The organism is Helicobacter sp. (genome assembly GCF_029067145.1).
Classification (GTDB): domain Bacteria; phylum Campylobacterota; class Campylobacteria; order Campylobacterales; family Helicobacteraceae; genus Helicobacter_D.
Genome location: NZ_JAIEFA010000038.1, coordinates 1 through 42072 on the forward strand (window position 1 = coordinate 1; position 42072 = coordinate 42072).

Sequence of the window (42072 nt, forward strand, 5' to 3'; positions counted from 1 at the left end):
ATAATAATTTTTTTATTGGAAAATTATTATTATTTTTACAATTTGAGTGTCTAATTCTTATAGAAATAATAAAAGTTATTTTTAAAGTATATTCATCTTTTAAGAGAAAGTAATGAAAAATTAACCAATATTTTTGCTATTCTCAACCATGGCAGGAGAGGCAGATACAAAAAGAGATGTCAGGGGATTTGCAATCAAATTCTACACCAAAGAAAGAAATTGGGATTTAGTCGGCAACAACGCAGCGTGGGATTTTTGGACATTATGCCTAGAGAGTCTGCACCAAGTAACAATTCTAATGAATAATCGTGGAATCCCAGCAAGTTACCACGATTCCATAAATTGCGCTAAAATGCTCTTACAAAAAGGCGCATTTGTAGATGAACGCAACGATAGAGGGCAAACCCCTCTTGCTGGAGTATGCTTCAAGGGACATTTGGAAATGGCAAAACTCTTACTTACATTTGGTGCAAATCCGAATGCCAACAATGGTTTAGGCGCGACACCCTACACCTTTGCAATTCTATTTGGAAGACAAGAAATTGCAGAATTATTGATAAAATATTCTCAAGTCAGCTTCTTTAAACGCATTCCACTCACAATCTTACGCTTAATTAAAAAATTTAAGTTTAGAAATAGAAGCTGTTTTGCTAAAGAAATGAATAAAATTTCTTGATTTTGTCTGCTTTGGAATTTCAGAAACAAAAACTTGTTCAAAGATTCGTTTACTGGGATATTCCAATGCACTCAATCTTGCGTTTGGTTTGGTTTTATGATAAACACAACCCGTATCAATCGCAGCAAAATTTTCTGTTATCAACACTTCTTTTTGCACATCGTGTCCAAACACATTAAACACCCCATATTTCTTTTTTGCTTCTTTTTGTAGATTGTGCATTTTAAGTCTGCTCCAAGTAAGAGCTTGGGATTCTTTCTTGCGCGTTTTATAATAAGGTAATCCGAATCCGTGCGTAACAAACAATTTCCTCCCCTCCTCATCACATAAGTCAATCTCCAAAAATCGCGGCAATTCCGCAAGCCACTCTAAATGCTCGTGGATTTTGCGCAAACCACCATATCTCCGATAACTTTCCATTGTTTCATAGCCCCCATTGCTAATCCACACGCTTCCTCTACCGCTACTTGGAATCTTATGGTAATACTCTAGCATTAGCTCTTCGTGATTTCCAAGCACGCAAGCAAAATGATTAGAAATTGCCAAATCAATTACTTCACAACTTTTATCTCCTCTATCAATCAAATCACCCGTTAAAATAATTTGTGATTCCCACTTTTGCGGTAGTTTTTCAATCAACAAACATAAAGTATCAAAACAACCATGCACATCACCAATAATATAGATGGGCTTAGAGCTATCCAACTGACTTATTCCCAACTCTTAACTTCCTAAACATCTTTAAAATTTAGAATCCGATTGCAGAAAGTATGAAATAACAAACTGCACTAAAAATAGCAGATGCAGGCACAGTGATAACCCAAGCAGCAATAATTTTGTTTATCGCAGAACGTTTGACAAGTTCCTCTTGATAGGCTTCTTTTAGTCTTTTTTGCTCTTTTTTCTTCAATTCTGGAATCTCAATGTTTTTTTGTGTTCCTTTCGTTTTCTTATGGTCAATGCTTTTAAGAATCGCTCTTTTTCTACGAATAGAGGCATTACGAAATTTATCCAAAAATTCTTTAACCTTTTCGTTATCTTCTCCCTTGCGAGATTCTAAAATCTTTAACTCCATCTCTTTGTATTGTCGTTTTAGATGTTCGCGCAAAAAACCTATTCCAAAAACTGCACCAATCGCGATATGAGTGGAGCTTACGGGCATTCCTAATTCACTTGCAACCAACACAGTTAAAGCCGCACTCATCGCAATACAATAAGCACGCATCTGGTCTAATTCTGTAATCTCACTACCCACTGTGCGAATAAGTCTTGGTCCAAAAAGCGCAAGTCCAATAGAGATTCCAAGCCCACCAATTAGCATAATCCAAAAGGGCACACTGATTTGGCTAGCGTCAAACGCAACTTTCAAAGCACTATTAATTGCCGCTAATGGTCCCACAGCATTTGCCACATCGTTTGCGCCGTGTGCAAAGCTCAAGAGCGCCACTGCAAAAATCAAAGGAAGAGTAAAAAGCTTATTAATTTCTTCTTTTTTATTTTCCAAGCCCTCTAAAGCTTTCTTGATGATAGGTTTAACAACAAAATAAACCACAATAGCAATAAGAATGCTAATACCAAATGCAATTTGCGGCTCTAATTGAATGACATGTTTTAAGCCTTTGTTGATTAAATATAAACTAAATGCCCAAGTCATAAAAGCTATCAAGTAAGGCACGATATTTTCTGCCGAGGTTTTCTTGTTTTTTTTGTAAGTAATGGTATGCTTAATAAAAAACAATAAAATTGCAGCAATCACTCCACCCATTACAGGAGAAATTACCCAACTACTTGCAATTTTACCGAGTGCAGCCCAATTCGCTACACCAAATCCACCTGCTGCGATTCCAGCTCCTAGAATACCTCCAACAATGGCGTGTGTTGTAGAAACAGGCGCACCAATCACAGTGGCGATGTTTAACCAAATTGCACCTGAAATTAATGCTGCAAGCATTAAAGTAACAAACTGACTAGAATCACCAATGGCATCTGCAGAAATAATCCCTTTACTTACCGTGCCGACGACTTCTCCACCCGCAATCAATGCTCCTAAAATCTCGCATATTGCCGCAATAATAATCGCGCCTGTCATTGTCAAGGCTTTAGAACCAACAGCTGGTCCCATATTGTTTGCCACATCGTTTGCGCCAATATTGAGTGCCATATATCCACCTACAATTGCTGCAAATCCTAGCAAAATCGGATTCGTAACGCTCTCTGCAAAAGCAACCATTACAAGAATAGCAAGGACAAATACAAAGATTATACTTGCTTTTTGCAAGCTCTCTTTGTTTATCTTGAACCCTCTATCAGGCTGTAAAAAATTCTCCATACACTCTCCTTTTCAAGAATACAAAATTAAAAATTAACATACATCAATATCTTTATAATTATAGCATAATTTGACCTAACAAATTATTAATCTTTAAACAAATTTTCAGAATCTTGCTTTTATTTTATTTTTGTTTTTTAGGATTCTATTCTAGCATATTCTTCAACATTTCACTTATGCGTTTGCCGTCTGCAACCTCTCCTAATGCCTTGCTTGCAACACCCATAATTTTGCCCATATCTTTTTTGGATTTTGTTCCTAATTCATTCAAAATTTTCTCCAATGCTTTGTGTAAATCCTCATCATTACATTGCTTTGGTAAATATTCCATAATCACTTGCATTTCAAAATTTTCTTTTTGATAGAGGTCCTCTCGCCCTGCCCTTTGATAAGCTTCTGCTGCTTCTACTCTTTGTTTATAAGCCTTTTTAAGAATCAAAATGACATCTTTATCCTCCAAGACTTTTCTTTCATCTACTTCAATTTGTTTGAGCGCACTACTCAACATTCTAAGCGCATCGCGTTTTTCTTTATGATTCTCTTTCATTGCGCTTTTAATATCATTTAAGATTCTTTCTTTGATTGCACTTGACATTCTTATCCTTATATTTTGGAATGAGCTTTGCTTAACTCTTTTAAAACTTTAGGATTATACCTAAAATTCACATAAGGAAATGCTATGAAATGTAGAATCGTCTTTCTCCATACTTTGTCGTTTGTATCCTATTTTATGATTGGATTATTCTTTGTGGGTTGCGCCACGACAGACCCACAAATCTCGTTTCGTCCTCCAGCCTATGTAGAAGAGCTGCCGCCAAAAGAAGAGGAAGATAATTTTGGTAATCCGGGAAGTATTTTTGGGCAGGGAGATAATTTGCTATTTTCTGACCGCCGCGCAATGCAACTTAACGATTTAGTAACCGTAATTATCAATCAAACAGCGCAAGCAAGCTCTACTGCTAACAAGAATCTTAATGAGACTTCCAATTCCAATTTGACAGGACCGGGAATCACTTTTGGAGGACCTAGCAACAGCATTGCCAAGCTAACAGGCAAGTTAAGCAATGTTACAGGATTTGGCATTACAAGCGGCGAAAATACTTCAACCTATCAAGGAACAGGTTCTCAAAACCGACAAGAAACTTTCTCTACTACGATTGCAGCGCGTATTATCAAAGTAATGCAAAATGGTAATTATTTCATTGAAGGCAGCCGCGAAGTGCTGATTAATGGCGAGAAACAAATCATTCACTTAAGTGGCGTTGTGCGTCCGACAGATATTGCGCGCAATAACACCATAGAATCCCAATATATTGCGGACGCAAAAATTATGTATGATACACAAGGCGAGTTAAAGAAAAGCACAGAAAAAGGTTGGGGAACAAAACTTATTGAATCCGTTTGGCCTTTTTAAGACAAATTTTGTCTTGATTTGCTAAAATACGCAAATTTATTTACAAAGGATTTGCGTGCAAACACAACATTTCATCGGCACCCGTGGGGGACAAGACTTAGCTTTTACCTTTAAAGATGCGATTTTAAATCCTAATGCTGCATTTGGGGGGCTTTATACAGCTAAAAAACTACCAAAATTTGACGAAGACGCAATTAAGGAATTCAGTCAGCTAACTTATGAGGAATTAGCACAAGAGATTTTTCATCGTTTAGGGCTTAATGTGCATAAAGAACTCTTAGAGGAAGCACTTAGCCTTTATGAAGATTTTGACGATTCTACTACTCCAGCACCTCTTTATTCTGTGCATCCTTATCTTAATATCCAAAAGCTTTATTGCGGACCTACGCGTGCCTTTAAAGATATGGCATTGCAACCATTTGGAGTTTTGTTTGGAGGTTTTTTAAGAGAATCCAAAAAAGAAACTGATTACCTTATTTTGGTAGCAACTAGCGGCGATACAGGTCCTGCAACCCTGCAAAGTTTTGCCAACAAGCCACAGATTAAAGTTGTCTGCATTTATCCAGAAGGTGGAACAAGTGAAGTGCAGCGACTACAAATGACAACCATTAATGCAGAAAACATAAAAGTTTTTGGTATCAAAGGAGATTTTGATGAGGCGCAAACCTTGCTTAAAAACCTGCTTAAAGACCCAAGATTTAATGCGATTTTAAAATCCAAAAACATTGCTTTAAGTGCTGCAAATAGCGTCAATTTTGGTAGAATCGCATTTCAGATTCTTTATCATATTTATGCAAGCTTGCAAATCTTTAAAATCAATCATCAAAAAATTCATATTATCGTTCCAAGTGGTAACTTTGGTAATGCGTTGGGAGCATTTTATGCAAAACTAATGGGATTCCCAATTGAACGCATTTGGATTGCCTCTAATGCTAACAATGTTTTAACAGAGTTCATTAAAACAGGTGTTTATGATATTTCAGAAAAATCCTTGCAAAAAACCTATTCGCCCGCAATGGATATTTTAAAAAGCTCCAATATTGAGCGTGTGCTATTTACTTTATTTGACGCACAACGCACAAGAGAGCTTATGGAATCACTAGAACAAAATGGCAAATACAGCCTAACCAAAGAAGAGCTTGCGTGGGTGCAAACTTACTTTAGTGCCACAAGTTGCGATGATAATTATTGCCTTAACATAATGAAAACTTACGCCCAAAAAGGCTATATCATAGACCCACATACAGCTTGTGGATTCAAAGCATTTGAGGAAATCAAAGTCAAATTTCCAAACACTCCTTGTGTGCTTTGCTCCACTGCAGAATGGACAAAATTTGCTCCCACATTAGCCAAAGCATTAGGCTTGGGGGATTTAAGCGACAAAGAGGCGTTAGAGCAAATTTCTAAAGCCTATAAAATCAATATCCCAAAACAAATTTTCACACTCTTTAATCAACCAGAAGTCCATCAAGAAGCTTTCAGCGCAGAAGTTTTGGGTGAAAAAATTTTAGAATGGCTATAAGGAATCTTTAATGCTATATTTCTCTGATTTGCTTTTAAAATTACAACAATTTTGGCGCGAACAAAATTGCCTCATTATCCAACCTTACGATATTCCCGCAGGTGCAGGCACTTTTCACCCGGCTACTATGCTTAGGAGTTTGGATTCTAAACCTTGGAGCGTGGCTTATGTTGCACCTTCTCGTCGTCCTACAGATGGACGCTATGGAGAGAATCCCAATCGTTTAGGCAGTTACTATCAGTTTCAAGTGCTCGTTAAGCCAAGCCCAAACAACATTCAAGAATTATATTTAAAAAGCCTAGAATACTTGGGTTTGAATCTAAAAAACCACGATGTGCGATTCGTAGAAGATAATTGGGAATCTCCAACACTTGGGGCTTGGGGCTTAGGTTGGGAAGTTTGGTTAGATGGTATGGAAGTAACACAATTTACTTATTTTCAACAAGTTGGAGGGATTCCTTGCGATCCAGTGGCTGTCGAAATCACCTATGGAACAGAGAGATTGGCAATGTATCTACAAGGCATAGAAAATGTCTTTGAGATTGCTTGGAATGAAAATTATACCTATGCAGATGTGCATTTAGAGGGGGAATATGAATTTTCAAAATACAATTTTGAAGTCGCAGATACCGCAATGCTCTTTGAGTTTTTTGCCAAAATGCAGCAAGAAGGAAACCGCTCATTAGAAGCGGGATTGCCTTTGCCTGCTTATGATTGCGCTATGCTTGCAAGCCATTTATTCAATGTATTAGACGCACGCAAAGCAATTTCTGCAACAGAGAGGCAAAATTATATTTTAAAAATCCGCGAACTCTCTAAATCTTGTGCAACTCTCTATAAAGAGCAAGAATCCTTGCGTCAAGAGCGTCTCAAACTCGCAAAGCAAAAATCAAATGAAACATAATCTTGCTACGATTCTAAATTTTTTGGACACCTTAAGTCCTTTCAATCTGCAAGAATCTTGGGATAATTCTGGATTGATTCTAGGCACACCACAGCACAATTTTAAAAAAATTTATTTAAGCTTAGAAGTAACAGAATCCGTATTAGAGCAAATGGAGCAAGATTCTTTGCTTATCACGCACCACCCATTGATTTTTAATCCACTTAAAACATTAGTCTTTGAGGATTATCCTGCTAAACTCTTACGATTAGCTATTTTAAAAAACATTCAACTTATTGCAATGCACACGAATTTTGATAAAACACATTTTGGCAAATATATTGTTCAAGAGATTCTAAAAATCCAAGAATTTGAACAACAAGATTTTGTTGTTTATTTTCAATGGAACGGCACTTTGGAATCTCTTTGTGCTCATATCAAAAACAAACTTTCTCTCAAACAAATAAAAATTACCGAATCGCAGAATTTGCATTGCCAAAATATTGCTCTTATTACAGGTAGTGGCGGGGGGTTCGTGCGTCATCTTGCTAAAATAGATTGTCTCATTACAGGAGATATAAAATACCACGAAGCAATGGAAGCCATCGTGCGCAATTTTCATCTTATAGATTGCGGACATTATGAATTAGAGCATTATTTTGGAGAAATTTTATTGCCTCTTTTGACAAATCAAGGCTATAAAGCTATAATTTTAGATTCGCAAAATCCCTTTAATTTTGTCTAAAATTTTAACCTTTGGAGCTATGTATGAACAAGCATTTAAGTCAATTAATTGAAATTGCAAATCTTGATAAAGAAATCGATTCCTTTGAGCCTCGCATTAAAGAAGCAAAAAAAGAACTCAATCTCATTGAAGAAGAAGAAAAATCCCTTAATCACGAGATAGAAGAGCTTGAAAGTGCTTCACGTGATATTTCACTCTCTATTGCCAAAAATGAAAACCATTTGGAAGATTTATCACTCAAACTAGAAGAAATCGCAAATAAAACTAAACTCATTAAAACAGAAAAAGAAAGTAAAGCCTTAAGCCTAGAAGAAGAATTAGCCAAAGAACAAATCACTTTTGCCAATGAGGAAATTGCTCGCTTAAATACATTAATAGAATCCAAAAAAGATTCCATTAATGCTTTAAAAGAAAAAATCAATGCGCTACAAATTCATCAAAACGAAATTTCCCAAAAAGTGGAGGTGGAGGTTCAACAAGTCAAAGAAGAGCAGAAAAAAGTCTTCGCTCAAAAAGAATTACTTGTTAGTAAAATGGACCAAAAAATTATTTCATTCTATGAAAAAATACGCAAATGGGCAAAAAATACGAGTGTCGTGCCTATTACGCGCCAAGCGTGTGGCGGTTGTTTCATTCGCATTAATGACAAAATCTATTCTGATGTGATTCGCTCAGATGATATTATCACCTGCCCACATTGCGGTAGAATCCTCTATTTTCAAGAAGAAAACGCACAATAAAGAATGAAGTGTTTTATCGGCATTTATTATTTTATGCTGTGTATTGCGCATTTTTGCGCTATACCTTTTTTATATTTTTTAAGCTTTAAACCCAAATATCGCTTTTCTCTTAAAAAACGTTTTTTTATTCCCGATTCTTTGTTTCCAGATGCAATGGGATTTAAAATCCATTGGTTGCACGCTTGTTCGTTTGGAGAAGTCAAATCTCTACAAGTCATCATAGAATCCCTTAGCAAACAACTTCCAAATAACGAAAAAATCTTGCTCACTACGACGACACAAACAGGTTTTCATTTGGCATATAAACTTTATCCACAATGTCTTGTGCGTTATTTGCCTTTTGAGACTTTAATCCCTTTTTGGCTACACAAAATCACCCTTGCAAGTTTAACTTTAGTAGAAGCAGAGCTTTGGCTAATGCCCTTAGTATGTGCAAAGCTAAAAGGAGCGCAAACTCTTTTAATTAATGCAAGAATTTCTCAACATTCCCTTCCAAGTTATCAGAGATTCCGATTCTTTTACCGCAGACTCTTTAGCCTCATTCATCAAATCTTTTGCCAAACGCGTTTGGATAAGGAACGACTTGAAACATTGGGAGCTAAAAATGTCAATGTCTTAGGAAATCTAAAGTTAGCTGAGATTCCACAACTTACCACCCATTATTCTCACCCCAAACAACCTTTATGGGTTGTTGCTAGCACGCATCGCAAGCACAATCAAAGCGAAGAAGTTTTGATTTTAGAAGCGATTTTAGAAGCTTTTTTCAAAAAAGAGGGAGATTTTGTTCATTATACAAAATCCACTCCACATTTTTTATTTGCTCCCCGCCACCCAGAAAGGTTTTTAGAAGTAGAAAGGGAGTTAAATCAGATTTTGGATTCCTATGCTTTACCTCATCTTACTAAAACTTCAGAATTAGGGATACAAGAAGCCCTCAATACCCCATTTATTCTATTGGATTCTTTAGGAGAACTTCATAATCTTTATGCAGTTGCGCAGGGAGTTATCTTAGGAGGAAGTTTTTTAAAAAGCATCGGGGGACACAATCCAATAGAACCTGCCTTTTTCCAAACAAAACTGATTAGCGGACCTTATATTTTTAACCAAAAAGCCCTATTTGCAAGCCTTCAAAACTATACTTTATGCAAAATTCAAAGCCTTTCCAAAGTTTTACAAAAACAAGAAATCCTAAAACCCGCAAAGATTACCAAAAAATTCAATTCCTCAAGCATTATTCAAGCAATTTTATCCACAAAGGATTCCTAATGAAAAATCAAAAATCCCAAAAAATACAAAAAAAGCCTAAACCAACCCAATCAAGGACCCAAAATAAATCTCCTATCAATGCGCAAAAAGCTTATAAACTTTTAAGCCTACAAGAAAATATTTCTAATAACGAAGCTAAAAATCTTATTGATAGAGGACTTGTGAGCATTAATGGCAAAAAACTACGCATTGCGCGCGCGCTTCTTGCACCCCAAACAAAATTCAAAATTCAAACTCCCAATAAGATAATCGAAATTTTTAGAGATTCACAAATCTTAGCCCTTGAAAAACCCGCATTTCTAACAAGTGAGGAGATTGCTAGCTCTTATCCGGAATGGGTTTTGCTCCATAGGCTAGACAAAGAAACGAGCGGCATTTTATTGCTTGTAAAAAATCAAAGCGCATTCCATCTTAAAGCGAAAGAAGCTTTCAAGCAAATGCAAGTCAAAAAGCATTATATCGCCATTGTAGAGGGTATCATAGAGGAAGAATGCGAAATTACAGCCCCCCTACTCATTAAAAAAGGGAAATTTGCTAAAGTTACGATTGGTAAAAAAGGCGAGGGGCACAAGGCAATCACACGGATTCGTCCTCTTGAAATTTCTGGCAAAAAAACTAAAATAGCCGTGGAAATTCAAACAGGTAAAACCCATCAAATCCGTGTGCATTTGGCGCATCTTAAGCACCCAATTGTAGGCGATACGCTTTATGGAGCAAAACCTGCCAATCGTATCTTGCTACACGCCGAATCCATTGCGCTTTTAGGCTACAATTTCACTTGCCCACTACCAAAAGAATTTATTTTTATGGATAATATATAGGATTCGGCAAGCAAGTTTGAAAGTATTTAAAATTTATAAATTCAATTTGTATTTATAAATTTTTGATACAATTTCTCATTAAAAAATGATTCATTTATAATAAATTTAGGAACTCTTATGCACCAAACTTCCAATCATTCACTCGCTAATTCTCCTTTCTTGAGTGCCCAGATAGAATCTTTTATCCAAAAGCTAACCCAACAAGGCAAATGCTTCACTTACGAATTTTCTGCGCCTGCTAGTTTTGACCTTGAGCCGCTCTTTGATACATTGCGTCAAGCGCAATTTCTTGATAAACTAGACGCATTTATCTGCACAGATTCTCCTTTGGGCAAGCTCAAACATAGCGCAATTTTGGCAAGTCTTAAGCTCCAAAACACCTTTAAGATTCCAAGCATTACAACAATTTCTATGCGGGATAAAAACACGCTTGCTTTACAAAGCGATATTTTGGGAATGAACAGCCTTGACTTGCGACTGATTCTCGCACTCACAGGAGACCCTTTGCGGCTTGGCAACCAACCACAAGCTAAAGGGGTTTTTGAGGGCAATAGCCTCTTGCTTCTTAGAATCATTGAAGCATTCAATCAACAAAAAGACATTAATGGCGGTGTGCTAAGTGGCGATTCTAAGCCCATTTATCCTTTTTGTGTCTTAAACTCCTATGCAAATAAAAAAGAGAATCTTTACAATAAAATGCAAGAAAAAATACAAAATGGTGCGCGAGCAATTTTTACGCAACCCATTTATGACTTAAACATCGCACAAGAACTCTTGGAATGGTGTGAGAAAATCAATGCACACAATCACACAAAATGTGCATTAGTTTTTGGATTCTTTCCTATTTTTTCTTATAAAACTGCTTTATTTTTACACCATAAATTACCCGGTGTATTCGTCCCTATGACTTTGCTTGAAGAGATGCAAAAAGCAAGCAAGCAAAACACAGAATCGCAAGTGGGATTAGAAAAAAGCCAAACATTATTTTCAAATCTTTATCCACTGCACCAAAAATTCCATTTTATGAGCGCAAATAAACCCCATTGGATTGCAAAAATCATTTGCTAAAGTAAGATAAATAAAAATTATTCAAGTTTTTAGAGATAATTTGCTACACTTCAATATTTATTTTGACAAAAAATTTATAAAAATTCTAAATTTTTAAGGTTTAAAATGTCTCAAATCACACAATCGTTGAAAAATCAAAGAATGAAAGCTTTTTTGGGTGAATGGTTGAATGGTTTTATATTGGTGCTTTTAGTCAGCCTAGCAAGCTCTTACACCGCGACTTTACCCTTTATGTCCAAACTCCATTTATCACCCTTAATCATTGGTGTTGTGCTTGGAATCCTAGCGTCTCCTCTTTTTAGGCGAGCTCAAAAGACTTGCGATAAGGCAGTCGTCTTTAGTGCCAAAAAACTTTTAAGGCTTGGTATTATTCTTTACGGCTTTAATGTAACACTGCAAAGTATTGTTTTTGTGGGCTTCAATGGAATTCTCTCAAGCCTTGTTGTTGTGGTTTTCATTTTGGCAATAGGCTACATCATAGGCGTTAAGCTCTTAAAACTAGACAAAGAAATCGCTATTTTAGTGAGCGGAGGAAGCGCGATTTGCGGTGCGGCGGCGGTTTTAGCATTAGAATCCTCCTTAAAATCCGAACCATACAAAGGAATCATTGCCGTAGGAACGGTTGTTATTTTTGGACTTGTAGGAATGTTCTTATATCCTCTCCTTTATGCTTTGGGATTTATTCCTCTAAGCTTAACACAGGAGGGTTATTATATTGGACTAACCCTACATGAACTAGCAAATGTCGTAGGTGCCGGGGGAGCGATTGCGCAAGAGACACAAGAAATTGCCTTGATTGTAAAAATGATTCGCGTTTTATTGCTTGTTGCTGTCTTGCTTGTCGTTCCTTATTTCTTTGCAGAAAGCCAAGAGGGAGGCAAAAGAAAATTACACATTCCTTGGTTTGCATTTTGGTTCTTAGGAATCGTCCTTGTGCATTCGCTAATGGTCTTACCGAATGAAATTGTTTTTATCTTACGATTTCTTTCGGGATTCTTTTTGGTTATGGCAATGAGCGCATTAGGACTTCAAGTAGATTTGAAAAAATTCCTTGAATTTGGCGGCAAGGCTTTTGTCTTGGCATTTATTTTGTTTGGGATTCTTACTTTTGGAGGATTCTTTCTTGTCTATTATTTTATTCCATAATTCAAAAATTAAGAGATAGTAATGGTTGATCGCCCATTATTTATTATTAGTGCAAGCCTCATTACGATTAGCATTATTTTTTCTTATTCTCTCTCCTCTTTTGCGATTCTATATTATGATTATGGAGAATTTCACTTTGTTTTGCGTCAGCTGATTGCCGGAATTCTTGGCATTATGTTAATGTGGGGAATCTCTCGTTGCAATCCTGATAATTTTATCCTTTGGTTTGGCTTTTCTTTGTTTTTTGGCGGAATCTTTTTAATGTTTCTTATGCACTTTTTACCTGAAAGTCTTGCAACGAGTGCCGGAGGAGCAAAGCGGTGGATTCGCTTACCTTTCTTTTCTCTTGCACCCGTAGAATTTTTTAAGATTGGATTTATTATCTTTTTGGCTTGGAGTTTCGCACGCAAATTTTCTTTATTGGAGCAAAAAACTCTGAAAGAGGAATTTATCACTTTCTTGCCTTATGTGGCAGTCTTTTTGATTGCAGTCTATTTAATCGCGATTTTGCAAAATGACTTGGGACAAATCGTGCTTTTGGGTGCAACTTTAGCCCTAATGATGACTTTTGCAGGTTCGTCTTTTAAGTTGTTTCTTTATCTTTTAAGCGGAGCATTTGCACTTTTTATTCTTGTGATTATCACAAGTACTCATCGCATTATGCGCATTAAAGCCTGGTGGGCTGGGACACAAGACTTAATCCTTTCCTTTTTTCCTCAATCCATTGCAAATTCCTTACGCGTTGAAAATCTGCCCGAACCCTATCAGATTCAACATTCTCTTAATGCAATTGCAAATGGAGGAATCTTAGGCGAAGGCTTGGGGAATGGTTTAATCAAATTAGGATTCTTAAGTGAAGTGCATACCGATGTGATTCTAGCTGGAATCGCAGAAGAAATTGGTTTTGTAGGATTGCTTTGCATTAGCTTGCTTTTTGTCGCGCTTCTCTTTCGGATTCTTAAAATCGCGAATCGTTGCGAAAATACAATGTATTATTTATTTTGTTCTGGAGTCGCAGTTCTTTTGGGATTCTCCTTTTTAATCAATGCTTTTGGAATCTCTGGATTAATTCCCATTAAAGGAATTGCTGTTCCTTTTTTAAGCTATGGTGGAAGTTCCATTTTGGCTACAAGCATTATGATAGGTATGGTTCTCTCTATCAGCAAGAAAGCCAAAATGTCCTAAATCAAAAATGGTCAATTAAAATGCCAAAACATTATGACAAAATCATTTCTAAGCTACAAAAACGACCTTTAAGCCACAATGAATTTTTATCACTCCTCTCCGAAGCAGCGGGTTTGTTTGGAGAAAGTGCAAGCGAGCTTGAAATTATCAAAGGAAGCGGGATTCCGCTCGTCTTTGCGCACGACAAAGTCTATTATCGCCCTAGCCTAACCCCCATAGAATCAGAATCTTTTTGTATCATAGATATTGAAACAAATGGGCACAATCCTTTGATTCATCGTCCCATTGAAATTGGAGCTATAAAGTTTCATAATGGAAAAATTACAGAAACTTTTGAATCGCTCATTTTTTGCGAGGAAATTCCTGAATATATTACCAAAATTACAGGCATTAATGCTCAAATGTTAAGTAATGCGCCAAAAATTACAAAAGTTTTAGAATCTTTTAAATTGTTTTTAGGCGATTCTATCTTTGTCGCACATAATGTAAATTTTGATTACAATTTCTTAAGCCACTCCCTCGCCCATTATGGCTTTGGTTATCTTTATAACACCAAACTCTGCACCATTGCACTTGCCAAAAAAACCCTCCAAGCACCTCGCTATTCTTTAGGATTCTTAAATGAATTTCTCAAAATTCATCACCAAAACCTTCATCGCGCATTGCAAGATACAAAAACTACATTGGAAGTCTTTAAAATTTGTTTGCAAAATCTCCCCGCAAATCTCTATACAAGCAAGGATTTGCTAGAATTTATCAAAACCTAAAAAGGAGCAAACTATGCCAACCCAAGACAAAGAGCCAAAAACTGCTCAATTCTTAACCCAAAACTATCCTAAAAATTTTGATTCTCTACCAAGCCCTTGTTATGTGCTAGAAGAAAAAAAATTTGAAAAAAATTTGCAATTACTTCAAAAGGTGCAACAACAAAGTGGGGCAAAGATTCTACTAGCACTCAAAGGTTATGCCTTATGGAAAAGCTTTCCCCTTGCAAAAAATTATTTAAGCGGAATCACTGCAAGCGGAATCTATGAAGCAAGATTGGGTTATGAGGAATTTGGTAAGGAGATTACGACCTTTAGCCCCTCTTACAAACAAGAGGAAATGCAAGAGCTTGTGCAAATCTCAAATCATATTATTTTCAATTCTTTTACGCAATGGCAGACTTTTAAAGGAATCATAGAATCTCAAAATCAGCTTAGGGAGCGCAAAGGACAGCCAAAAATTGAAGTGGGCTTGCGTGTCAATCCAAAATACAGCGAAGTAAGCCCGGAAATCTATAATCCTTGCGTTGAAGGCTCACGACTTGGAATCCCGCCAAAGGAATTTAAAAAGGGTGTCAAGAAATTTGGTTTAGAGGGCATTAGCGGATTGCATTTTCATACACATTGCGAGCAAAATAGTGATGCACTCCAACGCACATTAAAATATTTTATCAAGCATTTTGGGGAGTATATTCCGCAAATGCGTTGGATTAATTTTGGTGGCGGACATCATATCACGCGCAAAGATTATGATATAGATTTGCTTATCCAACTCATTAGGGATTTCAAATCAAAATTCAAAACAGAAGTCTATTTAGAGCCGGGCGAAGCGGTGGGTTGGCAGTGTGGATTTCTCATTGGTAGCGTGATAGATATTGTGCAAAATGGAATCAAGATTGCGATTTTAGATGTCAGTGCTGCGGCACATATGCCTGATTGTCTTGAAATGCCTTATCGCCCAATGGTGCGCAATAGCTTTGAAGCGAAGATAAGCAAAAAACACCACAAACTAAAACTAAAGGGTAAAATGCCTTATACTTATCGCTTGGGAGGACCAACCTGCCTTGCGGGAGATGTGATTGGAGATTATAGCTTCAAAGAACCACTAAAAGTTGGCGACCGCTTGATTTTTGAGGATATGGTGCATTATACGATTGTCAAAAACAATACTTTTAATGGGATTCCTTTACCTTGCATTGGTATATTACATAAAAATGGAGAATTTGAATTGTTTAAGGAGTTTTCTTATCAAGACTACAAGCACCGCAATAGCTAAGAAACTACTTCTTAGCTTTGCTTTGCTTAAAATGTATTTGCAAAAAGCCTTTTGGGATTTTTAACCAATAAAAGCACGAACCACGTAATCAAGCCAACTAACACAACAACTGCGCCAAGCACTGCATCATCACTGCTAATGTTTAAAAAGGGTTCTCCCTCATAAGCTGCAAAAACACAATCTACAATCCACATTAGCCCAGCTCCCCAATACATAAGGCTCAAAGTGCCTAATTGCAAATTTTTTTGAGGATTACTTACAAACCAGCAAATACTTGCAATCACTGCTGCGAACAAAGTCATCAACAAACACATTGGATTAGCCTTAAGCCATTTGTGCTTTAGAAGTAAGATTTGCAGACATTTTATCCGCGCAAACAATCATCACAATCCAAATCGCAGTAATCAACGCAACTTGCGCACTACCAATCGTCAAAATTTCATAAATCATTGCCTGTGTATCTTCTGGAGAACTCATTGCAGTCAAAAAAGGAGGATAAGCAACAATCTCACCATGCCAAATATGCTCAATAAAAAGCAAAAAAGCACCTCCCAAAAGCATATTAACAAGCCAACTTAATTTTCTACTCCAAGAGATTTTGTGGGAAGTTTTTTGCACATTTTCATTTGCTTTTTCTTGTTTTAAAACACTTCTTTTAACCGCACTCAAAACACCTGCAGCCACAATAGATTCAACAAAGCACGCCATATCAGCACCTCCAAAATATATAAAAGTTAAAAAATAATAAACTAAAATGTCTTAAGATTTAATTATATTTTCAAAAGAAAGTAGTTAGCCCCATTTAGCAAGATTCTTTTACCTCCTAAAGAGCGCGGATTAACACACGCTCAAAGCACCCACTATCACGCTAATGATAATTCCAGCTAGAATTGTAAAGATTTGAATCCCGCGATTCTTTTTGATGTTAAATAAAGTAATCATTAACCCAGAAATATAAAGCAGAATCAAAGTTAAGCCAAAACCAATCGCAAGAATATCAAAATACCATTTTGCTTTTGCCTTGTGCAACATAATCATATCGCCAATTAAACTGCGCTCCATAGTCGTAACACTCCAAGTGGAATCCGCATTTTGTTTAATGCTTGCAGAATAATGCACTCCCCCAATCTCTAATGCCCCACTTTTTCTATTCATTTTAGCTTCCAAATTGCTTGGCACTTTTAATTGTGCGCTTTTAAGATATTCTACCAATGCCTGCACTTCCTGCCCTTTTTCTATGTTTTGCGTCAAAGTATAAGTTTGCTTTGTTGCACCAAAATCCTGATTAATCCCAGCAATATACAAAATCCCGCTTAACGCATACATTAATGCCAAAGGCAAGAAAAATAAACTAAGGTAAATATGAATATTGCGAAATTGTTTTGTCATCTTAAAGACTCCTTTTAAAAATAAAATTGAAATATATCACAGAAATATGAAGAAAATGTGAAGAATTCTTAACTTTAATTTGCTAGAATATTTGATTTTAATTTCAATAAGGAAACTTATGCGCATTCTTTTACTTTGCTCACTTCTCTTTTCTTATTTGCTAGCGCAAACTTACAGCGATTCTGCTTTTAGCGCAAATGGTGAAGTAAAATACAAAAATTTCACTTCGTTTGATTATGTCAATCCTAACGCACCCAAAGGAGGACATATCAAACAATATGCTCTTGGAAGTTATGATAGTTTTTATGACTTTTTGCTCAAAGGGACAAGCGCAAAAGGGCTTTCACTCCTTTATGATACCTTAATGGTGCGCTCTTTTGATGAGCCAAGCAGTCAATATGGGCTTGTAGCAAAACAAGTTCAAAGAGCACAGGATAATACCTTTGTCATTTTTCATTTAGATGAAAAGGCGCGTTTTAATGATGGCAAAGAAGTTACCGCCTTTGATGTGGAGTTTAGTTTTAACACCATTGCAAGAGGAGAGAATCCCTCAATGGTGCGCTATTATGCAGATGTTAAAGAAGTGATTGTGGTAGATAAATACACCGTGCGTTTTAATTTTCACAATCCCAACAATCGCGAATTAGCCTTAATTCTTGGGGATTTGCCGATTTTGCCCAAACATTATTATGAAAATATCATTTTAAGCGAAAATCCGCTCAAACTTCCATTAGGAAGCGGTCCTTACAAAATAGAATCTTTTGAAGCAGGGAGAAGCGTTACCTATCAGCGCGTAGAACATTATTGGGCTAAGAATCACAAAACGCGCGTGGGATATTTTAATTTTGACAAAATCACCTTTGACTATTACAAAGATGACGCCGTAGCCCTAGAAGCCTTTAAATCAGGTAGATACGACTATCGTGAAGAATCTAGTGCGAAAAATTGGGCGGTAGGTTATGAGGGAATCGCACTAAAAAACCAAGATATTCAAAAAATTGAATTGCTCCATTCCTTGCCAAGCGGTATGCAAGGATTCGTGTTTAATTTGCGCAAAAACCTTTTCAAGGACAGGCGCGTGCGTGAAGCGTTGGGGCTTGCATTTGATTTTGAATGGAGTAATAAGAATCTTTTTTTTAACCAATATAGTCGCACAAAAAGTTTTTTTGATAATTCTGAATTTGCGAGCGTTGGGATTCCATTAGGAGCAGAACTAGCAATCTTAGAACCCTATCGCTCCAAGCTTCCACCAGAAGTTTTTACGCAAAGTTTTTCACTCCCAAAAAGCAAAGGCGATGGCAACAACCGCGAGAATCTTAAAAAAGCGCAAGCTTTACTTAAAGACGCAGGCTTCATCATCAAAAATGGCAAACTTTATCCGCCCAAAGACACCACGCAACCCAATACAAAAGAGCAGCCTTTTGCCTTTGAATTATTGCTTGTCTCTCCTGCAATGGAACGCGTTGCGATTCCTTTTCAGAAAAATTTACAAATCTTAGGAATCACGATGAAAATTCGCATAGTAGATGTGAGTCAATACATCAACCAACTGCGACAATTTGATTACGATATGATTGTTAGTGTTTTTCCTCAAAGTCTCTCTCCGGGCAATGAACAAGCATTTTTTTGGGGTTCAAAGGCTGCAGATTCTGCAGGAAGTTATAATTATATCGGGATTCAAAATGAAGTCGTAGATGCCTTGATTTCAAAAATCATTCAAGCAAAGGATTATCAAGAACTTCTCATCAGCACGCGTGCGCTAGACCGCGTGCTATTATGGGAATATTATGTGATTCCACATTTTCATACCAAAACATTCCGCGTTGCTTTTTGGGACTTTTTAGAACACCCCACAATTACGCCAATTTACAATGTCGGCTTTGAAACTTGGTGGGTCAATCCAAGCAAGCTAGAGAAATTGCAGAGGAAATATCCAAGCCTGCGTCGCTAAAAGGGAAAATTTGAAACAATACATTCTCAAAAGACTTTTGCTGATTATCCCTACCCTATTTGGGATTATGACATTAAACTTTTTTATCATTCAAGCAGCACCGGGCGGTCCGGTAGAACAGATGATTGCACGCTTAGAGGGAGTGGGAGGACAAGGCGAAGTGCAACCTACGAGTGTTTATAAGAATCAAGGCTTGGATGAAGAGATGATTGCCAAAATCAATGCACTTTATGGCTTTGATAAACCTCTTTTAGAGCGGTATTTTTTAATGATGAAAAATTATCTTTGTTTTGAATTTGGCAGTAGTTTTTATAAAAATACCGCTGTGATTGACTTGCTTTTAGAAAAACTCCCCGTTTCTATCAGTCTAGGGCTTTGGAGCACTTTATTAATTTATTTGATTTCTATTCCATTAGGAATCCAAAAAGCATTCAAAGAGGGAAGCACTTTTGATAGCATTACAAGCACACTCATTATTATTGGAAATGCGATTCCAACCTTTTTATTTGCCCTTATCTTGATTATTCTTTTTGCAGGCGGAACATATTTTAATCTCTTTCCCTTGCGTGGAATCACAGGAGATGATTTTGCAAACTTAAGCTTATTTGGCAAAATCAAAGATTACTTTTGGCATATTACTTTGCCTGTTATTTCTCTTAGCATTGGAGGTTTTGCGACTTTGACTCTGCTTTCTAAAAATTCTTTTTTAGAGGAAATCCACAAGCAATATGTCCAGCTTGCTTTTGCCAAAGGTTTAAACGAATCTCAAGTGCTTTATCGTCATATTTTTCGTAATGCAATGCTCATTATTATCGCTTCCATTCCCTCTGCATTACTTGGAATCCTACTTAGCGGCTCGCTTCTGATTGAAATCATTTTCTCGCTTGATGGATTGGGACTTTTAGGATACGAATCCATTATCACACGCGATTATCCTGTCATCTTTGGCTCACTTTATCTTTTTACACTTTTTGGCTTGATTGTGGGATTAATCAGCGATTTGCTCTACACATTCATAGACCCAAGAATCAATTTCCAAAGGGTTTAAAATGAAAAACAGAATCTTAAATCAAAGACGATTCCTAGCATTCAAACAAAACAAGCGTGCGTATTTCTCACTTTGGATTTTTGGTATGCTTTTTATTCTCTGTATGGGTGCAGAATTTATTGCCAACGACAAGCCGCTTTTCATTCGCTATGCGGGGGAGAATTATTTTCCCTTATTGAAAGATTATCCCGAAACAACTTTTGGGGGAGATTTTGAAAGTATTGCAAACTACAATGACTCCTATTTGCAAAGCAAGATTCGCGAAAAAGGCTTTCTTATTATGCCACTAATTCCCTATGCTTACGATTCTGTGATTTATGATTTGCCAACTCCATCTCCCTCGCCCCCAAGCCTAAAGAATCTCTTAGGCACAGACGACTTAGGGAGAGATGTGTTCGCAAGATTGCTTTATGGGCTAAAGACTTCCATTTTGTTTGGTCTGATTCTTACTTTCTTTAGCTCCATTATCGGACTTTTTATCGGGGCAGTTTGTGGATATTTTGGAGGCAGAATAGACTTACTAGGGCAGCGGTTAATTGAGATTTGGAGCGGTATGCCGATTCTTTTTGTATTAATTATTTTTGCAAGCCTGTTAGAACCAAACTTTTGGAGTATTTTATGTGTTGTTTTGCTGTTTTCTTGGATTACTCTCGTGCCTTTCGTGCGCGCAGAATTTCTAAAAGTGCGGAATCTTGACTATATCAAAGCCGCCAAAATGCTTGGCGTTAGCCATTTTCGCATTATACTCCACCATATTTTGCCCAATGCACTTGTTGCAACAATTACTTACTTGCCCTTTATTCTTTGTGGGAGCATTACGACTTTAGCCTCCTTAGACTTTTTGGGGCTTGGATTGCCCCCACCAAGTGCGAGCTTAGGCGAAATCCTCTCTCAAGGCAAAAACAATCTAAACGCTCCTTGGCTTGGGCTAAGCGGATTCTTTGCTTTAAGTTTTTTGCTTTGTTTGCTCGTCTTTATCGGAGAGGGCTTGCGGGACTGCTTAAGGAGTGAAAATATTCTCATCAAAGGAAAAGAACAATGAATCTTTTGCAAGTGCATTCACTTCAAGTTGCTTTGCAAGAATTTACCTTACAAGACATTCATTTCACACTGCAACAAGGAGAAACCTTAGGAATCGTGGGGGAATCAGGAAGCGGAAAAACTCTGCTTAGCCATTTGATTTTACGATTAATTAAAAATTACGAACTGCAAAGTGGAGAGATTCTTTATTTGGGGCAAAATTTACTTGAATGGAAAGAATCGCAAATGCAAGCTTTGCGGGGCAAAGAAATCAGCTATATTTTCCAAGAACCCCTAAGCGCGCTCAATCCTTTGCAAAAAATCAAAAAACAACTTAGTGAAGCAATTGTGATTCATTGCCCAAAAATCAAGCCTCATTCCTTGCAGCAAAAAATTTTGGAATTGCTAGAGAATGTGCATCTCACTCCAAAAGTGCTAGAATCCTATCCTTATGAACTTAGCGGGGGACAAAGACAGAGAATCTGTATTGCCATTGCTCTTGCAAATTCTCCTAAAATCCTTATTGCCGATGAACCAACTACTGCGCTAGATTCCACAACACAAGCCCAAATTCTCGCACTTTTGAAAAATTTGCAAGCCAAATTAAACCTTAGCATTCTTTTTATCAGCCATAATCTAGCCGTCGTTTCCAAGCTCTGCTCCTCGCTTCTTGTGCTTCAAAAAGGTAGAATCGTAGAAAAAGGAACAACAAAAGAAATCTTTGAATCCCCTAAAAATCCTTATACACAAATGCTCATTCAGTCAATGGGATTCCATTACAATCAAGAATCTTATCAACAAAATACACTTTTAGAGATTCAAAATCTAAGCGTCCAATACCCAACAAAAAAGAGTTTTTGGGGTAAAACTTTAGAATCTTTTGTCGCTTTAGAACCTCTTAGCTTTTGCCTAAGAGAAAGGGAAAGTTTGGGAATTATTGGTGAATCAGGAAGTGGCAAAAGTAGCTTGGCTCACGCACTTTGTCGCTTGCTTGAATCCAATATCACACAAGGAGAAATGAAGTTTTTAGGCAAAAATTTTTTCGCTTTAAAGGGGCAAGAATTGCGTCATTTTAGAAAAAAAATTCAAATCATTTTTCAAGACCCTTTTAGCTCTCTTAATCCCAAAATGAATGTTTTTCAGATTCTGCAAGAGGGGCTTAAGGAGCACAAAGAATCGCAAAATCCCAAAATAATTTATGAAAAAATTGTCCAAAGTCTCGTAGATGTAGGGCTAGATGAAAGCTATTTAGAACGTTATCCTAATGAACTAAGCGGGGGACAAAGACAGAGAATCAGCATTGCTAGAAGTTTGATTTTACGCCCAAAAGTGCTGATTTTGGACGAACCCACAAGTGCATTAGACCGCGCGACACAAAATCAAATTTTGAAATTACTTTTAAATCTTAGCAAGCAATATCATTTAAGCTATCTTTGCATTAGCCACGATTTGAGTGTGATTGCGAATTTATGTCAAAATGTTTTGGTATTAAAAGAGGGAAAAATGCTTGAATATGGGGCGACAAAAGAAGTTTTCAAATCCCCAAAACACCCTTATGTCCAAACCCTGCTTGAAGCAAGTGAGCTATAAGATTGCTTGCAAATTGTGGTTATTTATAACATTCATTGATATTCTAATCCAGCTCCTCACACATTTTTATAAACTCTTGATAATATTTCCAAGATTCCACGATGTTGGGGATTTTGTTGGTTGAGATTGATTCTTGTAAGATTATAGATTGTTTCGTCGCTTTGTTTCTCTCAAAGCTGAAGTAGTAAGATTTAGGTTGTTTAGGATTAGATTGCGCAGCTTTTATAAAGGCTTCACAAGGATGCAGTGGTTGGGCTTTTTGTCCCACGATTCCACATCCGCCCTTGCAAAAATTCTTATTCTACTTCTGCGTCAATGACATCATCATCTTTTTTGTTTTGTGCGCCACCTTGTGCGTTTTCGTCTTTTTTATACATTGCCTCTGCGAGCTTATGGCTTGCTTCTGTCAAAGCTTTGACTTTTGCCTCAATCTCCTCTTTTGTCGCATTCTCATTTTTTAATGTCTCTTGCAATGCAGTGATTGCACTTTGGATTTTTTCTACCTCGCTTGCGTCAATCTTATCTTTCATTTCATCTAAACTTTTTTGGCTTTGATACACTAAGCTATCGGCTTGATTACGCACTTCAATAATTTCTTTTTTCTTTTTATCCTCTTCTTTATTTAATTCCGCGTCTTTAACCATTTTTTCAATTTCAGAATCGGACAATCCGCTAGAACCTGTGATTTTAATCTCTTGCTCTTTGCCTGTTGCTTTATCTTTTGCGCTTACCGTTAAGATTCCGTTTGCGTCAATGTCAAAAGTAACTTCAATTTGTGGCACACCACGAGGAGCTGCTGGGATTCCGCTTAGCTCAAAGTTTCCTAGCATTTTATTATCTCTTGCTAATTCTCTCTCACCTTGTAAAACTTGAATCGTAACTGCGGGTTGATTGTCCTCTGCGGTGGAGAAAACTTGATTTTTCTTTGTTGGAATCGTTGTTCCACGCTCAATAATCCTTGTCATCACGCCACCTAGTGTTTCAATTCCCAAACTCAAAGGCGTAACATCTAGCAGTAAAACATCTTTTACATCGCCTTTTAAAACACCCCCTTGAATCGCCGCACCCATTGAAACAACTTCATCAGGATTCACAGATTTATTCAATTCTTTTCCAATAAAGTCTTTTACTCTCTCTTGGACTTTTGGGATTCTTGTTGAACCACCCACCATTACAACTTCGTTAATCTCACTTTTACTCAAATCCGCGTCTTTAATGACATTGGCAATTTTATCAATGGTTTGATTAATGTATTGCTCAATGAGGCTTTCAAACTTCGCGCGAGTAAGCTTTTTCACCAAGTGTTTTGGACCGCTAGAATCCGCAGTGATAAAGGGCAGATTGATTTCTGTTTCTTGCGCACTACTTAGCTCTTTTTTCGCATTTTCTGCCGCTTCTTTTAGCCTTTGAAGTGCCATTACATCACTTTTTAGATTGATTCCATTTTCACTTTCAAACTCTGCTGCTGCCCAATCAATGATGGCATTATCAAAGTCATCACCACCCAAAAATGCGTCCCCACCTGTGGCTTTTACCTCTACGACATTGTCGCCTGTTTCTAGCACGGTTACATCAAATGTCCCACCGCCCAAATCATAAACGACAATATTTTCGGAATGCTTTTTATCCAAACCATAAGCCAAAGCCGCACTTGTTGGCTCATTAATAATTCTTAAAACATTTAATCCTGCAATCGTTCCTGCTTCTTTTGTTGCCTTTCTTTGTGCGTCATTAAAATACGCTGGAACGGTGATAACAGCCTCTGTAACTTCCTCGCCTAGATAACTTTCTGCGTCTGCTTTTAGTTTCATCAAAATTTTTGCTGAAATTTCTTGTGGTGTATAGACCTTGCCTGCAATCTCAATCGCACACGCGCCATTTCTATCTACTACTTTATAAGGAAGTCTTTTTTTTGCCTCTTGCGCCTTGTCTTCATTAAACATTAATCCCATTATTCTTTTAATAGAATAAATAGTTTTTTCTGGATTCGTAATTGCTTGACGCTTTGCAGGGTCTCCGACTAAAACCTCACCTTTATCGGTAAATGCAACAATAGAAGGTGTTGTGTTTTTACCCTCTTTATTTGCGATAATTTTTGCCTCATTGCCTTCAAATACTGCCATTGCAGAGTTTGTTGTTCCTAAATCAATTCCTAATACTTTTCCCATTTTTTTATCCTTTTATTTAAATTTAAATTATTTTGCGATTCCTACTTCGCAATGCTAACCATAGAGGGACGCAAAACCCTTTCTTTATATTTATAACCCTTTTGCATTTCTGCAACAATCTCGCCCGAATCGTGCTCATCACTTTGCACTTGCATAATTGCATCGTGGAAATTCGGGTCAAACCCACCCTCTGTTAAAATGGGTTCAATCCCGTGCTTTGCCAATGTTTTTAACAAATTATCCAAAGTTAGCGCAATGCCCTCTTCTATTTTTCTTAAAATTTCCTCTTGATTTTCGCTATTTTCTTTAGAATCACGGATTGTTTTTAATGCAATTTCAAGAGTATCAAGACTTGAAAGCAAGTCTTTGGCGATTTTTTCATACGCATATTCTAAAGCTTGGTCTTTATCACGAATCAAACGTTTTTTGGTATTTTCAAAATCTGCGTAAGCACGCACATATTGGTCTTTTAACTCGTTAATTTGCGATTGTAATGCTTCTTTAGAATCCGCATCATTTACCACCACTTCCTCTTGGGATTCGTCATTTTCTTGCGAATCGTCAAAAGTTTGATTTTCATTTTGCTCTTCTTGCACTTTCGCTCCTTAAATTTGATTTTTGAATATTTAAAATTGAATTTTAGCAATTATTCTTTCAAATTTCAAGCGAAATTATATAACTTTAGTCTATTATTGTCAAGTTAAATTAACAAAATAAACTAAACTTTCTTAAAATTTTATACGCAATTATTGAATTTTTGAGAATTAAGAATTTAATCTTGCAAGATTCTTGCATTTAGATTGCTTGGCTCACAGGACGAGGGTTAATAGGATTTTTAAGCAAAACTCTGTTATCCTTAAGCCTTTTAAACTTTATAAGGAGAATCCCAAATGAGAGTTTCTAATATGCTAACTAATGCAATCTTTCAAAAATTATTCCTTTTGTTTTTTTTTGTTTTTGGCACACAATTTTTCGCAGAAGATTCCATTGCCACTCCCTCAACCTTTCAAGTAGAAAATGGTAAAACAATTATTCTATCTACTACAGCTTCCAATCCAAAACCTATTAAAATTCATCAAAAAACTTATACTTGGATTCCACACCCTAGTGATAAATCCCAAAAAATAGCGATTCTTTCTATCCCTTATCGCACACCTGCTTCTACAATTACATTAGAAAATGGCTCTATTGTTCAAATTATCACTGGAAATTACACCAAAGAGCAAATTCAAGCAAATCCTAACAAAGTCAAACCCAATCCCAAAAATCAAGAAAGAATCCAAAGAGAACGCGAAGAAGCAAACAAAATTTACAGCAATTACAGCCAAGAAAGACTTTGGGATTCTGCTTTTATCTATCCTATGCAAAGCGTCATTACAAGCCCTTTTGGAAGCGCGCGCGTTTTTAACAATGAACTTAAAAGCTACCATAGCGGCACAGACTTTAGAGCAAAAATCGGCACAGAAATCTATGCAAGCAATCGTGGCAAAGTTGTCATTGCCAAACATCGCTTTCTAGCGGGTGGTTCTGTCGTGTTAGACCACGGCGAGGGAATCTTTAGTATGTATTATCATTGCAGTGAAATCAAAGTAGAAGTAGGACAAATTGTAGAAAAAGGAGATTTAATTGCATTAAGTGGCGCGACAGGGCGTGTGAGCGGACCACATTTGCATTTTGGGATTCTCATTCGTGGCGCGCAAGTGGATCCGCTAGACTTTATCGCGCAAGCCAACGCACTCTTTTAAAGGAAAAACAAATGGACACACTAGACAAAGAGATTTTACAGAATCTCAAAACAATCTCCCTTTCTATGTTTCGCAAAAATTTCTTTGGAATCTTTCACGGCTCAATTTCTACAAAACTAGAAGAAGGGCATTTTTTGATTAATAAAAAAGATGCAATTTTTGACGATTTAGATGAAGAATCACTAATTATGCTTTATCACAAAAGGGATTACCGCTGGAATGACGCGAGTATGGACGCTTTTATTCATTCTCTCCTTTATCAAAACATTCCTAATGCAAAATACATTGCCTATGGAATGCCCCCTTTTACCGTTTCTTATACTTTGACGCATAATAAAATCGTTCCCAAAGACTATTTTGGCTACAAAATGCTTGAAACATTGGAGGTTTATAACCCTAAAGACTTTGATAGTTGGTATGAACGCGCCGATGTAGAAATCAACCGCTATTTCAAAGAAAGCGGTAAAAAAATTATGGTAATTCGTGGCTATGGAGTTTATGTTTATCATCGTGATTTACAGGTTTTATCTAAGCTTTTTGCTCTTTTGGAAAATACTTGCAAAATCTTGCATTTTAGTAGCTTACTTGAGGGAAGCAAACAAACACAAGACTTGTTTGATATTTAGAGATTTGTTTGCAATTCGCAGCAATCCACAATATTGCACAAAGCAGAATCTCTTATGGAATCTCATTTCCTTTTCTTCCTAAACTCTTTTCTTAGTCTTGGCATATCAAGGAAATAGAATCTTAAATAACCTCCTTTATACCAAGTTTTATCTGCTTGCATTAAAGCAAGTCCTAATTTGTAAGTAAAGCATTCTTTTTCTTTGAGTGCTTGTTCATAATCTGTATAGGATTCTAAAGGAGGAAGTTTTAATTTAGGATTCTTTGCAACTTTTGCTTGATATTCTGCAATCTCTTTTCTATGAGATTCTTTGATATAAGATAAAACATAAGGCATTCGGATATATCCCCACAAGCTTTTAGCGTTTAGAATCATTGCAGAACCTAGTTTGTAAGCCAAGTGGGAGTGGATTCTATCTTTTGCTACAAGATAAATGCTAGGGATTGGCTTTCCTTGAATGATGACTTTTTCTTTGGTGGCTTCTTTAGGAGGTGGAGACTTTGTCAATCGCATTGTCAAGCAATATTCCTCAATAATTTCTTTGATAACTTTCACATCAGGGATAAGAAAATCAAAATTATATTCCGATTCCACAATGATATTTGCGTGATTAAATGGAATCTCATAATCCCACTTGCCGCCTTTAGCTAAGAAAAAATCAATCAAGTTAAAATAAGGAATAGTGTAAGAATGAGGGCTCAAAATCACAGCCTCACTCTTTTCTGTGTAGCAATTTGTCTCATCAAATGCACAACAACTTTTATCATCTAAAAGCAATGGGGTATTAAGAGTGTTAAACAAACGAATCAGTGAGCTGCTTTTAGAAATTTGGTGGTTTTGCGTCATCACGCGAATGCTAGAATAAACATTATAAACGCTACACTGATTTTTAGGTTTCCCATTATTCCACGCGTGGATTCCAAGCAGTGTCCAACCCTCACAATTTTTGGGGAATTGAAGCTTTATGCCTTTTTGAAAGGGATAAGCTTCCTCGCAAAATGCAGAATTTTGCAAATTAATAAGGTCAAATCCTCCTCCTGCAGAAGTCTGCATTTCTCTAGGTGTTAAGATTCTAAATTCTGGATTTGCATTGCAAGGGATTTTTTGTTTGGGGGCTTTAAATTCATTAAGGTTTTGAACAATCTTTTGTCCAAAATAATTCATCAATCTTGCCATTTGGTGTGCTCCAAAGATTCCATAAAATCCAAATATATTTTCTTTAATATAATGTCCTTGCATATCTATACAATTAAAGCCATAGCGATTTGCGCAGATTCTATGTGTATTATCAATTGCCGTTGCATTCTGATAAAGACTTGGATTATAAGGCAAAAGTAAAATAAGCACTTTTTTCTTTAAACGATACAATTCCTCATAAAGCCAATGGATACTAGAAAGAATAATTGAAAGAGGGACAAAACTATATCCGTGATGATTTGCAATCTCATTAATATTGCTTTCTGTAATAATTAAATCTGCTTCCCGCAAAGATTCTTGGTTTCTTTCTCTTTTTAATTCGTAAAGATTTTGCAGAGAAATAGAAGAGCCTAAAGCCAAATTTGTTAGCTTTACATTCTCTCCTCTCAAACCTTTTTGCAAGCCATTAACCATTACAGAATTGCTACCACCTAGCAAAACGATAGAATAATCCTTTGTCATTGATAAGCCCTTATAGAACACGAATTTACGCCTGTTTGGAATAAATTATACTATAAGGTTATGTCAGGTTGTGTCCTTGTGAGATTCTTTCATTTGGATTGCTTCGTCGTTTCATACCTCGCAATGACAGGTTAATATGCATCATTGCGAGAAAATTTGAAAAATTTTTGTGGCAATCTATAATTTTGGATTGCTTTAAAGATTCCATTGTAGAATCCATTTATGCGCACTTAAAGAGCGCATTGAACACTTAAGAAACCCCAAGCACAAAGCCTACAAAAATCACTAACGCTAACAAAAACGCACTTAAAAGGCGATTGGTCCAAAGTGTGCCAAAAAACACAAGTAGCAACAAAGCAATTTTCACAACATCAACGAGCGCAAACTCACTCAATAGCTGCGTAATATCACGCGTAAAAAACGCAGTTGCATACACAATCGCCCCAAGCATTGCCTGTGTGCTATAAGTTAAAAAACGATAAAATCTACCATCTTGATTGCCAAGTATGGAGTGATTAGCAAAGAAAAATGGCGTGATTCTGCAAATAAAAATACTAACCGCCGAAAAGATTAGCAAAATCCAAAACAAACTCATCTTTGCCCCCTTGTTGCGCGTTTTCTCTGCGCTTCATCATAGACTAACATCACAAATCCTATCACAAAAGGTAGAATCAGCAGATAAAATTTTGGGCTAAAAGCTATCATAAAGGGCGCGAGAATGAAGCCCCAAAAATAGCTTCCCACTTCTTTAAGGTTTGGATAATGCTTCGCCGCAAGTCCCGTGAATTGCAGAGGCAGAACAAGAGAGACGATTTGCTTAAGCTCGGGCGAACTAAGAGCCGCTCCTGTGCTATACCCTATACCTGTGCAAATGAGCGAAACAATCCATATTGGCAAGCCAAGCCCCAAAAAATAAGCAAAAGGCGACTCATTCATTTGTTTGAACTTAGAAACACAGCCACTAAACACAGAGGGACAAATCAAAATGCTAGAGAGTGAGAGCCAAAAAAGATTGGTGCGCTTTAAATAAGGAGCAAGTGTGGCAGACATTAGCAAAAATCGTGCATTCATCGCTAGAATCAAGGGAATCAAAATATAGCCATCATAATAACTCTGCACAAGCAAAAACTGCAAAGGTGTCGAAAATACAAAAAGTGTCGTGGATAGACTCTCAAAAAAACTTAAGCTATTTTCAAACGCATTCGCACCAATGGAAAGATAGAGAAAAATAAAAGAAACACCAAAAATAGAGGAATCTTTTATCCCATCAATGAAATAATTTTTTATCATACTGCAACTCCAACGCCAACCAATCTAGCATATCTTTATTATCAATGTTATACATTACTTTTCCTTAGTATTTATTTTTATTTATCCCTTATTATGGATAAGCAAACATTCTAACCAAAACCCTTGCTTAAAAACAAGTTTTGTCCGCCACAATATTGGAGGATTTAAAACTTAGCAAAAATCTGCTACAATTCTACTCATACAAAACAATGCCAAAGGAATGAAATGAAAGTTTTATTATTACAAGATGTCAAAGGTTTAGGCAAAAAAGGCGAAATTTGCGAGGTAAAAGACGGATATGGAAGAAATTTTTTGGTCGGCAAGGGATTGGCAGATTTTGCGACTAATGAAGTGATTAACCGCTACAAAGCAGCGCAGAAAAAGGCTGCGGAAATAGCAGCAGAGGAAAAATCTTTAATGGAAATGACTGCAAAAAAACTCTCTGAAGTCGTTGTGAAAATTGTGCAAAAAGTTGGTGCAAACGGCTCACTTTATGGAGCAATCACCAAAGAAGACATTGCGGAATCTCTAGCAAAAGAACACCGCCTAGAAATAGACAAAAAAACGATTGAACTCAAAAGCCCTATCAAATCTACTGGTGTTTATGAAGTAGAAGTGAAATTAGGACACGGAATCTCTGCGACTTTAAAAGTAGATGTAGAGGCACAATAATGTTTGAAGCAACAACGATTCTAGCTTATAAAAGCGACAAGGGGGCAGTGATTGGCGGTGATGGGCAAGTTACCTTTGGGAACTGCGTCTTAAAAGGCAATGCAACCAAAATCCGCACACTCTACAATGGCAAGATTTTGAGTGGATTTGCAGGAAGCACAGCAGACGCTTTCACGCTTTTTGATATATTTGAGCGAATCTTAGAAAACAAAAAGGGCGATTTGCTCAAATCTGTAATGGAATTTTCCAAAGAATGGCGCAAAGATAAATATTTAAGGCGATTAGAAGCGATGATGATTGTGCTAGATAAAGAACATATTTTTATCCTTAGTGGAACAGGAGATGTTGTAGAGCCAGAAGATGGCAAAATCGCAGCCATTGGAAGCGGGGGAAACTATGCTTTAAGTGCCGCGCGCGCATTAGATAGATTCCACAGCACATTAGAGCCCAAAGAAATTGTATTAGAATCCCTCAAAATCGCTGGAGAACTCTGCATTTATACAAATACAAATATCAAAATTTTAGAACTTTAAGGAAAGCAGGAAAAATCGTGGAAAATATGACAGCAATGACACCCAAAGCCATCGTAGAATATTTAGATGAATACATTATCGGACAAAAAGACGCCAAAAAAGTCGTCGCAATTGCGCTTAGGAATCGCTACCGCCGCTTGCAACTACCCAAAGAGATTCAAGAAGAAGTAATGCCTAAAAATATCTTAATGATTGGCTCAACAGGCGTAGGAAAGACAGAAATTGCAAGAAGAATGGCAAAAATGATGGGCTTGCCTTTTGTCAAAGTAGAGGCTAGTAAATATACAGAAGTAGGATTTGTCGGGCGCGATGTAGAATCTATGGTGCGTGATTTGGTTGTGGCATCTATTAATTTGGTCAAAGAAGAATACCGACACAAAAGCACAAAAGATATTGAAAAATATGTCCTAGATAAAATCATAGAAAAACTTATCCCTCCTCTGCCTAAAGGAGCGAGCGAACAAAAGATTGAAGAATACGAAAATGCAAGTAGTAAAATGCGCACCAAAGTGCAAAATGGGGAAATGGACCATTTAAAAATTGAGATTGAAGTGCCTAAAAGAGCCTTTGAGATTGAAGATGGTAATATGCCTGCTGAATTTGCAAAAGTGCAAGAAACGATTGCCAAAGTCTTTATCGCTTCTCCTAGAGAGAATCCCAAAAAAGAAGTAACAATCAAAGAAGCAAAGGAACTACTTAAAATTGAAGCAAGCGAAGCACTGCTTGACTTAGAAGCGATTAAACACGAGGGGCTTAAGCGCGCAGAAAACAGCGGAATTATTTTTATTGATGAGATTGATAAAGTCGCTGTTAGTAGCAATGGACAAAGTCGCCAAGACCCAAGCAAAGAAGGCGTGCAACGCGATTTACTGCCTATTGTGGAAGGTAGTGTCGTGAATACCAAATATGGCAGCATCAAAACAGACCATATTTTGTTTATTGCCGCAGGAGCATTTTCTTTGAGCAAGCCTAGTGATTTGATTGCCGAATTACAAGGACGATTCCCCTTGCGTGTAGAGCTAGATAACCTAGATGAAGAGGTGCTTTATAAGATTCTAACACAGACAAAAAATTCTATTTTACGACAATATGAAGCACTTTTGAATGTAGAGGGAGTTACTTTAAAGTTTAGCGATTCTGCTATTCGGGCATTAGCGCATTATTCTCAAATCGCAAATGAAAAAACAGAAGATATTGGGGCAAGACGACTGCATACGGTGGTAGAACAAGTGATAGAGGAAATTAGCTTTGAAGCAGAAAATTATCAAGGACAAGAAGTAGAAATTACTGAATCTCTCGTGGCAGAGAAATTAGAATCCCTCGTAGCGGATTCCGATGTGGCGCGTTATATTCTATAAAAATCTTTGGAATCAATCAATTTGGAAAATCCTCATAATACTCTGATAGAAAAAACAGAATCCCAAAGGGTTTGCGATTCCACAAAAGCCGGATTTGTAGCCGTTCTTGGGCGTCCAAATGCGGGCAAAAGCACCTTTTTAAATACACTTTTGGGAGAAAAACTTGCTCTTGTCTCCCACAAGGCAAACGCCACACGCAAACGTATGAATCTGATTCTTATGGAGGGAGAAACGCAGATTGTTTTTGTAGATACTCCTGGAATCCACACACAAGAAAAACTGCTGAATCAATATATGCTTCAAGAAGCACTCAAAGCAATGAGTGATTGCGACTTGTTGTTATTTTTAGCTCCCGTTACAGACAAAATTCACTTTTATGAAGAGTTTTTAAATAACGCCAAAAAGCCGCATATTGTCTTGCTAACAAAAACGGATTCTGTTTCCAAAGAAGAGCTTTTAAAAACTATTAAAATCTATGAAAAATACCAAAAAGATTATCAAGCTTTGATTCCTGTTTCTATCAAAGACTTAGGAAGCTTAAAACGCGTGGTGGAAGTTGTGGCAAGACTTATGCCGCCAAATCCTTATTATTATGACCCTGAAATTCTTAGCCCAAATACCACTAAAGACATTGCAAAAGAGATGATTCGGGAAGCACTCTTTGATAATTTGAGCGATGAGTTACCTTATGAAAGTGATGTGCAAATCACATTATACAAAGAAAAACCACATATCCACCACATTAAAGCGACGATTGTCGTGCATAAAGCAAGCCAAAAAGGTATGGTGATTGGCAAAGGTGGCACGACACTTAAGCGCATTGGGCGCGAGGCGCGTTTGAAGATAGAATCTTTTGTCAGACAAAAAGTTTTTTTGGAGATTTTTGTAAAAATCGTTCCAAGCTGGTGCAAAGAACGCGAAAGTCTTAAAAAAATGGGGTATAATTTTGAGGATTAATTATAATAAACGGAGTGTTTATGAGAATTCTTAAAGTTTTTGGGTTATTTTTGACAATCATAATGGCGCAAGCCAATGACTTTGAATGGGTAAAGCTTTACAATGAGGGCGGCATTAAAGCAATAGAACGCAAGATAGAATCCGTAATTCAAAGTCGCACCTATTGGGAAGAGGCTTTAAAATCACAAGATACGAAGTTTGGGTATTATGAGGATTTGCAATATTTATTTATAGCAACCAAAAACAAACCGACTTTAAAGCTTTATTCTTTGGAAAATAAACAATGGAAGGAAAGACTTAATGTCAATAGTTTAGTTGGCTCTAAAGGCGGACATAAAGAAAAAGAGGGGGATTTAGCCACTCCTATTGGTGTTTATACACTCAATGCGCGTTTGACGAACTTAGACCAATATTATGGACCTCTTGCTTTTAGCACAAGTTATCCCAATCTCTTTGATAGACTTCAAAAACGTACTGGGAGCGGCATTTGGATTCACGGAATGCCTCTTAATGGCAATCGTGAGGAACTAAATACACGCGGTTGCATTGCGATTGAAAATGATATTTTAAGCTTGGCAGACAAGATTATCAATTACAGAGATTCTTTACTTATCACTTATAATGACAATATAAAAGAAGTGAGTAAGGACGATTTGAGCGCGTTGCTAGCTAATTTATATGCTTGGAAAGAATCTTGGAGAACAAATGATGTGAAAAAATATTTAGGATTTTATAGCCCTAATTTTGTGCGTTTTGACGGAATGAAATATAATGATTTCACACAAAACAAACAAAGAATCTTTGCAAAAAAAGAATCCAAACAAATTGGATTTTCTAAAATCAATATTGCACCCTACCCCAATGAAGAAAACAGAAATTTATTTAGAATCTCATTTTTTGAAGATTACAAAGCCCCAAGCTACAATTTTCACGGAAAAAAAGAACTTTATGTGGAGCTAAAAGATTCTAAAATGCAAATTTTAGTAGAGCAATAAAGAGATGGCGCAATTTTTTCCTCCTATTTCTGATATTTTTCTTTTTAAGGTTCAGCCTACGGAGGGGGAACTTGCTTTACTTCGTTTTCTTGAGGTTAATTTAGATGAACATTATGAAGTTTATTTTAATCCCTATTTGAATGGCGACCGCCCGGATATAATTATTTTAAGGAAAGAATGGGGAGCATTAATTATTGAAGTAAAAGATTGGAATCTTGAAAGCTATTTCATAGATGAGAACAAAAAATGGCGCATACTCCACCAAAATACACTTGTCAAATCCCCAATACGTCAAGTGTATAAATATAAAGAAAATCTTTTTGAACTGCATATTGATAATCTACTGAATTTAAAAATTAAAAATATAAAGTATTTCGATATTGTAAAATGTGCGGTATATTTTCACAAAGCAACAAAAGAACAAATAAATACGCTGATACAACCATTAAAAAATGACAAATCCTTGCGTTATATTGATTTATTAAGCAATGATTCCTTAACAAAAGAAAATTTTAATAAAATATTTTTCAAAACTCATTCCACCATTACTCAAAACAGACAATACTTTACAGATAAAATATACAATAGCTTCAAAAGAGTGCTAACACCAACATTTCATATGCAAAATGACGGAAGTTTCATAGAATACAACAAAAAACAAAAGGAAATCATCTCTAAGCCAATAAAAGAAATGAGGGTAAAAGGCGTCTTTGGTTCAGGCAAAACGACCACTCTTGTTGCAAGAGCAGTCAAGACCTATCAAAAACTAAAAATGGATAAGTTACACCCAAAGATTCTTATCTTAACCTACAATTTAACGCTTAGAAATTTTATACGCGATAAGTTAATTCAAGTGCATAGGGATTTTGAAATAGCAGATTTTACCATCATTAATTACCATCAATTCATCAAAGCAGAATTAAATAATATGGAAATTGAAATGGAAATACCCCACAAGAACAAGGAAGTAGAGGCTGAAGAATGTTATGATAAATACTACTCCAATGAACAATTATTTGCTAAAAATAAAGACAAAATTATCCCCTATGACGCCATTTATATTGACGAAATACAAGATTATAAACGAAGTTGGATGAATATTATCAAAGATTCATTTCTTGCTCCAGAGGGAGAATATATTCTCTTTGGTGATGAAAAGCAAAATATTTATGGTAATCCAATTAAAAATAAAGATATTATCACAAATATAGTAGGGAGACCAACAGAGTTAAAAATCTGCCACCGCTCAGATTCAAAAATTAGAGATTTGACACTAGAATTCCAAAAAACACTTTTTAACAAGAAATATGAACTAGACGATATGGTAAATGAAAAAATGAGTGGGGGGCTCTTTGAGAAAGAAGGATATATCAAATACACCTATTTTTTAAATATGCCTATTATCCCAACAATTTACGATATTATACGCGAAAATATATTGCACAAAATACATAATGTTTCCCCTAATGATATTACTATCCTTGGATACACTCTATCCTTATTAAGAGAGCTTGACTGCTATTATAGAATTCTATCAAGAGAAAATACCAAAACAATGTTTGAAACCACTGAAATAATGTATTTAAGCGCACTTTCAGATAATGAAAAATGGCTTGATGTGCTTAGGAATGAGCTAATAAAAAATAATTATCCTAGCAATGTAAAATTGTCAGACGAACAAAAGATAAAAATAAAAAATTTTACTGCTCAATTATTATCTATTGCGGAACTTTATGACAAATATCCAGAAAAAATAGAAAAATGCCTTAGTGAAAAATGTGAAAATTTTAAAATAGGATTTGATTTTTTCCTGTTCTTTTTAGAGACAAATGCAAAAGAAATTCAAGGTTTTAGAAATAAAGTAGAGAAAGCAAACTATGAAATTATACGCAGGAATAAGAAAATTCACTTTTGGATGAATTGTGGAATGCTCAAAATCTCAACCATTCATTCCTTTAAAGGTTGGGAAAGTCAAGCAGTCTTTCTTATTATAGAAGATAAAACGACAAAAAATGAGTTTGATGAGTTGCTTTACACAGGCTTGACAAGAGCAAGGGAGAATCTTGTTGTTATCAATTTTGGGAATGAAGAATATCATAAAATCTTAAAACCAATGTTTGATAAAGTCCATAAGCAATAAATTCATCTTGCTTTGCCCTAGTCTCGCAATGCAAAATATTCTTGCGAGATTCTACATTATTCATTACTCAATAATCTTAGGCACGATAAAGAAATTTTCCTCTGCACTTGGAGCATTTTTAAGAATCTCTTTAGCAATTTCAGGCTTAGATTCCACCTCATCTTGACGCATAGGTAATTTGGAATCTAGTGGATTAAAAGAAGCTGGAATCTCATCTAAATCTAGCTTATTAATATTTTCAACAAAATTCACAATTTCACTTAAATGTTTTTTTGTCTCCTCTAACTTCCCTTCTTCTAATGCAATTCCGCCTAACTTGGATAATCGGTTTAACAAATCTGTGTCAATTGTCATTTAATTTCCTTATAATGCTTAAGATAAAGCATAAAAATTTTAATTGCGCGTTTCAAAGCATATTCTATTTCGCTGTCCTTTGGAGCTTGATAATTAGAGTCCATTAAAGAATACATCCAATAAGGTTCAATCACAAGGTGAATCAGGATTCTTGCACATTCTTCCATTTCTTTTTTATCAATATCCAACCTCATCTTATCTTTATACGCTTCAATTCCTTTGATAAAAAAACAACTTAAAACATTGGAAGTTTGATTAAAAATTGTCGCAAACTTTGGATTATCATAACATTCTAAAAGCATTAATCGCATAAAAGCTATATTTTTAATATCAAGTGTTTCACGAATCAAATGCAAACCGATATTATAAAAATACTTTTCTACTTCCAAATTAGAATCCATACTTTGAACATAAATTTCATTCAAAGACTCAATCAAATCCCCTCCATTCAACTCCATAACTTTAGAAAATAAATCTTCTTTACTACCAAAAATATTATAAATCGTTGCAAAAGAACCGCCTGTTTGTCGAACAATCATCTGCAAACTTGTCTTTTGATAGCCATATTTTAAAAACAAGTCTGTTGCGACTTTTAGAATCTTAGTTTGCTTTTGTTGCATCATCTGCATTTGGATTTTATTTGTTTTTGTCAAAACCCCTTGCGATTCTTTCTTAACAATCTTTTTATTTGTTTTTTTTTGTATCCGCAACATTAAGCCCTTTTAAGATTTCACAAATCAAACAACACAAAGTAATCTATTTGACTTATAAACTAAAAAATTTATAATAATTTTACAAAAAAAGGACTTAATATCAACTGCATTTAAAAACTTTTAAATTATTATTTCTAAAAATTTTTAAGGAGTAGCAAGTGAAAAAAGAAACCAAAACTTACAGACCTAATGTCGCTGCTATTATCCTTTCTCCTAAATATCCCTTAACCTGTGAATTATTCATTGCAAGTCGGACAGATATTAAAAATGCTTGGCAATTTCCACAAGGTGGGATTGATAAATCTGAAACCCCAAAAGAAGCATTATTTCGGGAATTAAAAGAAGAGATTGGGACAAATAAAGTAGATATTATTGCGGAATATCCGGAATGGATTAGTTATGACTTCCCGCCACAAGTTGTCAAAAAAATGTATCCTTATGATGGACAAATTCAGAAATATTTTTTAGTGCGACTGCAAGAACAAGGAGAGATTGATATTGACACAGAAAAACCAGAATTTGACGCATACAAGTTTGTAAGCGTCAATGATTTGTTTAATCATATCACCTATTTTAAACGTCCTGTTTATAAGCAAGTTTTAGAATACTTTAAAAGAAAGGGGTATTTATAATGTTAATCGTTCAGAAATACGGAGGAACAAGTGTTGGAGATTGCGAAAGAATCCAAAATGTCGCAAAACGCGTCATTGAAGCAAAAAAAGCAGGCAATGGCGTAGTAGTAGTTGTTTCTGCAATGAGCGGAGAAACAGATAAACTATTAGGTTATACGAAGTTTTTTTCTCGTTTGCCAAATGTCCGTGAAACCGATATGGTGCTAAGTGCTGGAGAACGCGTTACAAGTGCGCTTTTAGCGATTGCATTAGAAGAGTTGGGTTACAAAGCCATCTCTTTAAGCGGGAGAGGTGCTGGAATGATAACAGACGATTCTCATACCAAAGCACGGATAGAATCCATTGACACTGCACGTCTAAACGACTTGCTCGCCAAAGACTATATTGTCGTTGTTGCGGGATTCCAAGGCGTTACACGTGAAGGGGAAGTTACAACGCTTGGACGCGGAGGAAGTGATTTATCCGCAGTCGCGCTTGCAGGTGCATTGCAGGCAGATTTGTGCGAAATTTACACCGATGTAGATGGTGTTTATACGACTGACCCGCGCATTGAGCCAAAGGCTAAAAAGATTGATAAAATTAGCTATGATGAAATGCTAGAACTCGCTTCTATGGGCGCAAAGGTGCTTTTGAATCGCTCCGTAGAAATGGCAAAAAAACTCAATGTCAATCTCGTTACAAAAAATAGTTTTAACCACAATGAAGGAACATTAATCACAAAGGAAGAGGAAATTATGGAACACCCAATTGTAAGCGGAATCGCATTAGATAAAAATCAGGCAAGAGTAAGTATTTGCAATGTAGAAGATAGACCCGGAATCGCGGCAGAGATTTTTGGTGCATTGAGCGAGGCAAATATTAATGTAGATATGATTGTGCAAACTATCGGGAGAGATGGCAAAACCGATATAGATTTCACAATCCCTGAAGTAGAACTAGAAAACACCAAGCGCGTATTAAAGTCTTTTGAAAGCAATGTAGAAAGCATTGATTATGATAGCGACATTGCCAAAGTCTCTATTGTAGGCGTGGGTATGAAATCTCATAGCGGCGTAGCGGCAAGGGCATTCCAAGCACTCGCAGAGGACAATATTAATATTATGATGATTAGCACAAGTGAGATTAAAATCTCTATGGTGATTCGTTTAAAATACGCAGAATTAGCGATTCGCACTCTACACAATGTGTATGAACTAGACAAATAATCCATTATGCAAGATTTATCTAGCTGGACATTGCAAGCTTTGCGCTATGACGCAAGCCACCCAACTTGGCTTGAAGAGCGCAAATTTGAGTGGATTCCATTAGTCAAACGCGCCTTGCAAAGAATCTTTAATGGCGAAAGTATGATTTTGGTAACCGATAGAGAAAGGGAATGGTTTAGAGACTATGTGATAAGCTCTATTAACAAAACTAACAATCGCCCCTATGTGCCAATCATCAGCATTCACGCACTTTTTCCCCAACTAGACAAAACGCACAAAGACGAAACAGAAATTTCTTTGATTAACGATTATTTGGACAATGTCTTTTCTCAAAAATATTTTTTCTGGTATGTAGGACATAATGACACAACGCGGGCAAAGCTCGCATTAAGCCACGAAGATGGTTTTTTGTGGATATTTGATACGCGTTTGCAAAATAGCTTTACTTTACAATCCACAGATTCTCTTGTAGATATTCGCCTAATGCAAATGTATAGAATCTTTAATTTAACCTTAGAAGCCGCAATGTTTGGGCGCGTAAGCTTAGAATAACCTAGGATTTTTATGCGAGATTCTAACGCAATTTCTACTCTAAATCCCTCAAGCGATTCCAAACTTGGACGCATTTTGCTAGTTAATCACCCTATTAGTGCAGCAAGTGAATACTATGAAAAGCAAAATCCACAAAATTATCGTCTCTTTTGTGCAGAAGAATTAAATATTGAAATTTCACGCGCAATTATTGATGAAAGCTATATCGCAAGTGAGGAAACAAAAACCATTTTGATTGCCGCAAATTCTTTCAATGTTTATGCGCAAAACGCTCTTTTGAAAATCTTAGAAGAACCTCCAAATAGCGTTCTTTTTGTTCTTTATGCTAGAATGAAATCTCTGCTTCTCCCGACAATTCGTTCGCGCCTGCCCATACTCAATCACACAAACAAGCAAAAATTACCCCCTTTTGACTTGGATATTCGCACGATAAATTTAGAAAAAATTTATTTATTTTTGAAAGAAAAACAAAAGGAAATGAATAGTACAACCCTCAAAACAGAGATTCAAAGCCTTTATTTAGACGCATTAAAAATTGGCTTGCACTTCAATATCAAGGAAACAGAAATGTTTGAACGCGCGCTGATATGGGAGGAGCAACACGAAAAATCACACTATATACTTTTAGTTTTGCTCTTATTAATCTTGCGCAAGAAAAAACAAAATTTTGCTCGTCAAAATTTTTGATAATTCAAAAGGACAAAAATGGCATTTGTGCAGTATTTAGAAAATTGCGAAAACGAACTGAAAAATCTCCATTGTGAGGATATAGGTTACCAAATCTTGCGCAACAAAACAAAAACCTTTTGCTTCTCTATCCAATCCTTAAAAGCACCTGCGGCAAATATTTTAAAACAAGAAGCTTTAGCGGCTGGTGCAGATTTTGCCTTGCCAAAAGATGCGATTCTTTACCAACGAGAATTTTACAATGGAATCTTGATGCTCAACCTCTCACAAAGCAAAGCACTGCTAAAAAAACTTAAACTGCAACCTTTTGGATTAAAACAAGTGGCACAAGATTTGGAATCCCACCTTAAATTTCATCACTTCAAGCCTAAAATTATGGGGATTATCAATGCAACTCCTGATAGTTTTTATCAAGATTCTAGGAAAAATGCGCAAGAGGCAAAACTAAGAATCCTAGAAATGATACAAGAGGGAGTAGAAATCATAGACATTGGCGCAGCAAGCACACGACCGGGCAGCGCTTGGGTAAGCGAGGAGGAAGAAAAAGCGCGGTTAAAAGAGATTTTGGACTTTATCAAACAAGAAAAAATCAACGAAAAAATCACCTTAAGCATTGACACCTACACTCCAAATGTTGCAAGAATGTGTTTAGATTGCGGCTTTCATCTTATTAATGACATCACAGGATTCACCAAAAAAGAAATGATTGAGGCTGTGCGCGGCTATGATTGTGAATGTGTTGTAATGCATATGCAAGGAAACCCAAAAGAAATGCAAAACAATCCACATTATCAAAATCTATTTGTAGAGATAGATAGATTTTTCAAAACACAAATAGAGGCATTAGAAAAATCTGGAATCGCAAAAATTATCCTAGATATTGGCATAGGATTTGGCAAAACCTTAGAGCACAATTTGGCACTTATTAAGCATTTAGGACATTTTTTGCACTTT

43 protein-coding genes and 2 pseudogenes are annotated in these 42072 nt (G+C 36.3%); 31 read left to right on the plus strand and 14 right to left on the minus strand.

Features of this window, described 5'->3' with window-relative positions; translation table 11 throughout:
* Nucleotides 1-124 precede the first annotated feature (124 nt).
* Together K2N75_RS04140 and K2N75_RS04145 are read left to right on the plus strand one after the other, a co-directional pair.
* Nucleotides 125-328 (plus strand): annotated as a pseudogene (locus K2N75_RS04140) (catalase); the annotation flags it as partial.
* 3 nt (nt 329-331) lie between these two features.
* A pseudogene (locus K2N75_RS04145) lies at nt 332-676 on the plus strand (ankyrin repeat domain-containing protein); the annotation flags it as partial.
* Here K2N75_RS04145 and K2N75_RS04150 read toward each other — a convergent pair.
* From K2N75_RS04150 to K2N75_RS04160, 3 genes are all read right to left on the minus strand, one after another.
* Nucleotides 611-1396, minus strand: coding sequence for a metallophosphoesterase family protein (locus tag K2N75_RS04150; RefSeq protein WP_297679941.1), 786 nt, complete (start codon nt 1394-1396; stop codon nt 611-613). The pseudogene K2N75_RS04145 and the gene K2N75_RS04150 sit on opposite strands and share 66 nt — an antisense overlap.
* A 28-nt stretch (nt 1397-1424) precedes the next feature.
* Nucleotides 1425-3005: an inorganic phosphate transporter gene (locus K2N75_RS04155; RefSeq protein WP_297679942.1), complete on the minus strand. Its 1581-nt coding sequence runs from the start codon at nt 3003-3005 to the stop codon at nt 1425-1427.
* A gap of 145 nt (nt 3006-3150) precedes the next feature.
* Nucleotides 3151-3600, minus strand: coding sequence for a GatB/YqeY domain-containing protein (locus K2N75_RS04160; RefSeq protein ID WP_297679943.1), 450 nt, complete (start codon nt 3598-3600; stop codon nt 3151-3153).
* Between the two features lie 114 nt (nt 3601-3714).
* Here K2N75_RS04160 and flgH point away from each other — a divergent pair, with 114 nt between their 5' ends.
* The 12 genes from flgH (at nt 3715) to nspC (ending at nt 15835) form a co-directional block, all read left to right on the plus strand.
* Nucleotides 3715-4419: a flagellar basal body L-ring protein FlgH gene (gene flgH / locus K2N75_RS04165; RefSeq protein ID WP_297679981.1), complete on the plus strand. Its 705-nt coding sequence runs from the start codon at nt 3715-3717 to the stop codon at nt 4417-4419.
* 55 nt (nt 4420-4474) lie between these two features.
* A complete protein-coding gene (gene thrC / locus K2N75_RS04170) occupies nt 4475-5941 on the plus strand; it encodes a threonine synthase (RefSeq protein ID WP_297679944.1) in 1467 nt (488 codons plus the stop codon).
* Between the two features lie 10 nt (nt 5942-5951).
* A complete protein-coding gene (glyQ, locus tag K2N75_RS04175; protein ID WP_297679945.1) occupies nt 5952-6845 on the plus strand; it encodes a glycine--tRNA ligase subunit alpha in 894 nt (297 codons plus the stop codon).
* On the plus strand, nt 6835-7569 hold the full coding sequence (locus K2N75_RS04180) for a Nif3-like dinuclear metal center hexameric protein (RefSeq protein ID WP_297679946.1): 735 nt from the start codon (nt 6835-6837) through the stop codon (nt 7567-7569). The genes glyQ and K2N75_RS04180 overlap by 11 nt, the downstream gene beginning before the upstream one ends.
* A gap of 23 nt (nt 7570-7592) precedes the next feature.
* The gene (locus K2N75_RS04185; protein ID WP_297679947.1) at nt 7593-8309 is read left to right on the plus strand and encodes a zinc ribbon domain-containing protein; all 717 of its coding nucleotides are present in this window, start codon (nt 7593-7595) and stop codon (nt 8307-8309) included.
* Nucleotides 8310-8312: 3 nt separating this feature from the next.
* Nucleotides 8313-9575 (plus strand): lipid IV(A) 3-deoxy-D-manno-octulosonic acid transferase, encoded by a 1263-nt coding sequence (gene waaA / locus K2N75_RS04190; protein ID WP_297679948.1) that lies wholly within the window; start codon nt 8313-8315, stop codon nt 9573-9575.
* On the plus strand, nt 9575-10396 hold the full coding sequence (locus K2N75_RS04195) for an RluA family pseudouridine synthase (RefSeq protein WP_297679949.1): 822 nt from the start codon (nt 9575-9577) through the stop codon (nt 10394-10396). The genes waaA and K2N75_RS04195 overlap by 1 nt, the downstream gene beginning before the upstream one ends.
* Nucleotides 10397-10513: 117 nt before the next feature.
* Complete coding sequence (locus K2N75_RS04200) at nt 10514-11464, plus strand: methylenetetrahydrofolate reductase (protein ID WP_297679950.1); 951 nt, start codon at nt 10514-10516, stop codon at nt 11462-11464.
* A gap of 105 nt (nt 11465-11569) precedes the next feature.
* Complete coding sequence (locus K2N75_RS04205; RefSeq protein WP_297679951.1) at nt 11570-12610, plus strand: YeiH family protein; 1041 nt, start codon at nt 11570-11572, stop codon at nt 12608-12610.
* Between the two features lie 21 nt (nt 12611-12631).
* Complete coding sequence (locus K2N75_RS04210) at nt 12632-13795, plus strand: putative peptidoglycan glycosyltransferase FtsW (RefSeq protein WP_297679952.1); 1164 nt, start codon at nt 12632-12634, stop codon at nt 13793-13795.
* Nucleotides 13796-13815: 20 nt separating this feature from the next.
* Nucleotides 13816-14562 carry a 3'-5' exonuclease gene (locus tag K2N75_RS04215; RefSeq protein ID WP_297679953.1) on the plus strand — a complete coding sequence of 249 codons (747 nt, stop codon included), beginning with the start codon at nt 13816-13818 and terminating at the stop codon, nt 14560-14562.
* Nucleotides 14563-14575: 13 nt separating this feature from the next.
* Nucleotides 14576-15835: a carboxynorspermidine decarboxylase gene (gene nspC, locus K2N75_RS04220; protein ID WP_297679954.1), complete on the plus strand. Its 1260-nt coding sequence runs from the start codon at nt 14576-14578 to the stop codon at nt 15833-15835.
* A 26-nt stretch (nt 15836-15861) separates the two neighbouring features.
* Here the strand turns inward: nspC and K2N75_RS04225 are convergent, their stop codons facing one another.
* The 3 genes from K2N75_RS04225 to K2N75_RS04235 form a co-directional block, all read right to left on the minus strand.
* Complete coding sequence (locus K2N75_RS04225; protein WP_297679955.1) at nt 15862-16149, minus strand: hypothetical protein; 288 nt, start codon at nt 16147-16149, stop codon at nt 15862-15864.
* 10 nt (nt 16150-16159) lie between these two features.
* A complete protein-coding gene (locus K2N75_RS04230) occupies nt 16160-16543 on the minus strand; it encodes a hypothetical protein (protein WP_297679956.1) in 384 nt (127 codons plus the stop codon).
* Between the two features lie 129 nt (nt 16544-16672).
* On the minus strand, nt 16673-17224 hold the full coding sequence (locus K2N75_RS04235) for a PepSY domain-containing protein (protein ID WP_297679957.1): 552 nt from the start codon (nt 17222-17224) through the stop codon (nt 16673-16675).
* A gap of 118 nt (nt 17225-17342) precedes the next feature.
* On the opposite strand from K2N75_RS04235, the gene K2N75_RS04240 reads away from it, so the two are divergent.
* The 4 genes from K2N75_RS04240 to K2N75_RS04255 are packed head-to-tail and all read left to right on the plus strand — an operon-like array spanning nt 17343 to nt 22833.
* Entirely contained in the window at nt 17343-19175 is a 1833-nt protein-coding gene (locus K2N75_RS04240; protein ID WP_297679958.1) for an extracellular solute-binding protein, read from the plus strand.
* A gap of 10 nt (nt 19176-19185) precedes the next feature.
* Nucleotides 19186-20223 (plus strand): microcin C ABC transporter permease YejB, encoded by a 1038-nt coding sequence (gene yejB / locus K2N75_RS04245; protein WP_297679959.1) that lies wholly within the window; start codon nt 19186-19188, stop codon nt 20221-20223.
* 1 nt (nt 20224) lies between these two features.
* Nucleotides 20225-21265 (plus strand): ABC transporter permease, encoded by a 1041-nt coding sequence (locus K2N75_RS04250; RefSeq protein WP_297679960.1) that lies wholly within the window; start codon nt 20225-20227, stop codon nt 21263-21265.
* Nucleotides 21262-22833 carry a dipeptide ABC transporter ATP-binding protein gene (locus K2N75_RS04255; RefSeq protein ID WP_297679961.1) on the plus strand — a complete coding sequence of 524 codons (1572 nt, stop codon included), beginning with the start codon at nt 21262-21264 and terminating at the stop codon, nt 22831-22833. Before K2N75_RS04250 ends, K2N75_RS04255 begins: the two co-directional genes overlap by 4 nt.
* Nucleotides 22834-22876: 43 nt before the next feature.
* On the opposite strand, the gene K2N75_RS09190 is transcribed toward K2N75_RS04255, so the two are convergent.
* From K2N75_RS09190 to grpE, 3 genes are read right to left on the minus strand one after another with little or no spacing between them, the layout of a single operon-like run.
* Nucleotides 22877-23101, minus strand: coding sequence for a DUF2972 domain-containing protein (locus K2N75_RS09190; protein WP_363318423.1), 225 nt, complete (start codon nt 23099-23101; stop codon nt 22877-22879).
* Nucleotides 23102-23129: 28 nt separating this feature from the next.
* Nucleotides 23130-25001 (minus strand): molecular chaperone DnaK, encoded by a 1872-nt coding sequence (gene dnaK, locus K2N75_RS04260; protein WP_297679962.1) that lies wholly within the window; start codon nt 24999-25001, stop codon nt 23130-23132.
* A 41-nt stretch (nt 25002-25042) separates the two neighbouring features.
* Nucleotides 25043-25597, minus strand: coding sequence for a nucleotide exchange factor GrpE (grpE, locus tag K2N75_RS04265; RefSeq protein ID WP_297679963.1), 555 nt, complete (start codon nt 25595-25597; stop codon nt 25043-25045).
* A gap of 294 nt (nt 25598-25891) precedes the next feature.
* Between grpE and K2N75_RS04270 the strand changes: the two genes are divergently transcribed.
* Nucleotides 25892-26746, plus strand: coding sequence for a M23 family metallopeptidase (locus tag K2N75_RS04270; protein WP_297679964.1), 855 nt, complete (start codon nt 25892-25894; stop codon nt 26744-26746).
* Nucleotides 26747-26757: 11 nt separating this feature from the next.
* Nucleotides 26758-27372, plus strand: a complete 615-nt coding sequence (locus K2N75_RS04275) for a class II aldolase and adducin N-terminal domain-containing protein (RefSeq protein WP_297679965.1) — start codon at nt 26758-26760, stop codon at nt 27370-27372.
* Nucleotides 27373-27434: 62 nt separating this feature from the next.
* On the opposite strand, the gene K2N75_RS04280 is transcribed toward K2N75_RS04275, so the two are convergent.
* The 3 genes from K2N75_RS04280 to K2N75_RS04290 all read right to left on the minus strand — a co-directional run bounded on the left by K2N75_RS04280 (nt 27435) and on the right by K2N75_RS04290 (nt 30320).
* On the minus strand, nt 27435-29030 hold the full coding sequence (locus K2N75_RS04280) for a hypothetical protein (RefSeq protein ID WP_297679966.1): 1596 nt from the start codon (nt 29028-29030) through the stop codon (nt 27435-27437).
* A gap of 250 nt (nt 29031-29280) precedes the next feature.
* The gene (locus K2N75_RS04285) at nt 29281-29625 is read right to left on the minus strand and encodes a hypothetical protein (RefSeq protein WP_297679967.1); all 345 of its coding nucleotides are present in this window, start codon (nt 29623-29625) and stop codon (nt 29281-29283) included.
* Nucleotides 29622-30320 (minus strand): AzlC family ABC transporter permease, encoded by a 699-nt coding sequence (locus tag K2N75_RS04290; protein ID WP_297679968.1) that lies wholly within the window; start codon nt 30318-30320, stop codon nt 29622-29624. The genes K2N75_RS04285 and K2N75_RS04290 overlap by 4 nt, the downstream gene beginning before the upstream one ends.
* 225 nt (nt 30321-30545) lie before the next feature.
* Here K2N75_RS04290 and rplI point away from each other — a divergent pair, with 225 nt between their 5' ends.
* The 6 genes from rplI to K2N75_RS04320 are packed head-to-tail and all read left to right on the plus strand — an operon-like array spanning nt 30546 to nt 36975.
* Entirely contained in the window at nt 30546-30992 is a 447-nt protein-coding gene (rplI, locus tag K2N75_RS04295) for a 50S ribosomal protein L9 (protein ID WP_297679969.1), read from the plus strand.
* Nucleotides 30992-31525 (plus strand): ATP-dependent protease subunit HslV, encoded by a 534-nt coding sequence (hslV, locus tag K2N75_RS04300; protein ID WP_297679970.1) that lies wholly within the window; start codon nt 30992-30994, stop codon nt 31523-31525. The genes rplI and hslV overlap by 1 nt, the downstream gene beginning before the upstream one ends.
* A 35-nt stretch (nt 31526-31560) precedes the next feature.
* The gene (gene hslU, locus K2N75_RS04305; protein WP_297679982.1) at nt 31561-32883 is read left to right on the plus strand and encodes an HslU--HslV peptidase ATPase subunit; all 1323 of its coding nucleotides are present in this window, start codon (nt 31561-31563) and stop codon (nt 32881-32883) included.
* A 45-nt stretch (nt 32884-32928) separates the two neighbouring features.
* Nucleotides 32929-33840 (plus strand): GTPase Era, encoded by a 912-nt coding sequence (gene era, locus K2N75_RS04310; protein WP_300120043.1) that lies wholly within the window; start codon nt 32929-32931, stop codon nt 33838-33840.
* Between the two features lie 20 nt (nt 33841-33860).
* Nucleotides 33861-34835 carry a L,D-transpeptidase family protein gene (locus K2N75_RS04315; protein WP_297679972.1) on the plus strand — a complete coding sequence of 325 codons (975 nt, stop codon included), beginning with the start codon at nt 33861-33863 and terminating at the stop codon, nt 34833-34835.
* A 4-nt stretch (nt 34836-34839) separates the two neighbouring features.
* On the plus strand, nt 34840-36975 hold the full coding sequence (locus K2N75_RS04320) for an NERD domain-containing protein (protein ID WP_297679973.1): 2136 nt from the start codon (nt 34840-34842) through the stop codon (nt 36973-36975).
* Between the two features lie 63 nt (nt 36976-37038).
* Here K2N75_RS04320 and gatC read toward each other — a convergent pair whose 3' ends face one another.
* The gene (gene gatC, locus K2N75_RS04325) at nt 37039-37329 is read right to left on the minus strand and encodes an Asp-tRNA(Asn)/Glu-tRNA(Gln) amidotransferase subunit GatC (RefSeq protein WP_297679974.1); all 291 of its coding nucleotides are present in this window, start codon (nt 37327-37329) and stop codon (nt 37039-37041) included.
* Nucleotides 37326-38042, minus strand: coding sequence for a TetR/AcrR family transcriptional regulator (locus tag K2N75_RS04330; RefSeq protein ID WP_297679975.1), 717 nt, complete (start codon nt 38040-38042; stop codon nt 37326-37328). Before K2N75_RS04330 ends, gatC begins: the two co-directional genes overlap by 4 nt.
* A gap of 158 nt (nt 38043-38200) precedes the next feature.
* Here K2N75_RS04330 and K2N75_RS04335 point away from each other — a divergent pair, with 158 nt between their 5' ends.
* The 5 genes from K2N75_RS04335 to folP all read left to right on the plus strand — a co-directional run.
* Nucleotides 38201-38674 carry an RNA pyrophosphohydrolase gene (locus K2N75_RS04335; RefSeq protein ID WP_297679976.1) on the plus strand — a complete coding sequence of 158 codons (474 nt, stop codon included), beginning with the start codon at nt 38201-38203 and terminating at the stop codon, nt 38672-38674.
* Nucleotides 38674-39879 (plus strand): aspartate kinase, encoded by a 1206-nt coding sequence (locus K2N75_RS04340; RefSeq protein WP_297679977.1) that lies wholly within the window; start codon nt 38674-38676, stop codon nt 39877-39879. The genes K2N75_RS04335 and K2N75_RS04340 overlap by 1 nt, the downstream gene beginning before the upstream one ends.
* A gap of 6 nt (nt 39880-39885) precedes the next feature.
* The gene (locus K2N75_RS04345) at nt 39886-40431 is read left to right on the plus strand and encodes a HobA family DNA replication regulator (protein WP_297679978.1); all 546 of its coding nucleotides are present in this window, start codon (nt 39886-39888) and stop codon (nt 40429-40431) included.
* A 12-nt stretch (nt 40432-40443) separates the two neighbouring features.
* Nucleotides 40444-41118 carry a DNA polymerase III subunit delta' gene (locus K2N75_RS04350; protein WP_297679979.1) on the plus strand — a complete coding sequence of 225 codons (675 nt, stop codon included), beginning with the start codon at nt 40444-40446 and terminating at the stop codon, nt 41116-41118.
* 18 nt (nt 41119-41136) lie between these two features.
* On the plus strand, nt 41137-42072 hold a 936-nt coding region (folP, locus tag K2N75_RS04355), incomplete at its 3' end, for a dihydropteroate synthase (protein ID WP_297679980.1).

What these genes read in the sequence shown, in the direction of transcription:
- K2N75_RS04230 (WP_297679956.1), bottom strand. Translation starts at nt 16,543, where the DNA reads ATGGCGTGCTTTGTTGAATCTATTGTGGCTGCAGGTGTTTTGAGTGCG.
- K2N75_RS04155 (WP_297679942.1), bottom strand. Translation starts at nt 3,005, where the DNA reads ATGGAGAATTTTTTACAGCCTGATAGAGGGTTCAAGATAAACAAAGAG.
- K2N75_RS04330 (WP_297679975.1), bottom strand. Translation starts at nt 38,042, where the DNA reads ATGTTGCGGATACAAAAAAAAACAAATAAAAAGATTGTTAAGAAAGAA.
- K2N75_RS04350 (WP_297679979.1), top strand. Translation starts at nt 40,444, where the DNA reads ATGCGAGATTCTAACGCAATTTCTACTCTAAATCCCTCAAGCGATTCC.
- K2N75_RS04235 (WP_297679957.1), bottom strand. Translation starts at nt 17,224, where the DNA reads ATGACAAAACAATTTCGCAATATTCATATTTACCTTAGTTTATTTTTC.
- K2N75_RS04185 (WP_297679947.1), top strand. Translation starts at nt 7,593, where the DNA reads ATGAACAAGCATTTAAGTCAATTAATTGAAATTGCAAATCTTGATAAA.
- K2N75_RS04250 (WP_297679960.1), top strand. Translation starts at nt 20,225, where the DNA reads ATGAAAAACAGAATCTTAAATCAAAGACGATTCCTAGCATTCAAACAA.
- waaA (WP_297679948.1), top strand. Translation starts at nt 8,313, where the DNA reads ATGAAGTGTTTTATCGGCATTTATTATTTTATGCTGTGTATTGCGCAT.
- K2N75_RS04225 (WP_297679955.1), bottom strand. Translation starts at nt 16,149, where the DNA reads ATGTGTTTGTTGATGACTTTGTTCGCAGCAGTGATTGCAAGTATTTGC.
- K2N75_RS04240 (WP_297679958.1), top strand. Translation starts at nt 17,343, where the DNA reads ATGCGCATTCTTTTACTTTGCTCACTTCTCTTTTCTTATTTGCTAGCG.
- K2N75_RS04290 (WP_297679968.1), bottom strand. Translation starts at nt 30,320, where the DNA reads ATGATAAAAAATTATTTCATTGATGGGATAAAAGATTCCTCTATTTTT.
- glyQ (WP_297679945.1), top strand. Translation starts at nt 5,952, where the DNA reads ATGCTATATTTCTCTGATTTGCTTTTAAAATTACAACAATTTTGGCGC.
- gatC (WP_297679974.1), bottom strand. Translation starts at nt 37,329, where the DNA reads ATGACAATTGACACAGATTTGTTAAACCGATTATCCAAGTTAGGCGGA.
- K2N75_RS04210 (WP_297679952.1), top strand. Translation starts at nt 12,632, where the DNA reads ATGGTTGATCGCCCATTATTTATTATTAGTGCAAGCCTCATTACGATT.
- K2N75_RS04270 (WP_297679964.1), top strand. Translation starts at nt 25,892, where the DNA reads ATGAGAGTTTCTAATATGCTAACTAATGCAATCTTTCAAAAATTATTC.
- K2N75_RS04345 (WP_297679978.1), top strand. Translation starts at nt 39,886, where the DNA reads ATGCAAGATTTATCTAGCTGGACATTGCAAGCTTTGCGCTATGACGCA.
- rplI (WP_297679969.1), top strand. Translation starts at nt 30,546, where the DNA reads ATGAAAGTTTTATTATTACAAGATGTCAAAGGTTTAGGCAAAAAAGGC.
- nspC (WP_297679954.1), top strand. Translation starts at nt 14,576, where the DNA reads ATGCCAACCCAAGACAAAGAGCCAAAAACTGCTCAATTCTTAACCCAA.
- hslV (WP_297679970.1), top strand. Translation starts at nt 30,992, where the DNA reads ATGTTTGAAGCAACAACGATTCTAGCTTATAAAAGCGACAAGGGGGCA.
- K2N75_RS04215 (WP_297679953.1), top strand. Translation starts at nt 13,816, where the DNA reads ATGCCAAAACATTATGACAAAATCATTTCTAAGCTACAAAAACGACCT.
- K2N75_RS04195 (WP_297679949.1), top strand. Translation starts at nt 9,575, where the DNA reads ATGAAAAATCAAAAATCCCAAAAAATACAAAAAAAGCCTAAACCAACC.
- K2N75_RS04275 (WP_297679965.1), top strand. Translation starts at nt 26,758, where the DNA reads ATGGACACACTAGACAAAGAGATTTTACAGAATCTCAAAACAATCTCC.
- dnaK (WP_297679962.1), bottom strand. Translation starts at nt 25,001, where the DNA reads ATGGGAAAAGTATTAGGAATTGATTTAGGAACAACAAACTCTGCAATG.
- K2N75_RS04200 (WP_297679950.1), top strand. Translation starts at nt 10,514, where the DNA reads ATGCACCAAACTTCCAATCATTCACTCGCTAATTCTCCTTTCTTGAGT.
- hslU (WP_297679982.1), top strand. Translation starts at nt 31,561, where the DNA reads ATGACACCCAAAGCCATCGTAGAATATTTAGATGAATACATTATCGGA.
- K2N75_RS04285 (WP_297679967.1), bottom strand. Translation starts at nt 29,625, where the DNA reads ATGAGTTTGTTTTGGATTTTGCTAATCTTTTCGGCGGTTAGTATTTTT.
- K2N75_RS04255 (WP_297679961.1), top strand. Translation starts at nt 21,262, where the DNA reads ATGAATCTTTTGCAAGTGCATTCACTTCAAGTTGCTTTGCAAGAATTT.
- K2N75_RS04205 (WP_297679951.1), top strand. Translation starts at nt 11,570, where the DNA reads ATGTCTCAAATCACACAATCGTTGAAAAATCAAAGAATGAAAGCTTTT.
- K2N75_RS04340 (WP_297679977.1), top strand. Translation starts at nt 38,674, where the DNA reads ATGTTAATCGTTCAGAAATACGGAGGAACAAGTGTTGGAGATTGCGAA.
- K2N75_RS04160 (WP_297679943.1), bottom strand. Translation starts at nt 3,600, where the DNA reads ATGTCAAGTGCAATCAAAGAAAGAATCTTAAATGATATTAAAAGCGCA.
- K2N75_RS04320 (WP_297679973.1), top strand. Translation starts at nt 34,840, where the DNA reads ATGGCGCAATTTTTTCCTCCTATTTCTGATATTTTTCTTTTTAAGGTT.
- K2N75_RS04280 (WP_297679966.1), bottom strand. Translation starts at nt 29,030, where the DNA reads ATGACAAAGGATTATTCTATCGTTTTGCTAGGTGGTAGCAATTCTGTA.
- K2N75_RS04180 (WP_297679946.1), top strand. Translation starts at nt 6,835, where the DNA reads ATGAAACATAATCTTGCTACGATTCTAAATTTTTTGGACACCTTAAGT.
- K2N75_RS04315 (WP_297679972.1), top strand. Translation starts at nt 33,861, where the DNA reads ATGAGAATTCTTAAAGTTTTTGGGTTATTTTTGACAATCATAATGGCG.